This is a genomic window from Halomonas salsilacus (genome assembly GCF_051216275.1).
Lineage (GTDB): Bacteria > Pseudomonadota > Gammaproteobacteria > Pseudomonadales > Halomonadaceae > Halomonas.
On sequence record NZ_JBPKAQ010000005.1, the window covers coordinates 164563 to 220267 of the forward strand.

General features: G+C 66.8%; 53 protein-coding genes, 2 tRNA genes and 1 other RNA gene (2 of these 56 running past the window's edge). 32 read left to right on the forward strand and 24 right to left on the reverse strand.

What is annotated here, in order from left to right:
* Window positions 1-761: the 5' portion of a universal stress protein gene (locus ACR80S_RS09535; RefSeq protein WP_435400973.1), read on the reverse strand. It extends 85 nt beyond the left edge of the window; the window shows 761 of its 846 coding nt (coding positions 1-761); its start codon is at window positions 759-761; its stop codon lies off the left edge, out of view.
* An 87-nt stretch (window positions 762-848) separates the two neighbouring features.
* Window positions 849-1676, reverse strand: a complete 828-nt coding sequence (gene thiD / locus ACR80S_RS09540) for a bifunctional hydroxymethylpyrimidine kinase/phosphomethylpyrimidine kinase (RefSeq protein ID WP_435400972.1) — start codon at window positions 1674-1676, stop codon at window positions 849-851.
* Between the two features lie 24 nt (window positions 1677-1700).
* Here thiD and ACR80S_RS09545 point away from each other — a divergent pair, with 24 nt between their 5' ends.
* The gene (locus tag ACR80S_RS09545; protein ID WP_435400971.1) at window positions 1701-2132 is read left to right on the forward strand and encodes a YqaA family protein; all 432 of its coding nucleotides are present in this window, start codon (window positions 1701-1703) and stop codon (window positions 2130-2132) included.
* Between the two features lie 19 nt (window positions 2133-2151).
* Here ACR80S_RS09545 and ACR80S_RS09550 read toward each other — a convergent pair whose 3' ends face one another.
* The 5 genes from ACR80S_RS09550 to ACR80S_RS09570 form a co-directional block, all read right to left on the reverse strand.
* Window positions 2152-3567 (reverse strand): TRAP transporter large permease, encoded by a 1416-nt coding sequence (locus tag ACR80S_RS09550; protein ID WP_435400970.1) that lies wholly within the window; start codon window positions 3565-3567, stop codon window positions 2152-2154.
* On the reverse strand, window positions 3567-4115 hold the full coding sequence (locus ACR80S_RS09555; protein WP_435400969.1) for a TRAP transporter small permease subunit: 549 nt from the start codon (window positions 4113-4115) through the stop codon (window positions 3567-3569). Before ACR80S_RS09555 ends, ACR80S_RS09550 begins: the two co-directional genes overlap by 1 nt.
* A 97-nt stretch (window positions 4116-4212) precedes the next feature.
* Window positions 4213-5037: an endonuclease/exonuclease/phosphatase family protein gene (locus ACR80S_RS09560; protein WP_435400968.1), complete on the reverse strand. Its 825-nt coding sequence runs from the start codon at window positions 5035-5037 to the stop codon at window positions 4213-4215.
* 1 nt (window position 5038) lies between these two features.
* Window positions 5039-5674 (reverse strand): thiol:disulfide interchange protein DsbA/DsbL, encoded by a 636-nt coding sequence (locus ACR80S_RS09565; protein ID WP_435400967.1) that lies wholly within the window; start codon window positions 5672-5674, stop codon window positions 5039-5041.
* A 167-nt stretch (window positions 5675-5841) separates the two neighbouring features.
* Window positions 5842-6462 carry a c-type cytochrome gene (locus tag ACR80S_RS09570; RefSeq protein ID WP_435403074.1) on the reverse strand — a complete coding sequence of 207 codons (621 nt, stop codon included), beginning with the start codon at window positions 6460-6462 and terminating at the stop codon, window positions 5842-5844.
* Window positions 6463-6711: 249 nt separating this feature from the next.
* On the opposite strand from ACR80S_RS09570, the gene yihA reads away from it, so the two are divergent.
* A complete protein-coding gene (gene yihA / locus ACR80S_RS09575; RefSeq protein WP_435400965.1) occupies window positions 6712-7329 on the forward strand; it encodes a ribosome biogenesis GTP-binding protein YihA/YsxC in 618 nt (205 codons plus the stop codon).
* On the opposite strand, the gene ACR80S_RS09580 is transcribed toward yihA, so the two are convergent.
* From ACR80S_RS09580 to argH, 7 genes are read right to left on the reverse strand one after another with little or no spacing between them, the layout of a single operon-like run.
* Window positions 7326-8099, reverse strand: coding sequence for an HAD family hydrolase (locus tag ACR80S_RS09580; RefSeq protein ID WP_435403075.1), 774 nt, complete (start codon window positions 8097-8099; stop codon window positions 7326-7328). The two genes, yihA and ACR80S_RS09580, sit on opposite strands and share 4 nt — an antisense overlap.
* A complete protein-coding gene (locus ACR80S_RS09585) occupies window positions 8096-9034 on the reverse strand; it encodes a tyrosine recombinase XerC (RefSeq protein ID WP_435403076.1) in 939 nt (312 codons plus the stop codon). The genes ACR80S_RS09580 and ACR80S_RS09585 overlap by 4 nt, the downstream gene beginning before the upstream one ends.
* Window positions 9027-9743, reverse strand: coding sequence for a DUF484 family protein (locus ACR80S_RS09590; protein WP_435403077.1), 717 nt, complete (start codon window positions 9741-9743; stop codon window positions 9027-9029). Before ACR80S_RS09590 ends, ACR80S_RS09585 begins: the two co-directional genes overlap by 8 nt.
* 30 nt (window positions 9744-9773) lie before the next feature.
* Window positions 9774-10622, reverse strand: a complete 849-nt coding sequence (gene dapF, locus ACR80S_RS09595; protein ID WP_435403078.1) for a diaminopimelate epimerase — start codon at window positions 10620-10622, stop codon at window positions 9774-9776.
* Window positions 10622-11923: a diaminopimelate decarboxylase gene (gene lysA, locus ACR80S_RS09600; protein WP_435403079.1), complete on the reverse strand. Its 1302-nt coding sequence runs from the start codon at window positions 11921-11923 to the stop codon at window positions 10622-10624. The genes dapF and lysA overlap by 1 nt, the downstream gene beginning before the upstream one ends.
* Before the next feature lies 1 nt (window position 11924).
* Window positions 11925-12083 (reverse strand): LPS translocon maturation chaperone LptM, encoded by a 159-nt coding sequence (gene lptM, locus ACR80S_RS09605; RefSeq protein ID WP_435403080.1) that lies wholly within the window; start codon window positions 12081-12083, stop codon window positions 11925-11927.
* On the reverse strand, window positions 12083-13501 hold the full coding sequence (gene argH, locus ACR80S_RS09610) for an argininosuccinate lyase (protein ID WP_435400958.1): 1419 nt from the start codon (window positions 13499-13501) through the stop codon (window positions 12083-12085). Before argH ends, lptM begins: the two co-directional genes overlap by 1 nt.
* 257 nt (window positions 13502-13758) lie before the next feature.
* Between argH and hemC the strand changes: the two genes are divergently transcribed.
* The 4 genes from hemC to ACR80S_RS09630 are packed head-to-tail and all read left to right on the forward strand — an operon-like array spanning window position 13759 to window position 18380.
* Window positions 13759-14700: a hydroxymethylbilane synthase gene (hemC, locus tag ACR80S_RS09615; RefSeq protein ID WP_435400957.1), complete on the forward strand. Its 942-nt coding sequence runs from the start codon at window positions 13759-13761 to the stop codon at window positions 14698-14700.
* Window positions 14700-15494: a uroporphyrinogen-III synthase gene (locus ACR80S_RS09620; RefSeq protein ID WP_435400956.1), complete on the forward strand. Its 795-nt coding sequence runs from the start codon at window positions 14700-14702 to the stop codon at window positions 15492-15494. Before hemC ends, ACR80S_RS09620 begins: the two co-directional genes overlap by 1 nt.
* A gap of 7 nt (window positions 15495-15501) precedes the next feature.
* On the forward strand, window positions 15502-17061 hold the full coding sequence (locus ACR80S_RS09625) for a uroporphyrinogen-III C-methyltransferase (protein WP_435403081.1): 1560 nt from the start codon (window positions 15502-15504) through the stop codon (window positions 17059-17061).
* Entirely contained in the window at window positions 17058-18380 is a 1323-nt protein-coding gene (locus ACR80S_RS09630) for a heme biosynthesis HemY N-terminal domain-containing protein (RefSeq protein WP_435400954.1), read from the forward strand. Before ACR80S_RS09625 ends, ACR80S_RS09630 begins: the two co-directional genes overlap by 4 nt.
* 159 nt (window positions 18381-18539) lie before the next feature.
* Here the strand turns inward: ACR80S_RS09630 and ybiO are convergent, their stop codons facing one another.
* The 6 genes from ybiO to smpB all read right to left on the reverse strand — a co-directional run bounded on the left by ybiO (window position 18540) and on the right by smpB (window position 26193).
* The gene (gene ybiO, locus ACR80S_RS09635; RefSeq protein WP_435403082.1) at window positions 18540-20843 is read right to left on the reverse strand and encodes a mechanosensitive channel protein; all 2304 of its coding nucleotides are present in this window, start codon (window positions 20841-20843) and stop codon (window positions 18540-18542) included.
* Between the two features lie 277 nt (window positions 20844-21120).
* A complete protein-coding gene (locus tag ACR80S_RS09640; protein WP_435400952.1) occupies window positions 21121-22413 on the reverse strand; it encodes an aspartate kinase in 1293 nt (430 codons plus the stop codon).
* A 171-nt stretch (window positions 22414-22584) separates the two neighbouring features.
* Window positions 22585-23751 carry a carboxynorspermidine decarboxylase gene (gene nspC / locus ACR80S_RS09645; protein ID WP_435403083.1) on the reverse strand — a complete coding sequence of 389 codons (1167 nt, stop codon included), beginning with the start codon at window positions 23749-23751 and terminating at the stop codon, window positions 22585-22587.
* 3 nt (window positions 23752-23754) lie between these two features.
* Window positions 23755-24954, reverse strand: coding sequence for a saccharopine dehydrogenase family protein (locus tag ACR80S_RS09650; RefSeq protein WP_435403084.1), 1200 nt, complete (start codon window positions 24952-24954; stop codon window positions 23755-23757).
* 325 nt (window positions 24955-25279) lie between these two features.
* Window positions 25280-25660, reverse strand: a transfer-messenger RNA (tmRNA) gene (gene ssrA / locus ACR80S_RS09655).
* Window positions 25661-25701: 41 nt separating this feature from the next.
* The gene (gene smpB / locus ACR80S_RS09660; protein WP_290909269.1) at window positions 25702-26193 is read right to left on the reverse strand and encodes an SsrA-binding protein SmpB; all 492 of its coding nucleotides are present in this window, start codon (window positions 26191-26193) and stop codon (window positions 25702-25704) included.
* Window positions 26194-26321: 128 nt separating this feature from the next.
* Here smpB and ACR80S_RS09665 point away from each other — a divergent pair, with 128 nt between their 5' ends.
* Both ACR80S_RS09665 and ACR80S_RS09670 read left to right on the forward strand, forming a co-directional pair.
* Window positions 26322-26756 (forward strand): type II toxin-antitoxin system RatA family toxin, encoded by a 435-nt coding sequence (locus ACR80S_RS09665; protein WP_435400938.1) that lies wholly within the window; start codon window positions 26322-26324, stop codon window positions 26754-26756.
* Window positions 26757-26759: 3 nt separating this feature from the next.
* Window positions 26760-27059, forward strand: coding sequence for an RnfH family protein (locus ACR80S_RS09670; RefSeq protein WP_435400937.1), 300 nt, complete (start codon window positions 26760-26762; stop codon window positions 27057-27059).
* A 49-nt stretch (window positions 27060-27108) separates the two neighbouring features.
* Here the strand turns inward: ACR80S_RS09670 and ACR80S_RS09675 are convergent, their stop codons facing one another.
* Complete coding sequence (locus ACR80S_RS09675; RefSeq protein WP_435403085.1) at window positions 27109-27570, reverse strand: outer membrane protein assembly factor BamE; 462 nt, start codon at window positions 27568-27570, stop codon at window positions 27109-27111.
* Between the two features lie 72 nt (window positions 27571-27642).
* Between ACR80S_RS09675 and fur the strand changes: the two genes are divergently transcribed.
* The gene (fur, locus tag ACR80S_RS09680) at window positions 27643-28089 is read left to right on the forward strand and encodes a ferric iron uptake transcriptional regulator (RefSeq protein WP_435400935.1); all 447 of its coding nucleotides are present in this window, start codon (window positions 27643-27645) and stop codon (window positions 28087-28089) included.
* A 119-nt stretch (window positions 28090-28208) separates the two neighbouring features.
* On the opposite strand, the gene recN is transcribed toward fur, so the two are convergent.
* Window positions 28209-29882, reverse strand: a complete 1674-nt coding sequence (recN, locus tag ACR80S_RS09685; protein ID WP_435403086.1) for a DNA repair protein RecN — start codon at window positions 29880-29882, stop codon at window positions 28209-28211.
* A gap of 221 nt (window positions 29883-30103) precedes the next feature.
* Between recN and grpE the strand changes: the two genes are divergently transcribed.
* The 3 genes from grpE (at window position 30104) to dnaJ (ending at window position 34054) form a co-directional block, all read left to right on the forward strand.
* The gene (gene grpE, locus ACR80S_RS09690; RefSeq protein ID WP_435400933.1) at window positions 30104-30727 is read left to right on the forward strand and encodes a nucleotide exchange factor GrpE; all 624 of its coding nucleotides are present in this window, start codon (window positions 30104-30106) and stop codon (window positions 30725-30727) included.
* Between the two features lie 146 nt (window positions 30728-30873).
* On the forward strand, window positions 30874-32805 hold the full coding sequence (dnaK, locus tag ACR80S_RS09695) for a molecular chaperone DnaK (RefSeq protein WP_435403087.1): 1932 nt from the start codon (window positions 30874-30876) through the stop codon (window positions 32803-32805).
* Window positions 32806-32896: 91 nt separating this feature from the next.
* The gene (dnaJ, locus tag ACR80S_RS09700; RefSeq protein ID WP_435400931.1) at window positions 32897-34054 is read left to right on the forward strand and encodes a molecular chaperone DnaJ; all 1158 of its coding nucleotides are present in this window, start codon (window positions 32897-32899) and stop codon (window positions 34052-34054) included.
* Window positions 34055-34167: 113 nt separating this feature from the next.
* On the opposite strand, the gene ACR80S_RS09705 is transcribed toward dnaJ, so the two are convergent.
* Window positions 34168-34803 (reverse strand): HNH endonuclease, encoded by a 636-nt coding sequence (locus tag ACR80S_RS09705; protein WP_435400930.1) that lies wholly within the window; start codon window positions 34801-34803, stop codon window positions 34168-34170.
* 499 nt (window positions 34804-35302) lie between these two features.
* Between ACR80S_RS09705 and rhuM the strand changes: the two genes are divergently transcribed.
* The 9 genes from rhuM to greA all read left to right on the forward strand — a co-directional run bounded on the left by rhuM (window position 35303) and on the right by greA (window position 44341).
* Window positions 35303-36316 carry a RhuM family protein gene (rhuM, locus tag ACR80S_RS09710; RefSeq protein WP_435403088.1) on the forward strand — a complete coding sequence of 338 codons (1014 nt, stop codon included), beginning with the start codon at window positions 35303-35305 and terminating at the stop codon, window positions 36314-36316.
* Between the two features lie 30 nt (window positions 36317-36346).
* Window positions 36347-36625 carry a DUF2218 domain-containing protein gene (locus tag ACR80S_RS09715; RefSeq protein WP_435400928.1) on the forward strand — a complete coding sequence of 93 codons (279 nt, stop codon included), beginning with the start codon at window positions 36347-36349 and terminating at the stop codon, window positions 36623-36625.
* On the forward strand, window positions 36622-37521 hold the full coding sequence (locus tag ACR80S_RS09720; protein WP_435400927.1) for an EamA family transporter: 900 nt from the start codon (window positions 36622-36624) through the stop codon (window positions 37519-37521). The genes ACR80S_RS09715 and ACR80S_RS09720 overlap by 4 nt, the downstream gene beginning before the upstream one ends.
* Before the next feature lie 103 nt (window positions 37522-37624).
* Window positions 37625-37906, forward strand: coding sequence for a type II toxin-antitoxin system RelE/ParE family toxin (locus ACR80S_RS09725; protein WP_435403089.1), 282 nt, complete (start codon window positions 37625-37627; stop codon window positions 37904-37906).
* A gap of 25 nt (window positions 37907-37931) precedes the next feature.
* Window positions 37932-38234 carry a HigA family addiction module antitoxin gene (locus tag ACR80S_RS09730; protein ID WP_435400925.1) on the forward strand — a complete coding sequence of 101 codons (303 nt, stop codon included), beginning with the start codon at window positions 37932-37934 and terminating at the stop codon, window positions 38232-38234.
* A 65-nt stretch (window positions 38235-38299) separates the two neighbouring features.
* Window positions 38300-39106 carry a 4-hydroxy-tetrahydrodipicolinate reductase gene (gene dapB / locus ACR80S_RS09735; RefSeq protein WP_435403090.1) on the forward strand — a complete coding sequence of 269 codons (807 nt, stop codon included), beginning with the start codon at window positions 38300-38302 and terminating at the stop codon, window positions 39104-39106.
* Between the two features lie 317 nt (window positions 39107-39423).
* Entirely contained in the window at window positions 39424-40572 is a 1149-nt protein-coding gene (gene carA / locus ACR80S_RS09740) for a glutamine-hydrolyzing carbamoyl-phosphate synthase small subunit (protein WP_435403091.1), read from the forward strand.
* Window positions 40573-40637: 65 nt separating this feature from the next.
* Window positions 40638-43868: a carbamoyl-phosphate synthase large subunit gene (gene carB / locus ACR80S_RS09745; RefSeq protein ID WP_435400922.1), complete on the forward strand. Its 3231-nt coding sequence runs from the start codon at window positions 40638-40640 to the stop codon at window positions 43866-43868.
* Complete coding sequence (gene greA / locus ACR80S_RS09750; RefSeq protein ID WP_435400921.1) at window positions 43865-44341, forward strand: transcription elongation factor GreA; 477 nt, start codon at window positions 43865-43867, stop codon at window positions 44339-44341. The genes carB and greA overlap by 4 nt, the downstream gene beginning before the upstream one ends.
* A gap of 81 nt (window positions 44342-44422) precedes the next feature.
* Here greA and yhbY read toward each other — a convergent pair whose 3' ends face one another.
* Window positions 44423-44749, reverse strand: coding sequence for a ribosome assembly RNA-binding protein YhbY (gene yhbY / locus ACR80S_RS09755; RefSeq protein WP_435400920.1), 327 nt, complete (start codon window positions 44747-44749; stop codon window positions 44423-44425).
* Between the two features lie 210 nt (window positions 44750-44959).
* Here yhbY and rlmE point away from each other — a divergent pair, with 210 nt between their 5' ends.
* From rlmE to infB, 11 genes are all read left to right on the forward strand, one after another.
* On the forward strand, window positions 44960-45634 hold the full coding sequence (gene rlmE, locus ACR80S_RS09760; RefSeq protein ID WP_435403092.1) for a 23S rRNA (uridine(2552)-2'-O)-methyltransferase RlmE: 675 nt from the start codon (window positions 44960-44962) through the stop codon (window positions 45632-45634).
* A gap of 197 nt (window positions 45635-45831) precedes the next feature.
* Complete coding sequence (gene ftsH, locus ACR80S_RS09765; RefSeq protein ID WP_435400918.1) at window positions 45832-47820, forward strand: ATP-dependent zinc metalloprotease FtsH; 1989 nt, start codon at window positions 45832-45834, stop codon at window positions 47818-47820.
* Window positions 47821-47937: 117 nt separating this feature from the next.
* Window positions 47938-48789 (forward strand): dihydropteroate synthase, encoded by an 852-nt coding sequence (folP, locus tag ACR80S_RS09770; RefSeq protein WP_435403093.1) that lies wholly within the window; start codon window positions 47938-47940, stop codon window positions 48787-48789.
* On the forward strand, window positions 48789-50144 hold the full coding sequence (gene glmM / locus ACR80S_RS09775; RefSeq protein WP_435403094.1) for a phosphoglucosamine mutase: 1356 nt from the start codon (window positions 48789-48791) through the stop codon (window positions 50142-50144). The genes folP and glmM overlap by 1 nt, the downstream gene beginning before the upstream one ends.
* Before the next feature lie 80 nt (window positions 50145-50224).
* Window positions 50225-50974: a triose-phosphate isomerase gene (gene tpiA / locus ACR80S_RS09780; protein WP_435403095.1), complete on the forward strand. Its 750-nt coding sequence runs from the start codon at window positions 50225-50227 to the stop codon at window positions 50972-50974.
* Window positions 50975-50978: 4 nt separating this feature from the next.
* Window positions 50979-51338, forward strand: coding sequence for a preprotein translocase subunit SecG (gene secG, locus ACR80S_RS09785; RefSeq protein ID WP_435403096.1), 360 nt, complete (start codon window positions 50979-50981; stop codon window positions 51336-51338).
* Between the two features lie 30 nt (window positions 51339-51368).
* Window positions 51369-51455, forward strand: a tRNA-Leu gene (locus tag ACR80S_RS09790).
* A gap of 118 nt (window positions 51456-51573) precedes the next feature.
* Window positions 51574-51650 (forward strand) — tRNA-Met (locus ACR80S_RS09795).
* 246 nt (window positions 51651-51896) lie between these two features.
* Window positions 51897-52364: a ribosome maturation factor RimP gene (gene rimP / locus ACR80S_RS09800; protein ID WP_435400913.1), complete on the forward strand. Its 468-nt coding sequence runs from the start codon at window positions 51897-51899 to the stop codon at window positions 52362-52364.
* 98 nt (window positions 52365-52462) lie between these two features.
* Window positions 52463-53953 (forward strand): transcription termination factor NusA, encoded by a 1491-nt coding sequence (nusA, locus tag ACR80S_RS09805; RefSeq protein WP_435400912.1) that lies wholly within the window; start codon window positions 52463-52465, stop codon window positions 53951-53953.
* Between the two features lie 101 nt (window positions 53954-54054).
* On the forward strand, window positions 54055-55705 hold the 5' portion of the coding sequence (gene infB, locus ACR80S_RS09810; RefSeq protein WP_435400911.1) for a translation initiation factor IF-2. Its footprint extends 857 nt past the window's final position; 1651 of the gene's 2508 nt are visible here — the first part of the coding sequence; its start codon is at window positions 54055-54057; the stop codon falls past the right edge of the window.

Genomic DNA, 55705 nt, shown 5'->3' on the forward strand with positions numbered 1-55705 from the left:
CGGCTGCCCAAGGCCAGCAGGTCCGGGGGCTGGCGGCGCAGGCGGGTCATCAGCACCTCCAGGGGGTCGCCCTGCTCCAGCACCAGCTCCAGTTCCGGCACGTCGTCGAGCTCGGCCATCAGCTGTTCGGTCTCGCGCTCGAGCTGGGTGCGCAGGCGGGCCACCTCGCGATCCCGCCAGTGGGCATAGTCGCCGTTGGAGCCGAGCTCGCGCTCGCCGGGGATATCCCAGGCGTGGAGCAGGGTCAGGCGCGCCTCGGGGAAGCGCTTGAGGGTCTCGCGCAGGGTGTGGCGGGAGGTCAGCGAGAAGTCCACCGGGACCAGGATGTCCTGCCACTCCTGGCTGGCCAGGTGGCTCACCGTGAGCACCGGGCAGGGGGCGCTGCGCAGCACCCGGGCCAGGGTGGTGCCGGCGACGAGATCCGGCTGGCCACGCTTGCGGTGGGCGCCGAGGATGATCATGTCCACCTCACGCTCGTGGGCCTCGCGGATGATCTCGGCGTAGGGGGAGCCGGCCACCGTCTGCAGCAGCACCTGGGGCTCGGGCAGGGCGTAGTCCTCGCGGATATCGGTCAGCATCGCCTGCATGTCGGCCACCACCGCCGCCTCCAGGTCGTGGAGCACCCGCCGCGGCAGGTAGGGGTCGAGCACGTGGATCACGTCCAGTCGGGCACCCTGCTCGCCGGCCAGGCGCAGGGCTCGGGCGAAGGCGGCGCGGTTCTCGGCCGAGAGGTCGCAGGCGAACAGCAGGGTCTGGGTCATGGTGGCGATCTCCGCTTGCCGGAAGGTGGGACCTTCAGGATGAGAGGCCGGCGCCGCCCCTGCAACAAACAAAACGCCGGAAAGGCCCTACCACCAGGCGTGGAAGTGGTGCACCGGGCCGCGTCCCTGGCCCACGTCAAGGCGCTGGCTTGCGGCCAGCGCCCCGCCCAGCCAGCGCTTGGCGCCTGACACCGCCTCGAGCAGCGAATCGCCCCGGGCCAGGCGGGCGGCGATGGCCGAGGAGAGGGTGCAGCCGGTGCCGTGGAGGTTGGCGGTATCGACCCGGGCGCCCTCGACCCAGGTGATCGCCTCGGCGGTGATCAAGAGGTCTGGGCACTCCTCGCCGGCGAGATGCCCTCCCTTGAGCAGTGCGGCACCGGCGCCCAGCGCGCGCAGCGCCGGGGCCAGGGCGAGCATCTCATGCCGGGTGGCGGGGGCCGGCAGATCGAGCAGCACCGCGGCTTCGGGCAGGTTGGGGGTGACCAGGTCGGCCAGGGGCACCAGCACCTCGCGCACCGCGCGGATGCCGGCGTCGTCCACCAGGATGTCGCCGCTCTTGGCCACCATCACCGGGTCGAGCACCACCCAGCGCGGGCGGCGCCGGGTCAGCGCCTCGCGGATCACCTCTGCCACCTCGCGGCTCGCCACCATGCCGATCTTCACCGCGTCGAGGCGCACGTCATCGAGCAGGGTCTCGAGCTGGGCGGCGATGAAGTCGGCGGGCACCGGGTGCACGCCGGCGACCCCGCGGGTGTTCTGGGCGGTCAGCGCGGTGATCACGCTGGTACCATAGGCGCCCAGCGCTGAGAAGGTCTTGAGGTCGGCTTGGATGCCGGCACCGCCGCTGGGATCGGAGCCGGCGATGGTCAGTACGTTGGGGATCACGGGGTTGGGAATCGAGGATGCGTCGGTCATGGGGTTACCTGACAAGAGAAGAGCATGCTGAGCCTGTTTGCGGTGTCCCTGGTCAGCGCCACCCTGCTGCCGGGCGGCTCGGAGGTATGGCTGGCCAGGCTGTGGTGCCTGGGCGAGCCGGTCCTGGCGCTGTGGGCAGTGGCCACCGCGGGTAACACCCTGGGCAGCCTGATCAACGTCTGGATGGGGCGCTATGCCCGCCGTTTTCAGGACCGCCGCTGGTTTCCCGCCTCGCCGGCGGGGCTGGCCCGGGCCGAGCGTTGGTATCTGCGCTTCGGCGAATGGAGCCTGCTGGCCTCCTGGGCGCCGGTGGTGGGCGACCCGCTCACCGTGCTGGCCGGTATTTTCCGGCTGCCCTGGTGGCGGGCCATCCTGCTGATCACCCTGGCCAAGGGGGCGCGCTACGCCGTGGTGCTGCTGCTGGCGCAGCGGTGGCTGGCGCCGCTTTGCCAGTAAGTCAGCCTGAGGCTGTGCTCTACAGCACCGAGGGCAGCCAGGTGGCCAGCCCCGGCAGCAGCGCCAGCGCCAGCAGCATGCAGAGCTGCAGGGCGATGAAGGGGATCACCCCACGGTAGATCGCCGAGGTGGGCACCGAGGCCGGCGTCACCCCGCGCAGGTAGAAGAGCGCGAAGCCGAAGGGTGGCGTCAGGAAGGAGGTCTGCAGGTTCACAGCTATCATTATGCCCAGCCAGATCGGGTCGACGCCCATGGCCAGCAGCACCGGGCCGACGATGGGCACCACCACGAAGGTAATCTCGATGAAGTCGAGGATGAAACCGAGCAGGAAGATCACCAGCATCACCACCAGGGTGGCCCCCACCACCCCGCCGGGCAGCGCCTCGAACAGCTCGACCACCAGCTCCTCGCCGCCGAAGGCCCGGAACACCAGAGAGAAGAGCGTCGCGCCGATCAGGATCAGGAACACCATGCTGGTGACCTGGCCAGTGGATTGCACCACCTCGCGCAGCACCGTCACGCTCAGTCGGCGGTTGACCAGCGCCAGCAGGAAGGCGCCGAAGGCCCCCACCGCCGAGGCCTCGGTGGGCGTGGCGAAGCCGCCGAGGATCGAACCGAGCACGGCGACGATCAGCAGCACCGGCGGCACCAGTCCCTTGAGCAGCAGCGGCCAGAGGCTACCGGTATGGCCCAGCTCCTCCATCAGCGCTGGACGGTCCGCGGCCGGTGCCGTCTCCGGCTTCAGCCAGGCGGTGATCAGCAGGTAGACGATATAGGCCACTACCAGCAGCAGGCCCGGCACCAGGGCGCCGATGAACAGATCGCCCACCGAGAGGGTGCGGGGACTCCACACCCCCATGGCCAGCTGGGCCTGCTGGTAGGCGTTGTTGAGCACATCACCCAGCAGCACCAGGGCGATGGAGGGCGGAATGATCTGGCCCAGGGTGCCGGTGGCGCAGATGGTGCCGGTGGCCAGGGAGGGCGAATAGCCGCGCTTGAGCATGGTGGGCAGCGAGAGCAGCCCCATGGTCACCACGGTGGCGCCGACGATGCCGGTGGAGGCGGCCAGCAGCATACCCACCAGCACCACGGCGATGCCCAGGCCGCCGCGCAGGGCGCCGAAGGCCAGCGACATCGCATCGAGCAGGGTCTCGGCGATCCGCGACTTCTCCAGCAGCACCCCCATCAGCACGAACAGCGGCACCGCTAGCAGCGTCTGGTTGGTCATGATGCCGTAGAGGCGGTTGGGCATGGCGCCCATGTAGCGCGTCTCGAAGAACACCGGGACGCCCAGCTGCACCAGGGCGTAGCCAATGCCGGCGAAGATCAGCGCGGTGCCGGCCAGCGACAGCGCCACCGGGTAACCCAGCATCAGCACGCCACACACGGTGGCGAACATCACCAGCGGCATGAACTCGAGGAGGGTGGCCAGCATCACACGAGCTCCTCGTGGTCGGGCGACTTGCCGGGCAGTCGGTGGCGGATCACCAGCACCTGGCGGATCAGCTGGGCGATGCCCTGGATCAGCAGCAGCGCCATCATCGCAAGGATCAGGCTCTTGAGCAGATAGACCCCGGGGATGCCGCCGTCCGGCGAGCGCTCCGTGATCGCCCAGCTGCTGCGCACATAGCCGTAGCTGCCGATGCCAATGAATAGCACCACCGGGATCAGCAGGAAGAGGGTGCCGCAGAGATCGATCCAGGCGCGTCCCCGGGCGGAGAGACGCCGATAGAAGATGTCCACGCGTACATGGCCGTCGCGGCGCAGGGTCCAGGCGGCGCCCAGCATGAACACCGCGGCGTGCATGTACATCACCGATTCCTGCATCACGGTACTGTGGATGTTGAATGCGTAGCGCATCACCACGATGGCGAACTGCACCGCCATCATGACGATGACGAGCCAGGCGATGGCCTGGCCGATGCGGTCGGTGAAGGCGTCCAGGCCGCGGAGCAGGGCCGGTTCGCGGGTGGGGGGTCTCATGACAGGTCTCGTGCCTAAGCGGAAATGATGGGCATCATCGCCGATTCGGCGATGACCGTCATCCCCGGGCCTCAACCCTGGGGGTGAACAGCGACTCTCAGCCGTGCTCGGCCTTGTGTCGAGCGGTCAGCGTCTGCAGGCAGGCCGCCGGCAGCTGGACATCCACGGCGATCGGCAGGTGGTCGGAGAAGAGGTGGTCCAGCACCCGCACGTCGGCAGCCTGCAGCGAGTTCGACAGCAGGATATGGTCCAGGGCCCGGCGCGGCTGCCAGGAGGGGTAGCTGAGCAGCGGACGCACCGGATGCAGTGGCAGCGAGGCGCAGAAGCGCTGGTGGCCGTGGAGCTGATCCGGCGTGCAGTTGAGATCGCCCATCACCACCACATGGCGCAGCGGCTGGATGATTTCAGAGAGATAGTCGAGCTGACGCACCCGGCCGCGATGGCTGAGTGCCAGGTGGGCGACGAACAGGTGCAGGGCGTCGGGTCCGTCTCCGAAGCGGGCATGGATGGCGCCCCGTCCGGGCAGGGTGCCGGGCAGGCGGTGCTCCTCGATCAGGTTGGGCGTCAGCCGCGACAGCAGCCCGTTGCTGTGCTGGGCGATGCGGCCCAGGTTGCGGTTGAGCTGCTGGAAATGGTGCGGGAAGCCCCCGTGACTGGCGAGGTACTCCACCTGGTTGACGTTGCTGGAGCGGAAGCTGCCACCGTCGACCTCCTGGAGGCCGACGATATCGAAACGCCCCAGCACCTCGCTGACCATGTCCAGGCGACGCTGGCGCTTGGGGTGCGGCAGGAGGTGCTGCCAGCTGCGGGTCAGGTAGTGGTGATAGGCCGAGGTCTGTATTCCCACCTGCATGTTGAAGGTGAGCAGCTTCAGGTGGCCGCCCTCCAGGGGGGGCGTCCTTGCCTCGGCTAGATGCGACATGTCAGCTGTCACTTCGCTCCTCGCGGACCTTCTCGATCAGCGCGTCGGCGATCTGCGGCATGTTGGAGAGGCTGCCGGCGCTGGAAGGCGTGACCAGGTAGCGGCCATCGACCACGATGGCGGGCACGCCCATCAGGCGCATGGCGCGAAGCCGGGAGTGGGCCTGGTTGACCTTGCTCTTCACCGCGAAGGAGCCAAGCGCCTGTCGGGCCTCGTCTGCGCTGACGCCATAGTCGCTGTAGAAGTCGGCCACGTCGTCGACCTCGGTGAGGCGGCGGTTCTGCTGGTGAACGGCGTCGAAGAAATCGGCGTGGACCGCCTCGGCGATGCCCAGCTCCTCGGCGGCGTAGAAGGCCGCCGCGTGCTTGTTCCAGTCGCCGCCCATGGTGCCCGGCAGGTGCACCACGCTGACGTCATCACCCAGGGTCTCGTACCAGGCGGTAACATGCTGCTGCAGGTTGTAGCAGTGCGGACAGCCATACCAGAACGCCTCGGTGACCTCGATCTGGCCCTCCCCGACGCGGGTCTCGACGGTCTGGGGCAGCACCTCGTAGTGCTGGCCTTCAACCAGCGGGGAGGCGGTGGCCAGGCTCGACAGGCCGAGGCCGGCCAGGGCAAACATCAGGGGCTTAAACATCAGGAACTCTCCATGGGTAATCCGGTACGCGCCGGGCGTCGCTGCCTTTGAGCCCCTTCGCCGCCGAGGGTTCCACGGCAGTCCCGGCGGGCAGACGACGAGGGCGGCCCGAAGGCCGCCCTGGCGTGCGCTGAGCGTGGCGTTTCGCCTGTCTAAGTGCAAGCCAATCAGTGCAAACCAAGCACATAGTTGGCCACGGCTTCCATGTCGTCATCGCTCATCTTGGCGGCGATGTCGCGCATCATGTTGGCCGGATCGTTGGCGCGTTCGCCGGCGGCGAAGGCCTGCAGGGTGGAGACGGTATACTCCGCGAACTGGCCGGAGAGGGCCGGGTAGACAGCGCTGCCGACGCCTGCCCCGGTGGGGGTGTGGCAGGCGGCGCAGGCCGGGATGCCCTTGGCCATGTCGCCGGCACGGTAGAGCTCCTCGCCTCGCTCCAGCAGCGCGGTGTCGGGGTCGGCCTGACCCAGGTTGGCGTCCTGCTCAGCGTAGTACTTGGCTACGTCCCAGGCGTCCTGGTCCGAGAAGTTGTCCACCTGGCCGGCCATCTGGGGTACCACGCGGTGGCCGTCGCGGATGTCCATGATCTGCTTGGCGGTGTAGGACACCTGCTGGCCGGCGAGATGCGGGAAGGCCGAGGCCGGGCTGACGCCCGACTGGCCGTGACAGGCGGCGCAACTCTGCGCCTTCTCACGACCCGCCGCCGCATCGGCGTCGGCCTCCAGGTCGGCGTGGGCGGCGCCGACGGCGCCCATGGTAATTGCCAGGCTTGCCAGTAACTTTCTCATCGCTAATCCACTATGCCGTTACGTTATTGACCGGTACGTACCCTGGGTGCCGCCCGGATCGCGAGAGGAACCAGAATCGAGCCATTCCAAAGCGCTGGACCTGCTGGTTCGCGGACGTCGAGGGCGCGGTGGTACACTAGCGTGCCCCGGGTCGCAGACAAAAGACACTGTATTATACCGAATCACCCCGGCGGCGGGAATGCAAGCCGCGCCCCGTCTCCCTTCGACCATCGTCAGGATGTCATCGCCATGGCGCGACTCAATTATCAGACCGCCCGTTTCCTCACCAGCGCCCCCACCCTGGCCCAGTGCCCGCCCGACAGCGGCGCCGAGGTGGCCTTCGCGGGTCGCTCCAACGCCGGCAAGTCCAGTGCCATCAATACCCTGACCCGCCAGAATTCCCTGGCGCGCACCTCCAAGACTCCCGGGCGTACCCAGCTGATCAACTTCTTCACCCTGAGCGATGATGCCGAGCGGCGCCTGGTGGACTTGCCCGGCTACGGCTTCGCCAAGGTCCCGGAGCAGGTCAAGCTGGAGTGGCAGCGCCACCTCTCCGATTACCTGCAGCGCCGCGCCTCGCTGCGTGGCTTGATGCTGGTGATGGACGTGCGCCATCCGCTCACAGAGTTCGACCAGACCCTGCTGGGCTGGGCGGATGACAAGGCGATGCGGGTGCATATCCTGCTCACCAAGGCCGACAAGCTCAAGCGCGGCGCGGCGGCGAGCGCCCTGCAACAGGTTCGCTCCCGGCTGCGCGAGTGGGAGGACCTGGTCAGCATTCAGCTCTTCTCGTCGCTCAAGGGGCAGGGCGTCGAGGAGGCCCATGCGCGCCTCGACGACTGGCTGCTGGGCAGCGACGAGGGCTAGCGCCGCTTATCCAGCCAGGCGATCAGAGCCGGCAGCTCGCGAACATGGCCCAGCCGGTGGATACCGGCGGGCAGCGCGCGGTCGTCGGGGCCGATCCAGGCCGCCTGCATGCCCAAGCGCCGCGCCGGCAGGGCGTCCTCGGCCCAGGAGTCCCCCACGTGCAGCGCCCGTGACGGCGGTGCGCCGAGCCGGGCCAGGGCGGCCAGGAAGGGGCGCGGGTCGGGCTTGGGGGCGAGCATCTCGCCGGCGGCAACGGTCACCAGGAAGTGGCGCCCCAGCACCAGGCGGGTGACATCCACGTTGCCGTTGGTGATGCTGGCCAGCCGGTAGCGCTTGCCCAGTTCGCTCAGCAGTGCCTCCACCTCGTCATGAGGCCTGACCTCATGCCTCAGGGCCATGAAGCGCTCCATGGCCCGCAGGGCCCAGTGTTCGGCGTGCTCTGCCGCCAGGCCAAACTCTCCCAGCAGTTCTTCCAGCGCCCGTCGGCGCAGCCAGGTGAAGTCGCCCCGGCGCAGCGGATGGGCGCCGGCCAGGCGCTGACGGCGCTCGATGAAGGCCTCAAGCGGGAAGCGCTCGGCGAAGCGGCCACGCGCTCCCGCCGGGTGCGCCGCTTCGCCCTGCTCGCCCAGCCGCTTTTCCCGCCGTTCTTCCACCCAGTCGGCGAGCGCCGCGTCCAGCCAGGCGTAGTGGCCGTCCTCGGTGCGCCGCATCACCCCACCGTTGTCCCACAGGGTGTCGTCCAGGTCGAAGGTGATCGCCTCGAGTCTCACGATGGCTCCTCATCGGGTTCCGCGGCGGGGCGGCGTCGCGCCCGGGGATGGGCAGCGTCGTAGCTGGCCGCCAGGTGCTGCCAGTCCAGCCGGGTGTAGACCTGGGTGGTGGCCAGGTTGGCGTGGCCCAGTAGCTCCTGGACGGCGCGCAGATCCTGGCTCGATTCCAGCAGGTGGCTGGCGAAGGAGTGGCGCAGGCGGTGGGGGTGCAGGTGTTCGTCGAGCCCGCGGCGGCGGGCGATCAGCGCCAGGCGCTGCTGGATGGCCCTGTGGCCGAGCCGCGCACCGCGGTTGCCCACGAACAGCGCCGTCTCGCCGGGAGCCGCCAGGGCCTCGCGCAGGGCGAGCCAGGTGTCCAGCGCGCGGCGCGCGTGGCGGCCCACCGGCACCTGGCGGGGCTTGCCGCCCTTGCCCAGCACCCGCACTCGTTCCGGCTGCAGATCGATCAGATCGAGCCCCGCCAGCTCGGCCAGGCGCAGGCCGCTGGAGTAGAAGAGCTCCAGCATGGCCTGGTCGCGCACCGAAAGCGGCGAGCCTTCGTGGGGCGTCTCCAGGAACTGCTTCAGGCGGTCGACGTCCACCGGACGCGGCAGGTGGCGCGGCTGGCGCGGGGCGCGGGTCAGGGCCACAGGGTTGTGCGTCAGCCGGCCCCGGGTGACCAGGTGGTCAGCCAGCCGCGAGATGGCCGAGCGGCGCCGGGCCAGGCTGCGCGGCGCCAGCCCCCGGGCGCGCTCGCCGCCCAGGAAACGGCGCAGCAGGGCGGCGTCCAGTCGTCGCCAGTCGTCGATATCACGCTCGGCCAGGAAGGCCAGCAGGGCGGTGAGGTCGCGGCGGTAGGCGTCCAGGGTGGCGGGGCTGGCGGTGCGCGAGAGCCCGGCCAGGAAGGACTCGACCTCCTCGGCCAGGGGGCCTGCCGCGGAGAGGCGCTCAGCCATGGCGCGCGGCGTGGCGCACGAGCAGTCGCGCCACCACGTCGCCCACGTATTCGGTGAACAGGGTATCCATGCTGGCGCGGAAGTGGTCGGCGTCGGGGCTGGCCAGCACCAGGTAGCCCAGCGGCTCGCCCAGGGTCAGCCGGGTGATGGCGCAGGAGCCGGAGCCCCGCGGTGCCGCGGTGTGGGGCAGCAGCCGCTTCCAGTCGGTGGGGGTAAGCCGGGTGCAGCGGCTGGTACGGCCGTCGAGGAGTGCCGCCAGGCGTGAGCCAGCGTGTTCATCGAGCACCTGGCGCGGCGCCTGGGGCGGCTGGGGTTCGGCATCGGTGAGGCTGGCCGGGCACCACAGCGCCACCGCCGGCGTGGAGAAGCGTTCGCAGAACTGGGTGGCCAGGGCCTGGCCCAGGGCGTCGCCGTCCTCGGCCTCCAGCAGCGCCAGCACCAGTTCTCGGGTGCGGCGGTACTGGGCCTCGTTGTGGCGAGCCGATTCCAGCAGCTGCTCCAGGCGCCATTCGGCCTGCTCAGCGCGGGTACGCAGGTCATGGACCAGCCGCTCCAGCAGCGAGGTGGCGCCGCGGGCCTCCGGATGCGGTACGCGCAGCTGCTGCAGCAGCCCCTCGCGACCGACGAAGAAGTCCGGGTGGGTGGCCAGCCATTCGGCCACCCGATCCGGATCGAGGGTCTTGCGCGGTTCAGGGGCGGCTCGTGACATACCAACTCCTCGGCGGTGGTGCTACAGGACTCAGATCAGAATGATGCGGCCGTCATAGACGCGTTCGGCGGGGCCGCTCATGGTCAGGGAGGTGCCGGGGCCTCCCCATTCGATGGCCAGGTCGCCGCCGGGCAGGTGCACGGTGACCGGGCTCTCCAGCAGCCCTTGGCGGAGGCCGGTGGCCACCGCGGCGCAGGCGCCGGTGCCGCAGGCCAGGGTCTCGCCGCTACCCCGCTCGTAGACCCGCAGGCGAATCTCGTGCGGCGAGACCACCTGCATGAAGCCTGCGTTCACCCTCTTGGGAAAGCGCGGGTGGGACTCGATGGCAGGCCCCAGGCGTTCCACCGGGGCGGCATCGACGTCATCGACCCGCAGCACCGCGTGGGGATTGCCCATGGAGACCACACCGATCTCGAGGCACTCGCCGTCCACCTCCAGGGCGTGCAGCGGGCGATCCTCGGCGGCGTCGAAGGGCTCAGGCGTGAAGGGCAATGCCTCGGGAGCGAAGCGCGGCTCGCCCATGTCGACCCGCACCCGGCCGTCGTCCTCGACCACCAGCACCAGAGGCCCGCCGGCGGTCTCCACGTAGATCTCGTGCTTGTGGGTCAGCCGTTGGTCACGCACGAAGCGGGCGAAGCAGCGCGCCCCGTTGCCGCAGTTCTCCACTTCGCTGCCATCGGCGTTGAAGATGCGGTAGCGGAAGTCCAGATCCGGGTTCCGGGGCGGCTCGACGATCAGCAGCTGGTCGAAGCCGACGCCGAAGCGGCGATCGGCCAGGCGGCGAATCTGGTCGTCCTGCAGGCGGGCCCGCTGGGTGACCAGATCGATCACCATGAAGTCATTGCCCAGGCCCTGCATCTTGGTGAAGTGCAGCAGCATCAGTCGGCGTCCTCCGGCCGCGATCCTTCCGGTAGCGGCTCTTCCGGTAGCAGGGCCTCGCCGGCCCACAGCTCCTCCAGGCGCTCGCGGCGACGCACCAGGTGGGCGGCCTCCCCGTCCACCATCACCTCGGCGGGGCGTGGGCGACTGTTGTAGTTGGAGGCCATCACGAAGCCGTAGGCCCCGGCGGAGCGCACCGCCAGCAGGTCGCCGGCGACGATGGCAAGTTCCCGCTCCTGGCCCAGGAAGTCGCCGGTCTCGCACACCGGGCCAACCACGTCGTAGGTGGCTCTCTCCCGGGCGCGGCGGGTGTCTACCGGGAGGATCGCCTGCCACGCCTGATAGAGCGCGGGGCGGATCAGGTCGTTCATGCCGGCATCGACGATGGCGAAGTTCTTCGTTTCGCCGGGCTTGAGGAACTCTACCCTTGTCAGCAGCACCCCGGCGTTGGCGGCAATCGAGCGGCCCGGCTCGAAAAGCAGGGTCAGCCGCTCGCTGCCCTCCCATCGGGAGAGGCGCTCCAGCAAAGCCGAGGCATAGTCGAAGGGTGCCGGCGGGCGCTCGTCGCGATAAGGCACGCCGAGGCCGCCGCCCAGATCCAGGTGCTCCACCTCGATGCCCCGCTCGCGCAGGGTCTCGAGCAGCACCAGCAGGCGGTCCAGAGCGTCCAGGAAGGGGGAGAGCTGGGTGAGCTGGGAGCCGATATGGCAGTCCAGGCCGGTGACCTTCACGTGGGGCAGGCCGGCGGCCAGCTCGTAGACCCCCAGTGCCTCGTCCACCGGGATGCCGAACTTGTTGTCCTTGAGCCCGGTGGAGATGTAGGGGTGGGTGCCGGCGTCCACGTCCGGATTGACCCGCAGCGACACCGGCGCCACCTTGCCGAGCCGGCCGGCCACGTCATTCAGTCGCTCGAGCTCCGGTCGCGATTCCACGTTGAAGCACTTGATGCCCACCTCCAGCGCCCGGGCCATCTCGCCCTCCTGCTTGGCAACGCCGGAGAAGACCACCTTGGCGGGGTCGCCGCCGGCGGCCAGCACCCGCTCCAGCTCGCCCAGCGAGACGATATCGAAGCCGGCGCCCAAGCGGGCCAGCAGTCCTAGTACGGCGAGGTTGGAGTTGGCCTTCACCGCGTAGCAGATCAAGTGGGGGTGGCCGCCCAGCGCCTCGGTGTAGGCGCGAAAGTGCCGGGCCAGGGTGGCCTTGGAATAGACGTAGCAGGGCGTACCGAACTGCTCGGCGAGGCGGGTCAGCGGGACCTCTTCACCGTAGAGCACGCCGTCGCGGTATTCGAAGTGATCCATGCTAGGTCTCGCTTTCGTCGGGGGCGTTGGCGGCGCCGCGGGGACCGACCTGGTCGGCCGCCGGCTCGTCGTCGGGCAGGTAGAGCGGCCCCTTCTGGCCGCAGCCGGTCAGCCCGACGAGCAGCGCCAGGACCAGAGTGGCAAGCGCGAGGCGGGCCATCAGGCGCCGGCCTCCAGAACGGTGAGCGCGTCGCGGGCGCGCTGGGCGGCGGCGCGCACCTGATCCGGGGCGGTGCCACCGATATGGTTGCGGGCGGCCACCGAGCCCTCCAGGGTCAGCACCTCGAAGACGTCGCCCTCGATGACGTCGGAGAACTGCTTGAGCTCCTCGAGGCTCATCTCGGAGAGATCCTTGTGCTGCTTGAGGCCGAAGGCCACCGAGAGGCCGACGATCTCGTGGGCGTCGCGGAAGGCCACGCCGCGGCGGACCAGATAGTCGGCGAGATCGGTAGCGGTGGAGAAGCCGCGCCGGGCCGCCTCGGCCATCTGGGCCTTCTTCGGCTCGATGGCCGGTACCATGTCGGCGAACGCCTTGAGGCAGTCCTTGACGGTATCCACGGCGTCGAACAGCGGCTCCTTGTCTTCCTGGTTGTCCTTGTTGTAGGCCAGCGGCTGGGACTTCATCAGGGTCAGCAGCCCCATCAGGTGGCCGTAGACCCGGCCGGTCTTGCCGCGCACCAGCTCCGGCACGTCGGGGTTCTTCTTCTGCGGCATGATCGAGGAGCCGGTGCAGAAGCGGTCGGGGAGGTCGATGAAGTCGAACTGGGCGCTGGTCCACAGCACCAGCTCCTCGCTCATCCGCGACAGGTGCATCAGCAGCAGGCTGGCAAACGCCGTAAACTCGATGGCGAAGTCGCGATCGCTCACCGCGTCCAGGCTGTTCTCGGCGGGACGCGCGAAGCCCAGCAGCTCGGCAGTGACGTGGCGGTCGATGGGGTAGGTGGTGCCTGCCAGGGCCGCGGCGCCCAGCGGCATCACGTTGACGCGGCCCCGGCAGTCGAGCAGGCGCTCGTGGTCGCGGGCCAGCATCTCGTGCCAGGCCAGCAGGTGATGGCCGAAGGTGACCGGCTGGGCCGTCTGCAGGTGGGTGAAGCCGGGCATGAGGGTGTCGGCCTCGCGGTCGGCCAACTCGATCAGGCCGCGGCGCAGGCGGGTGAGCTCGACGGCGACCCGGTCGATCTCGTCGCGCAGGAACAGGCGGATGTCGGTGGCCACCTGGTCGTTGCGGGAGCGGCCGGTGTGCAGCTTCTTGCCGGTAATGCCGATCTTGTCAGTGAGCCGCGCCTCGATGTTCATGTGCACGTCTTCCAGCGCCACGGACCACTGGAACTCGCCGCGCTCGATCTCGCCGCGAATTTCGGTCAGCCCGCCGATGATGGCGTCACGCTCGGCCTCGGTGAGCACGCCGACCCTGGCCAGCATGGTGGCATGGGCGATAGACCCCTGGATGTCGTGGACGGCGAGGCGCTGGTCGAAGTCGACCGAGGCGGTGAAGCGGGCGACGAAGGCGTCGGTGGGCTCGTTGAAGCGGCCGCCCCAGGACTGGTTGGTGCCGGCGGTGGTGGAATCTGCGCTCATCGGGCTGGGCATCCTGCGTAACGGGTTGCGGTGAAGCGGGGCCACGGGGCCCCAACGCCGCCGCGGCGGCGCTGGCTGGACATGCCCGGCAGTGTACCAGAGTCCGTCCACGTGGCGAGGGGCCGCCCGGGGCGTCGATTTCTTCTGCCCTGCCGGGTGCTTTATGATGAGAGCCTATATGCTGTTAAGAAATGCCAATACCACCGGGCGTCGGCGATGCTGGACGCCGGCAGGGGAACCGGGATAGGGAGAACCTCGTGCAAGCCATCACCAAGCTGCGTATTGCCACTCGCAAGAGTCAACTGGCCATGTGGCAGGCCGAACATGTCCGCGACCGCCTCCTGGCCGCCCATCCCGGGCTCGAGGTAGAGCTGGTGGCCATGGCCACCCGGGGCGACAAGATCCTCGATACGCCGCTGGCCAAGGTGGGCGGCAAGGGCCTGTTCGTGAAGGAGCTGGAAGAGGCGATGCTCGACGGCCGTGCCGATATCGCCGTGCACTCCATGAAGGACGTGCCCATGCACTTCCCCGAGGGGCTGGGGCTGTCGGTGATCCTGGAGGGGGCCGAGCCCACCGATGCCTTCGTCTCCAACCACTATGCCCGCCTGGAGGAGCTGCCCGAGGGCGCGCGCGTCGGCACCTCCAGCCTGCGCCGCGGCTTGCAGATGCAGGAAGCGCGGCCCGATCTCGAGATCCTCAGCCTGCGCGGCAACGTCCAGACGCGGCTCGGCAAGCTCGACGCCGGCGAGTTCGACGCCATCCTGCTGGCGACCTCCGGCCTGCGCCGCCTGGGCCTCAACGAGCGTATCGCCATGGAGCTGCCCCCGGAGCTCTGCCTGCCGGCCTGCGGCCAGGGGGCGCTTGGCATCGAGTGTCGCCTTCATGACCCCGAGCTTATCTCGCTGCTGTCGCCGCTGGATGACCCGGCCACGGCGACCCGGGTGCGCGCCGAGCGGGCCATGAACACCCGCCTGGAGGGCGGCTGTCAGGTGCCCATCGGCGGCCATGCGGTGTTCGAGAACGATGGCCAGACCCTGTGGCTGCGCGCCCTGGTGGGGACGCCGGATGGCAGCCGGGTGCTGCGCGCCGACGGGCGTGGCTCCATCCACGAGCCGGAGGCGCTGGGCATCCGGGTGGCCGAGGAACTGCTCGACCAGGGCGCCGGCGAGATTCTCGCCGAGGTCTACGGCGCCGGCTGATGGAAGGCCTACCAGTCATCATCACCCGGCCCGGCGAGAGGGGCGACATGCTGGCCGCGGCCATCGAGGCCGGTGGCCTGCAGGTGGCTCGCCTCGAGTCCCTGCGTCTCGAGGCGCTGCCCGAGACGGCGGAACAGCGCGCCGCCTGGCTCGATGTCGACCAGTTCCGCCGGGTGGTGGTGGTGAGCCCCTTCGCCGCCGAGTGCCTCGCCGAGGCGCTGGACCGCTACTGGCCCCAACTGCCGGTGGGCATCGACTACTACGCCGTGGGAGCGGCCACCGCCGACACCCTGCTCCGGCGGCTCGGGGTGCGGGTCCATGTGCCGACTGGCGATACCGGCGAGGACACCAGCGAAGCGCTGCTGCGACTGGGCTCACTGCAGCGCCTGGCGGGCGAGAAGGTGCTGCTGGTGGCCGGCGAGGGGGGGCGCACCCTGCTGGCCGAGACCCTCGCCGCACGCGGGGCCCGGGTCACCCGGCTGGCGGTCTATCGCCGCACCCCGCTCCTCCCTTCCTCCGACATGCAGCGCCGCCTGGCTCAAGGTGACTTTCGTGCCCTGGTGGTCAGCAGCGGAGAAATCCTCGAACATCTGGCAAGATGGTGTCAGGGCGCCGCCTTGAACCAACCGCTAATCGTTTCCAGCACCCGGTTGGCTACACTGGCCAGCAAGCTGGGGTTTCGTGCACCTGTCGTGGCGTCCGGCGCCACGCCGACCGCACTGACAGTGGCGCTGACCGCCGCCTGTCACCCGCAGGAAGCCGATGTCGATCACGACGATCTCGAAAAGGGCTAGCGACAAGATGAGCAAGCAACCACACGAGCAAGACGAGCAGAAGGCGTCTGACGGCGCGCAACCGGCGGCCTCGGGCGGCGACTCCGGCAAGGGTAATCCCCAGAGCCGACGACGTTCTCGGCGCTATGACAAGGCCAGCCAGAACGCGGCTTCCCAGACTGCGGCCTCCCGAGGCTTGGCCGAGCCCGCCAAGGCGGCGGAAAAGCCGGAGACGCCAACCCCCGGCGAGACCCGGGGCAAGGGCGAAACGCCGGCCCAGGCCGCCGGCAAGGGAGATGCCAGGTCAGACGCCTCTGCTGTTGGCAAACCAGACACCATTGCTGCCGGCAATGCGACCGCGGCCACCGTCCCGGGCAAGCCGGCCGCTCCCCAGGCCGCCAGCACCGAGAAGTCCGCCGGCACCAACAAGGCCTCATCCGACAGGCCCTCCGGCGCTGCCGGCAAGGGCAAGCCCGCCGAGCCCAGGCCGGTTTCCGGCGGCAGCGGCGCAGGCGGTGCGGCGCGCCCGGGCGGCGGTGAAGGCAAGGGCGGCAAGGGCGGCAAGGCGGGTCTCGTCGCCATCGTGCTGGTGATCCTGCTGGCCATCGCCGTGGCGCTGTTCGGCTGGCAGGGGTGGCAGAAGCTCGATGCCCAGCAGGCGCGCATCAGTGAGCTGGAGTCCGCCTCCGGCCGGTTTGCCAGCGCCTCGGACCTGGCGGACCTGGAAAACCGCCTCGACCAGGGCGAGAGCGAACGCGATGCCGCCCTGGACGGCGCCATGGAGGCCCTGCAGGGGGAGTTCGCCGGCTATCGCGGCGAGGTCAACGAGACCCTGGACCAGGTGCTAGCGGAGCTCTCCAGCGAGCAGGAGACCGACGAGCGCGATTGGCTCCACGCCGAGGCCGCCTACCTGCTGCGCCTGGCCAACCAGCGACTGCAGCTGGAGCGCGACGTGACCGGCGCCGCGGCCCTGCTGCGCACCGCCGATGACCGCCTGCGCGAGGCGGACAACCCCGCCTTGGTGCCGATCCGCCGCGAGATCGCCAGTGAACTGGCGGCGCTGGACGCCGTGCCGCGGGTCGATCGCACCGGCCTCTGGCTGTCGCTCAACGCACAACAGCAGCAGATCGCTAGCCAGCCACTCTCTCAGGAGATCGAGGAGATCACCGTGCGCTCCGGCATGGAGGAGGCACCCACCGGCAACTGGCAGCAGCAGCTCTCGCGCTTCGGCCAGGAGCTCAAGGAGCTGGTCACCGTCCGCTACCACGACGCCGAGCTGGAGGCGCTGATCACCCCCGAGCAGGAGTCCTACCTGCGCCAGAGCGTGCGTCTGGTGCTGGAGCAGTCCCAGCTGGCGCTGCTGAAGGAGGAGCAGGAGCTCTTCGAGGCGAGTCTCGACAAGGCCCTGACCCTGATCGAGGGCTACTACGACACCTCCGCCTCCGGCGTGCAGTCGGTCGTCGAGAGCCTGCGCGAACTCAAGGCCCAGGCGATCCGCCCGGAACTGCCCGACATCAGCGGCTCCCAGCAGGCCTTGGCCACCTTCATCGAGCGCCGCTTCGAGTCGCGCCGGGGAGATGACGCATGAGAAAGCTGATCCTGATCGTCGTCCTCGGCCTGGCGCTGGGCGCGCTGTTCGGCCAGCTGATGATGTCCGTGCCCGGCTATTGGCTGGTGCGAGTGGGTGACGTCTCCTTCCAGACCTCCTTCTGGTTCGGCCTGGTGATCCTGCTGACCAGCTTCCTGGTGCTGCACTTCGCCCTGCGCGTGCTGATGCGCCTGACCCACCCGGTCTCGCGCTTCAAGGTGTGGAACAGCCGCACCCGCAATCGCAACGCCATGAAGCGCACCGTGCGCGGCCTGGTGGCGCTGGCCGAGGGTCGCTGGAAGAAGGCCGAGAAGTCACTGGTCAAGGCGGCGGACGATTCCAGCACCCCGCTGGTCAACTATCTCTCCGCCGCCCTGGCGGCCCACTACCAGGGCCGCTTCGACCAGGCCGACACCCTGCTCAAGCGGGCGCATCTGAGCACCGAGGGCGCCGATACCGCGGTGGGCATGATGCAGGCCCAGCTGATGCTGGACCGCCAGCAGTACGAGGAGGCGCTGGCCATCCTCACCCGCCTGGACCGCCAGCTGCCCAACCACCCCCAGGTGCTCAAGCAGCTCAAGCAGGCCTACCTGAGCGTCAGCGACTGGGACGGCCTGCGCCGGCTGATGCCTCGCCTGGGCGCCCAGCAGCTGATCTCTAAGGAGGAGCGCGACCAGCTCGAGCAGCGCGCCTATCGCGAGCTGATCGTGCGCGAGGCCCGCGAGGGCAGCGACATCGAGAAGGTGCGCGGCCTGTGGGCCGACATGCCCGACCACCTGCGCGGCAACATCGATCTGATCGTGCTCTACGCCGAGGCGCTGGTGCGCGGCCGCCAGGAGCCCATCGCCGAGCGACTGCTGCGCCACTCGCTCAAGGAGAGCTGGGACAGTCGGCTGGTGCTGCGCTACGGGCTGCTCGACGTGGACGCCGCCCGCCAGTTGGTCACCGCCGAGAAGTGGCTGCAGGAACGGCCCAACGACCCGGACCTGCTGCTCACCCTGGGTCGCCTGGCCCTGCGCAACGCCTACTGGGGCAAGGCTCAGGAGTACTTCGAGGCGAGCCAGCGCCAGCGCCCCAGCGGCGTGGTGTGTGCCGAGCTGGCGCGCCTGTATGCCAACCTGGGCGAGCACAACAAGAGCCAGCTCTATTACCGCCAGAGCGTGGAGATGCTCGACAAGTCGCTGCCCTCACTGCCACAGCCCCGCGAGGACAAGGACGTGCTGGGCGAGAAGATGCCGTCCCATGCCAAGTCCGAGGGCAAGGGTGTCAAGCCTTCAGAGGCGGCTGCCGCCAAGGGCGACGACAAGAAGACGGCCTGAGCCATGGCGGCCCCGGCCGCCGTGCACGATACCAGGCTATTCACTACTTACCCTGCAGTACCCCAAGCAAAGGGGGCGCCAACCGGCGCCCCCTTTTTCATCGGCCCACGAAAAAAACGGGGCTGCCGATGGCAGCCCCGCCTTGACTGGCGAAGAGGCTCAGTCCTCGTCGAAGTCCCCCTTGAACTCGGGGTTGGGCTTCGAGCGAGGGTCCTCCTCGCCGGCCCTGCTGCTCTCGCCGGAACGGGGCTGGCCGCCGGGGCGCCCGTCGATATCGAAGGGCTGCTGCATGACGCGCAGGTTGGCGGGCGGGGCCTCGCCCTCCTTGCCGACACCGAAGTAGAGGGTGGTGTGCGGGAAGGGAATCTCGATGCCCTTGGCGTCGAAGTGCAGCTTGACCAGGCGGTTGAAGGCGCGGCCGGTAGACCACTGAGTGCCTGGCGTGGTCTTGATGCGCACGCGGATGTTTACCGAACTGTCGGCCAGGGAGACGACGCCGGCCACCTCCAGCGGGGCAAGGATGTTCATCTTGTGGTCCTCGTCGCCGGCCAGCTCATCGAAGGCCTCGCGCAGCGCCACGATGGCATCATCGATGCTCTCGCGGTAGGCAATGCCGTATTCACCCACGTGGTAGCCGAATTCGCGCATGTAGTTGGAGACGGTATCCACGCTGGAGAAGGGCACGATGTGGTAGGTGCCGTTGAGGTCGCGGATGCCCACCGAGCGGATGCTGAGCCGCTCGGCGGTGCCGGTGATGCCGCCCACGGTGACCACGTCGCCGGTGTTCATGGCGTTTTCCACTTGGATGAAGACCCCGGTGATGATGTCCTGGACCAGTTTCTGGGCGCCGAAACCGATGGCCAGGCCCAGCACACCGGCACCGGCGATCAGTGGGCCGATGTTGATGCCGATCTCGGCCAGCACGATCATCGCCGTCATGGTGATCAGGGCGATGGCCAGGGCGTTGCGGAAAAGCGTCAGCAGGGTCTTTGCCCGGGCGTCTGGCTCGCCGGCCCCGGTCTCGGGGTTGAGCTTGTGCTCGATCAGGCTGGCCAGGCCCAGCCAGGCGGCGATAGCGATCACCAGGATCATCGCCACGCTGATCAGCTTGCCGACCAGGTTGCGGCCCGCCTCGGAGGCGTACCAGCCCTTCAGATCGAAGGCGCCCCAGGCGTTGAGGACCAGCATGATCACCAGCACGAGGATGATGGTGCGGATCACCCTCAATGCGTTGGGTACGTAGCTGTTGAGTCGGGCCTCGAGCTTCGGCAGCTTGCGGCGCAGGTCATCGGAGAGAGAGATGCGCCGGCCGATGGTCTGGGTCAGGAAGCTGGAAAGCAGCAGACCCACCACCACCGCGGCGATGGTCTTGAGGGTGGCGAAGAGCACGAAGGGAAGAGCATCCACCGGGCGGGTCAGGGTCACCACCAGCACCATGACGAAGTAGGCCAGGGCGAACAGGTGCCAGGTGCGCGCAAAGAGCTGCAGGCTCACCCGGCTGGCGGCCATGGTGGCGCGGTCGGCCTTCTCGTTGATGACGGCGCGCAGGCGCAGACGATTCTTCATTATTACCGCCACGGCATAAACGAAGGCGCCGAACATGATCAGAGTGCCTACCCCCTGGCCCAGAGCCGGGGCGACGTAGACGTTGATCAGTGGCACCACCACCATCAGGCCGTAGCCGATCAGGCCGATCAGACGTGCTATCCAGCGGTTCCAGTAGGAGGCCTCGATGGAGGTGATGGGCAGCAGGCGAAGCCCCTCGTAGTGGGAGGCGAACAGCATGCGCACCGCGGCCTTGAGCAGCTCGATCACCAGGAAGGCGTTGAGGAACAGCGAGGCCCGGGTGGAGAGCTCGCCGGTCTCGCCGATGGCGAAGGTGGCGACCAGGTTGCCGCCCACATAGGCCAGCGCCACGACCAGCACGTCCACCAGGGCGGCCAGGGCCACGCAGATCACCAGCCGCAGCACAGGGGTAAGCCCCTCGCCGTTCAACGACCACTGGCTGATGCTGGTGAAGAGCGGCTTGACCAGGCGGCGGAAGGCCATGAACAGCACGATGGTGGCGAGTATCACCAGGCCCAGGTTGATGGTCGCGCTGGTGAAAGCCGCCGTGTCGAAGGTGCTGTCCTCCAGGCCGCCGGTGAACAGGTCGCCGACCGCTTCCACGGCGCTGCCGAACTGGCTGCCGATGTCGTTGGCGATGCGGCTGGTCAGCTCGGCCAGCTGGCGGGGAAGCGAGACCGGCGCGGCCTCTTCCGGGGGCGGCTCGGTGGCGGATGCCTCGGCCATGCCGCGCAGCTGCTCGATCAACTGCTGGCGGGTTTCTTCGTTCTCGAGCAGGTTGGCCAGGGTGGCGTTGGCCGTCTGGCCGTCCGCCTCGGCCGGTTGGGCCTGGGCCGGCCCGGCCAGGGCCAGCAGGGCGATCAGCAGCCAGCCGAGCATCAGGGGTAGGGCTCGCATGGAATTCACGCTGTGACCTCCGTCTCTTGCGTGTGATGTGTCATGTTGGGTAGGTCCAGGGGTGACGCTGACGATGCATGATACGGATTTTCGGGTGATACCTCGACCCACCCTGTCGCGGCGGCGCGATGCTGTACAGGTCATGTGTACCGCCAGTGACGAGGCGGTCCAATCGAAAGAGAGGGGAGAGCGGCGATGGCAGTCATCCTGCTGCTGGTGGCTGGCCGCCGCCTGGCACGGCCATGGGGTGGGCGGCAGCGGGCCGCCGCCTAAGGGCTCAGTCCGGGATCTGCCAGGTGTCGGGGCACTCGGCGGCGAGATAGAGGCGCTGGGCGGTGGTGGCGTTGCACCGCTCGACGAGCCGGGTCCTGTCCGCGTCCAGGTGGGCCAGCAGGGCGTCAACGGGATGACGGACGGTGAGCAATACCAGGTCATCCTGGCGAGCCACCGAGAACCTCTCGTCCAGCGCCTCCAGCACGGGGGCGAGCCTCTCCGGTCGGTGGTCGACCACCAAGCGCAGGCGCAGCGCCTCGACGTCGAGCAGATTGGCGTGGAGGCCCGCCTCGGCGAATCGGGTCAGCACCTCGGCCATCAGCGCCTCGTCGACGAAGCTGCCGTCCCGGATGCTGATATCGAGCAAGACCTGATCGTCTCGCAGCATGAAGGCGGGCTGGCGGTCCCCCTCGCCCGGCTCGGGGCCGATGATGCTGGGCGGGGCGTCGGGTTCGAGGAAGGAGCGCACCGTCAGCGGGATGCCCCGGCGCTGCAGCGGTGCCAGGGTGCGGGGGTGGATCACCTTGGCGCCGTGCCAGGTCTGCTCCAGGGCCTCTTCGTAGCTGAGTTGGGCCATCTGGCGCGCATTGGCGAAGCGTCGCGGGTCGGCGTTGTACAGCCCCGGCACGTCCTTCCAGAAGGTCAGCTCGTCGGCATCCAGGGCCTCGGCGAGGATTGCCGCGCTGAAGTCGGAGCCCTCGCGGCCCAGGGTGGTCATGGCGCCGCCGGCGGTGGCGCCGATAAAGCCCTGGGTGAGCAGCACCTCGTCGCCTGCCTGTGTGAGCGAAGCGATGCGTTCCTGGGTCGCCGCCCAGTCGATGTTGGCCGCCTGGTGGCGGTCGTCGGTGATGATCAGCGTGCGTGCGTCGCACCAGCGGGTGGCCACGCCGATCTCGTTGAGCCAGGCAGCCACCAGTGCGGTGGAGAGCAGCTCGCCCATACCCACGGTCTGGTCGTAGTGGAAGGGGTAGGGCGCCTGCCGATGGGCCCGGTGGGCGGCGTCCAGCTCGGCCAGCCGCTGCGCCAACTCGTCGGCCACGCTGGAACCCGGGCCGAACATCGCCTCGGCCACGGCCAGATGGTCGTCACGGATCGCCGCCAGCCGTTGGCGGTAATCCGCGGGGTCATCGCCTCGCGCGGAGCCGAGCAGCGCCTCCAGGGCGTTGGTGGTATTGCCCATGGCGGAGACCACTATGGCCTGGGGCTTCGGTGCCTCTCCGGCGATCAGATCGCCCAGGTGGCGGATGGCGTCGGCGTCCCGGATCGAGGCGCCGCCGAACTTGAAGATCCTGGTCATCGCGGGCTCCCTGCGGCAGTGGCGTTCCTTCACCTTAGAGGCCGAGGCCGCTGCGGGGAAGGGCACGGGGCCACATCCGAAAGCCGTGGGGCAGAAATGAAAGAAGCCCCGCAGGGGGCTTCGGTCTGGTGCAGGGCTTCGGCTTGGTACGGCAGTCGCGAGACAGGCGGTTCAGCTCAGCCGCTGCATGTAATCCACGTAGCCAAAGGTCCTGACCGTGCGCACTGCGCGGCTCCGCTCGTCGACCCGGCAGATCGACGGCAGGCGCATGCCGTTGAAGGTGGTGGTCTTGACCATGGTGTAGTGGGCCATGTCGGTGAACACCAGGCGGTCGCCGATGGCCAGTGGAGTGTCGAAGCTGTAGTCGCCGACCACGTCACCGGCGAGACACGTCAAGCCGCCCAAGCGGTAGGTGTGGGCCTTCTGGCCCGGCTCGCCGGCGCCGATGATCTCGGGCCGGTAGGGCATCTCCAGCACGTCGGGCATGTGCGCGGTGGCGGAGGTGTCGAGGATGGCGATGGGGCCGTCGTTCTCGACGATATCCAGCACCGAACAGACCAGGTAGCCGGTGTTGAGCGCGATGGCCTCGCCGGGCTCCAGGTAGACCGTGAGGTGCGGATGGCGCGCCTTGAAGTCCCCGATCAATCGCACCAGCCGCTCGACGTCGTAGTCCTCCCGGGTGATATGGTGGCCGCCGCCGAAGTTGACCCACTTCATGCGCCCCAGGTGCCGGCCGAACTTCGCCTCGAAGGCCGCCAGGGTCTCCTCGAGGGCGTCGCTGTTCTGCTCGCATAGGGTGTGGAAGTGCAGCCCCTCGAGGCCCTCCAGATCCGCCGGCACCAGGTTCGCGGCGCGGGTGCCGAGCCGTGAGCCCGGCGCGCAGGGGTCATAGAGCGGCACTGCGCCGGTGGAGTGCTCGGGGTTGACCCGCAGGCCGCAGGAGACACGACGCGGCCTAGCCGCGACGGTCTCTCGGAAGCGCCGCCACTGGCCCGGCGAGTTGAAGCTCAGGTGGTCCGCATAGCGCAGTACCACCTGCATCTCCTCCTCGGTAAAGGCCGGCGAGTAGCAGTGCACCTCGCCGCCGAAGGTCTCGGCGCCGAGGCGTGCCTCGTCCTGGCCGCTGGCCGTGGTGCCCACCAGGTACTGGCGCGCCAGCGGGAAGGTGTCCCACATGGCGAACCCCTTCAGTGCTAGCAGGATTCGCGCGCCGCTGCGGGCCTGGACTTGGCCGAGCAGCTCCAGGTTGCGGCGCAGCAGGGCGTCGTCCACCACATAGGCCGGCGAGGGGCAGGCTTGGACATCAAAATCGAGGCCTGTGTCGCGTGCATCTGCCATCGATCAGGCCAGCGGGTCGTGGTCGGGGTCCAGCTCGACCACCTGCCAGGGCAGGCCCATCTCGCCGATGCGGGCCATGAAGGGGTCGGGGTCGAGCTGCTCGACGTTGAACACGCCCTCGCCCTTCCAGATGCCCTTCAGCATCAGCATGGCTCCGGTCACCGCCGGCACGCCGGTGGTATAGGAGATGGCCTGGGACTTGACCTCTTCATAGCACTTCTCGTGGTCGCAGATGTTGTAGATGTGCACCTTGCGACGCTTGCCGTCCTTGATGCCGTCGAGAATCACGCCGATGTTGGTCTTGCCCTTGGTGCGCGGGCCCAGGGAGGCCGGGTCCGGCAGCACCGCCTTGAGGAACTGCAGCGGAGAGATCTCGCAGCCGTTGACCTTGATCGGCTCGATGCTGGTCATGCCGACGTTTTCCAGCACCTTGAGGTGGGTGATGTACTTCTCGGAGAAGGTCATCCAGAAGCGAATGCGCTCCAGCCCCTTGATGTTCTGGGACAGCGACTCGAGCTCCTCGTGGTAGAGCAGGTAGATGTCTTTCTCACCGATGCCGTCGAAGTCGAACGTGCGCTTCTCGGCAAGCGGCGCGGTCTCCTTCCACTCGCCCTTCTCCCAGTAACGACCGTTCGCGGTGATCTCGCGAATGTTGATCTCCGGGTTGAAGTTGGTGGCGAACGGGTAGCCGTGATCGCCGCCGTTGGCATCCAGGATGTCGATGCGCTGTATCTCGTCGAACAGGTTCTTCTGGGCATAGGCGCAGTAGATATTGGTCATACCCGGGTCGAAGCCGCAGCCCAGGGTGGCCATGTTGCCGGCCTTGGCGAAGCGCTCCTGGAAGGCCCACTGCTCCTTGTACTCGAACTTCGCCTCGTCGGGATGCTCGTAGTTGGCGGTGTCAAGGTAGGGCACGCCGGTGCGCAGGCACGCCTCCATGATGGTCAGGTCCTGATAGGGCAGGGCCACGTGAATCAGCAGGTCCGGTTGGTACGACTCGATCAGCGTGACCAGCTCATCGACGTTATCGGCGTCCACCTGGGCGGTCTGGATCGGACGATCCAGCTGGGCGGCGATCGCCTGGCACTTGGCCTCGTTGCGGCTGGCCAGCAGGATCTCGCTGAAAACCTCGGGATGCTGGGCGCACTTGTGGGTAACGACGCCGCCGACGCCGCCGGCGCCGATAATCAGGACTTTGCTCATGGGGGTTCGAATCCAGATCGGGAAATGTCAACAGTGGTAGGGTCTTATCGGTAGTGGGCCGCCTCAGCGCCCCCGACCCGATGCCACCCCGGTCTTGGCCTCGCCCGGCTCCCCGACAGGGGATAGACGAGTGGGCGCTGATAATGGCGCCCCCCGAGGCTGCTATCAAGTGCTTTTCGCGTCAAGTGTGCGACCAAGGTCGCATGCCTGGGCGCCCCGGGGAGGAGATGTCATTCTGGCCTGCCTCCCATGACGGGGCGATGGCAGCAGTGCAGCAGGGTCAGAAACGAAAAAAGCACCCGCAGGTGCTTGATTCATAAAGAGTTGGTGGAGGCGGCGGGAATTGAACCCGCGTCCGCCAGCACTCACCCATTGGCTCTACATGCTTAGATTCCGTCGTTTGATTTAACGTCTCTGGCTCCGACGGTCAGGATCCAGCGACGCGATTCCTCTAAGATTTAGCGAACGGCATGAAGACGCTACCGATCACGATCCCATCATTCTTAGCTCGTATCCCCTCGGCGATGAATGGGCACATCGCTTTGGGGCCGGACAAGAAGCTAACAGCTGTTAGGCTGCCAGCGCGCCCTGAGCGTAGTGGTCGTCGTTTGCGACTATTCATTTGTGATGTGGGATTTACGAGATACATCACAATCTCGGCATGCACCGCAGGGATTGTCACCGGCGTCGAAACCATGTCGCCCCCTTGCCAGATCATTCTATCAGGATCAGCGTTCTTAAGACAGCCTACGCCTTGTTTTGTTCCCGCATGATGCGCCCCTTCTGGCGCTGCCAGTCGCGGTCCTTCTCGGTGGCCCGCTTGTCGTGCAGCTTCTTGCCCGTCACCAGGGCCAGCTCGCACTTCACCCGGTTGCCCTTCCAATAGAGCTTGAGCGGCACGCAGGTGTGCCCCTTTTCCTGGGTCCGCGAGAAGATCCTGGCGATCTCCTTGCGGTGGAGCAGCAGCTTGCGGGTGCGGATGGGGTCGGCGATCTCGTGGGTGCTGGCGGTGTTGAGCGGCATGATATGGCTGCCCAGCAGCCAAGCCTCGGCGCTCTTGACCAGGATGTAGGTATCCGTCAACTGGGCCTTGCCGGCGCGCAGGCTCTTGACCTCCCAGCCGGCCAGCACCAGACCCGCCTCGAAGGTTTCGTCGATGTGGTACTCGAAGCGTGCCTTCTTGTTTTGGGCGATGACGTTGCTGCTGGGCCCCTTGCCCTTGCCTTTCTTGTTGGCCATGAAACCTCGTGTCTGTCCGTGCCAGTGGCGGCTACCCCTTCGATATGAGGGGAAGCGTGATACCATTCAAGGCCTGAAATAACGGCTCATGATACGCCCTGGGCACTGTGAAGTCAGCGGAGAGCTCAATGCCAACGGTCAACCGAACCGCCATGGTGCGACACACCCCCCAGCAGATGTTCGACCTGGTCAATGACTTCGAGAGCTATCCGGAGTTCCTGCCGGGATGTCGGCGTGCCCGTCTGATCGAGCGGGACGACTCGCACCTGATCGGTGAGATGACCCTGGGTCGTGCCGGCATCGAGCAGAGCATTGCTACCCGCAACGACCTGATCGAGCCCGAGCGCATCGAGATGTCGCTGGTCAGTGGGCCCTTCAAGCGCCTGCGCGGGCGCTGGATGTTCATTCCCATGGGAGAGAACGCCTGCAAGGTATGCCTGGAGATGGAGTTCGAGTTCGCCAGCCGCCTGCTGGGCATGGCCTTCGGCAAGCTCTTCCAGCAGGTGGCGGGCCAGCTGGTGGATGCCTTCACCCGCCGCGCCAACGACCTCTACGGGCCCTGAGCCATGGCCGAGATCGCGGTGGAGGTGGCCTTCGCCCTGCCCGAGCGTCAGGCGGTGGTTGCCCTTGAGGTCCCGCTGGGTACCACGGCCAGGGAAGCGGTGGCCCTGGCCGACCTGCCGGGGCGCTTTCCCGATCTATCCCCCGAGGCCTTCGCCGGGGCAGACCTCGGCATCTTCGGCAAGCGGCTGCGTGAGCCGTCGAGCCATCGCCTGCGGGCCGGCGATCGCGTGGAGCTCTGCCGCCCGCTGACCATCGACCCCAAGGCGGCGCGAGTGCTCAGGGCGAGCGCCGAGAAACGCTGACGCCCCGCCGGGCAGGGCCACGGCGAGGCGTCAGGGCCGGCTGGTGGATCTAGAAATCGCGGACCGGCTCGCCGCCCATGGGCACCGTGGCGCCGCCTTCTGCCCGCGGTTCGGGGGTGATGTCCAGTGGCTCGGCGCCTTCTACTTGCGGTCCGGCGCTCTCGCTTGCGCGCAAGTCGATGTCGCGCGCCAGATCGCCCTCCTGCTGGATATCCACCAGGCGGTTGCCCGCGAAGGAGAGGGTCACCCGGCGGCGCTCCACGTCGCCGTAGGCCTCGTCGAGATGGAACACGTAGTCCCACTGGTTGGCGTCGAAGGGCGCCTCCAGCAGCGGGCGTCCCATCACGTAGACCACGTCGTCGCGGGTCATGCCCGGCCGCAGTTGGTCCACCATGTCGGCGGTCACCAGGTTGCCTTGGGGGATGTCCCGCTTGTAGACCCCGAAGTAGCTGCAGCCGCTGATCAGCAGCACGGCTACAGAAAGGGTGACGATTTTTGTCAGCTTTTGCATTTGCGCCTGTTCTTCACTATCGTGGTTTCGGTCGATCATACCCGACCCTACCCGATACTGCGAAGAGCAACCATGGCCGACCAGAACCATGAACTGCGCAAGGCCGGTCTGAAGGTGACCCTGCCCCGCGTGAAGATCCTGCAGATCCTCGAAAGCGCCCAGGGTGAGCACCACATGAGCGCCGAGGATGTCTACAAGACCCTGCTGGAAGCCGGCGAAGATGTGGGCCTGGCCACCGTCTACCGTGTGTTGACCCAATTCGAATCGGCGGGCCTGGTGGTGCGTCACAACTTCGATGGTGGCCACGCCGTCTTCGAAATCTCCCAGGAGGAGCACCACGATCACATGGTGTGCCTGGACAGCGGTGAGATCATCGAGTTCTTCGACGAGACCATCGAGCGGCGCCAGCAGGAGATCGCCGAGGAGCACGGCTTCGACCTTGTCGATCACGCCCTGGTGCTCTATGTGCGCCCCAAGGGCTCCAGCATGACGCGCCAGGACGGCTCCCAGAAGAGATAGTGCCCCGGCCTGACTGCTTGCGACACAACGTGGCCCCGACCAATGATCGGGGCCACGTGCGTTTCGTGGGGTCGATGACAGAGGGCTTGGTGCTTAGGGCCCTGTAATGTAAAGAGAGCTCAGTGGTGGGGGCGCTGGCTCGCGTCGAGCATCTCGCGTGCGTGGGCCAGGGTGCGTTCGGAGAGATTGACCCCCCCGAGCATGCGCGCCAGCTCACCGACCCGGCCGGCCTCGTCCAGCAGCGCCATGCGGGTGAGGGTGGTCTCCTGCTCCGCGTGCTTCTCGATGTGCAGGTGGCGGTGGGCCTGGGCCGCCACCTGGGGCAGGTGGGTCACGGTCATCACCTGGCCCTGCTCGCCCAGCCTGCGCAGCAGCTGGCCGACGATCTCGGCGGTGGCGCCGGAGACCCCCACGTCCACCTCGTCGAACACCAGGCTGGGAATGGTGGAGTGGCGGGCGGCCACCACCTGGATCGCCAGGCTGATCCGCGAGAGTTCGCCCCCGGAGGCCACCTTGGCCAGCGGACGGGCCGGCTGGCCAGGGTTGGCGCTGATCAGGAAGCGCACCCCCTCCATGCCCTCGGCGGCCGGCGTGTCACGCTCCTGCACCTCGGCCTCGAAGCGTGCCTTGTCCATGGCCAGGAAGGCGAGCTGCTCCTGCACCGCCTTGCCGAAGTGCGTGGCGGCCTGGTGGCGCGCCTCGCCCACCTGCCGGGCCTGCCCACGCCACCGCTCGCGCAGGGCGTCGACCTCGACCTCCAGCGCCTCGAGGTCCTCGTCGCCGCCTTCCAGGCGTGCAAGCTCCCCCTGCAGCCGCCGGTGCAGCTCGGTCAGCTCCTCGGGCATCACGTGGTGCTTGCGGGCCAGGCGGTGCACCTCGCCCAAGCGTTGCTCCACCCAGGCCAGGCGCTCCGGGTCGAGCTCGGTGCCTACGGCGAAGTGATGGAGCTCCCGGGCCGCTTCCTCGGCCTGGATGCGCGCCTCGCCCAGCATGGAGAGCGCCTCGGCCAGGCTGCCGCGGTCGCTGCCGGGCAGCGCTGAGAGGTGGTTGATTGCCTGGGTCAGCCGGGTCATGGCGCCGTCCTCGTCACCGTCGCAGCACTCGGCGGCGAACTGCGCCTCGCGCAGGCGCTCCTCGGCGTGGGCCAGCTCCTCCTGCTCCTCTTCCAGTGTCTTCAACTCGCCCTCGGCCAGGGCCAGCTGGTCGAGCTCCTCCACCTGGTAGCGCACCAGCTGGCGCCGGGCGACCAGCTCGTCGCCGTCCTCGGCCAGGCGCTTGAGGCGGCGCCGCGCGGCCTGCCAGGCGCGAAAGGTCTCGGCCATCTCGCCCACCGCCTCGCGGTGGCCGGCGAAGTCGTCGAGCAGGCGAAGGTGGGTTTCTTCGCGCAGCAGCGCCTGGTGGGCGTGCTGGCCGTGGATCTCGATCAACCGCTCGCCCAGCCCCTTGAGGTCGGCCACGGTGGCCGGCTGGCCGTTGATCCACGCCTTGGAGCGCCCATTGGCGCTGACCACCCGGCGCAGCAGGCAGTCGTCCACGGGCAGTTCTCGGGCCTCGAGCCAGGCCCGCGCCTCGGGCAGTGCAGCGATGTCGAAGCGGGCGGAGAGGTCGGCGCGATCACGGCCATGGCGCACGCTGCCGGCATCGCCACGTTCGCCCAGGCAGAGGCCCAGGGCCCCGAGCAGGATCGACTTGCCGGCACCGGTCTCGCCGGTGATGGCGGTCATGCCGCCGGCGAGCTCCAGCTCCAGGTGATCGACGATGGCGAAGTCGCGAATGGCAAGCTCAGTCAGCATGGTGCCTCCCGGGAAGTCTGCAGGTCCTGGGCTCAGGACTACTGGGCATTTATCCAATACGTGTTCGTTTATACAGTAGGCCAGCTTCCCCAACAATGCACGCGGTCTGTCCGCCTTGAGTTCCCGCGCCCCGGCCCCATATACCCCGCAGAATCGTAGTTTTCATCATTCACTAGTGAGCCGGCGGCCTGTGGTCGCCGCCTCCCTGTCAGGAGAGACCCATGGCCAGAGAGCCCCAGACCCCGCTTGACGAGGAACTTGCCCGTCGCGAGCAGGAGGCCGAACCGCAGCCCGTTGAAGGCGAGCTGGAGGATGCCGTCGAGGCGGCCGAGCAGGCAGAGTCGGCTGAGACTGAGGTAGAGAGCGACAACCCCGAGGCCGAGCTGCTGGCCGCCCGCGTCGAGGAACTGGAGCAGACCGTCGCCGAGGCCAAGGATCAGGCGCTGCGCGCTGCCGCCGAAGCCCAGAACGTGCGCCGCCGCGCTGAGCAGGAGGCCGAGAAGGCGCGCAAGTTCGCGCTGGAAAAGTTCGTCAAGGAGTTGCTGCCGGTGGTGGACAGCCTTGAGAAGGCCCTGGAGGCCATGGCGGATGAGGCCACCGAGGCCCATCGCGAGGGCGTCTCCATGACGCTGAAGATGCAGCAGGACGTGCTGGCCAAGTTCGGCGTCGAGGCCGTTGAGCCGTCGGGCGAGCCCTTCGACCCGCAGTTTCATGAGGCCATGGCCATGGTGCCCAACCCGGAGCTGGAGCCCAATACCGTCATGGACGTGATGCAGAAGGGCTACCTGCTCAACGGTCGCCTGGTGCGCCCGGCCATGGTGGTGGTCAGCCAGGCCGCCGGCTGAGGCACGACAAATACTGGCCGTGGGTCTTAAATCCCGGCCGCAGGGCTTGAAATGCCACCTGCGGCCCCCAGATAGATGTCAACTCCGCGGCGCATGCCGCAGAACACGACTCCGGATACACAGCAACGACTTTACGAGGATTTCCTATGGGACGCATCATCGGTATTGACCTGGGGACCACCAACTCCTGCGTGGCCGTGCTCGACGGCGACAGCGCCAAGGTGATCGAGAACGCCGAGGGCGCGCGCACCACGCCGTCCATCATCGCCTACACCGAGGATGGCGAGATCCTGGTGGGCCAGTCGGCCAAGCGCCAGGCGGTCACCAACCCGACCAACACCCTGTATGCCATCAAGCGCCTGATCGGCCGTCGCTTCAAGGACGACGTCGTCCAGAAGGACATCAAGATGGTGCCCTACACCATCTCCGAGGCCGACAATGGCGACGCCTGGGTCGAGGTCAATGGCAAGAAGCTGGCGCCGCCGCAGGTGAGCGCCGAAGTGCTGAAGAAGATGAAGAAGACCGCGGAAGACTACCTGGGTGAGGAAGTCACCGAGGCGGTCATCACCGTGCCGGCCTACTTCAACGACAGCCAGCGCCAGGCCACCAAGGATGCCGGCCGCATCGCCGGCCTCGAGGTCAAGCGCATCATCAACGAGCCCACCGCGGCGGCGCTGGCCTACGGCATGGACAAGTCCCGCGGCGACAAGACCATCGCGGTCTATGACCTGGGTGGCGGCACCTTCGACATCTCCATCATCGAGGTGGCGGACGTCGACGGCGAGACCCAGTTCGAGGTGCTGGCCACCAACGGCGACACCTTCCTGGGTGGCGAAGACTTCGACATGCACCTGATCAACTACCTGGTCGCTCAGTTCAAGTCCGACAGCGGCATCGATCTCTCCGGCGACAACCTGGCCATGCAGCGCCTCAAGGAAGCCGCCGAGAAGGCCAAGATCGAGCTTTCCAGCGCCCAGCAGACCGACGTCAACCTGCCCTACATCACCGCCGACAACACCGGTCCCAAGCACCTCAACGTGAAGGTGACCCGGGCCAAGCTGGAGTCGCTGGTGGAGGACCTGGTGCAGCGCTCCCTGGCGCCCTGCAAGATCGCACTCAAGGATGCTGGCCTGTCCGCCTCCGAGATCGACGATGTCATCCTGGTCGGCGGCCAGACCCGCATGCCCATGGTGCAGCAGAAGGTGGCCGACTTCTTCGGCAAGGAAGCGCGCAAGGACGTCAACCCGGACGAGGCCGTGGCCGTGGGTGCTGCCATCCAGGGCGGCGTGCTCGGCGGCGACGTCAAGGACGTGCTGCTGCTCGACGTCACCCCGCTGACCCTGGGCATCGAGACCCTGGGCGGCGTGATGACCCCGCTGATCGAGAAGAACACCACCATCCCGACCAAGAAGACCCAGACCTTCTCGACCGCGGATGACAACCAGACGGCCGTGACCATCCACGTGCTGCAGGGCGAGCGCAAGCAGGCGGGTGGCAACAAGTCGCTGGGCCGCTTCGACCTGGCCGACATCCCGCCGGCACCGCGCGGCCTGCCGCAGATCGAGGTCGCCTTCGACCTGGACGCCAACGGCATCCTCAACGTGTCCGCCAAGGACAAGGCCACCGGCAAGGAGCAGTCCATCGTCATCAAGGCCTCCAGCGGCCTGTCCGACGACGAGATCGAGCAGATGGTCCGCGACGCCGAGGCCCACGCCGACGAGGACAAGAAGTTCGAAGAGCTGGTGCAGCTGCGCAACCAGGCCGATGGCATGGTCCACGCCGCTCGCAAGACCGTGCAGGAAGCCGGCGAGCACGCCAGCGAGGACGAGAAGGAGGTCATCGAGAGCGCCGCCAAGGAGCTCGAGGAGGCCATCAAGGGGGATGACAAGGACGACATCCAGGCCAAGCTGGACAAGCTGACGGAAGCCTCCGGCAACCTGGCCCAGAAGATGTACGCAGCCCAGGCCGAGACGGCCCAGCAGGGCGGTGGCGAAGGCCAGGACGCCGGCGGCAAGCAGGAAGATGACGTGGTCGACGCCGAGTACGAAGAAGTCAATGACGACCAGAAAAAGCAGTAAACCACGCATCTGAACCACGGTTGACGCCAGCGCGGGGGCCTGACTCCCGCGTTGGTGTTTCCGCGGTACCGCGACGGAGGCGGACCGATCCATGTCCAAACGTGACTATTATGAGGTGCTGGGCGTAGAGCGCGGTGCCGACCAGAAAGAGATCAAGAAGGCCTACCGGCGCCTGGCTCAGAAGTTTCACCCCGACCGCAACCCGGACGACGAGACCTCCGCGGAGAAGTTCCGCGAGGTTTCCGAGGCCTATGAGGTGCTCACCGACGGCGAGAAGCGCGCGGCCTACGACCAGTTCGGCCATGCCGGCGTGGACAGCCAGGCGGGCGGCTTCGGCGGCGGTGGCTTTGGCGGAGCGGGTGCCGGGGGCTTCAGCGACATCTTCGGCGACGTGTTCGGCGACATCTTCGGCGGCGGCGGAGGGGGCGGGCGTCGTCATCCCAACGCCCCGGCCCGTGGCAGCGACCTGCGCTACAACCTCGAGCTCGACCTCGAGAATGCGGTCTCCGGCACCAGCGTGGATATCCGTGTGCCGCGCCACGTGGAGTGCGAGCGCTGCGATGGCCAGGGCGCCGAGCCGGGCTCCAGCAAGGAGACCTGCCCGACCTGTGCTGGCCATGGCCAGGTACGCATGCAGCAGGGCTTCTTCGCCGTGCAGCAGACCTGCCCGACCTGCCACGGCTCCGGCCAGCACATCAAGGTGCCGTGCCACAAGTGCAACGGCGAGGGCCGCGTGCGCGAGACCCGCACCCTTTCCGTGAAGATTCCCTCCGGCGTGGATACCGGCGATCGCATTCGCCTCAACGGCGAGGGCGAGGCAGGCCTCAACGGCGGCCCGCCCGGGGATCTCTACGTCCAGGTGCACATCAAGCCGCACCATATCTTCGAGCGCGACGGCAAGCACCTGCACTGCGAGGTGCCGATCAACTTCGTTGACGCCGCACTGGGCGGTGAGTTGGAGGTGCCGACCCTGGATGGCCGGGTGAAGCTGAAGATCCCGCCCGAGACCCAGACCGGCAAGCTGTTCCGCCTGCGCGGCAAGGGCGTGAAGCCGGTGCGCGGTGGCGCCCCCGGCGACCTGCTGTGCAAGGTGGTGGTGGAGACCCCGGTGAAGCTCAACGAGGAGCAGAAGGAGCTGCTGCGCAGCTTCCAGGACAGCCTCGGCGGCACCAACAGCGCCCACCACTCGCCCAAGAAGAGCGGCTTCTTCGACGGCGTGAAGAAGTTCTTCGAGGATATGAAGCCGTAAGCGGTATCATCCTCGCAGGAACAGACAGGGCCCCGGCATCTCACGATGCCGGGGCCCTGTCGCGTTCAAGTTCTGGGTTTATCGCCGGACGTTCATGGTTGGACAAGGAGTTCTCAGCGCTGCAGATTGTCCAGCCGCCAGGCCAGGGCGTCCCTGGCCGGCTGCCAGCGAGGATCTCGGGGCAGCACCAGCGACTGGCCGTCCAGTTCACACAGCCAACGGTTGTCGGGCACCAAGGCATCTACCGCAGGGCTGAGGTGCCAGCGATGATCCGGACCCGGGGCGATCAGGTGGCTATCCATGGCCCAGTGCAGGTTGGGTGTCAGGGCAAGACCGTTGCAGGGGCGGTCATCCTGGCTCTCGGCGAAGGGCACCAGGTGGGCCGCCTCCACCAGGTAGCGATAGTCGGGGGTGATATAGCGCAATCGGCTGGCCGCGCAGCGATAGTCGTAGGCCTGCAGCACCAGCGAGCGAAAGGCGGCGGAGCGGGCATATCTCTGGCTCTCTTCCTTCACGCTACCCGCCAGACGCTCGGGGTGTTTCTCGTACTCGCCACTTGCCAGCGCCGTCTGGAGATACTGCCGCACTCGGGAATAGGCCCGGCTATCAGTGGAGAGGTAGTGGGAAGCCAGCAGCGAGCAAGCTTCTTTGGCAGCCGTACTGTCTTCAAGGGTTGAAAACAGAGCGGGATCAAGTGAAGCGGCGCCGAAACGCTGCTCGATCTGCTTCAATGATTTCGGCTGTCCCATCTGATCGGCCAGTTCCCGGACGGGGGCAAGATAATCTGGGCGCCAGAGTTTGCCGGTGGGCCCTTTCCTATTCCTCAGCGCCCATATCGGCATCCAGGGGCGGGCTCTATGTCGTTCACCTGTCGCTATCTCGAAAATCTCGTAGTAGCGGGCGATTAGGCGTGTATCGATCTGAACAAGCGGGGAAATGATATGGCCGGCCTGAATCTCGCAGATGATCGCCAGAAGCAAGCAGGGTTGGTGAGGCGCAGGATGGTCTTCTTTCTTATCTACCCTCAGGCGAATCAGGCACTCCAAAATCTTATCCATACCTTTCCTTACCTCTCCCTCCATGGGATACCGCTAATATGTTACCACGCGAGCTTTGCTATTTTCGTCATGACATTGGGGTTAGCTGTATTCATGTACATGTGCTGTGGCGTGGGTTGACCAGCGGTAGTGGTTGATATGCGATATTGCTGGTTTGCAAGTGATGGAAGCAGGGGCAAGGAGGTGCAAGATGCAGCAGGTCCAGATTTTTCAGTCCAGCGATGGCGTCATCTCGCTGGAGGTGGCGCTGGACCAGGAGACCGTCTGGCTCAGCCAGGCACAGATGTGTGAGCTATTCGGCCGTGAGCGGTCGGTGGTGACCAAGCACATTCGCAATGTGTTTCGCGAAGGCGAACTCGACAAAAATTCAGTATGTGCAAAATATGCACATACTGCTCCTGACGGCAAAACCTATCAGATCGAGTACTACAATCTCGATGTGATCATCTCGGTCGGCTATCGGGTCAAGTCCCTGCGCGGGGTGCAGTTCCGGCGTTGGGCGACCTCGGTGCTGAAACAGCATCTGGTGCAGGGCTATACGCTCGACCGCAAGCGGCTGGCCGAGCGTGGCATCGAGTTCGAGCAGGCGGTGGTGCTGCTCTCCCGCACTCTGGCCAATCAACAACTGGTCGAGCCGGTGGGCGAAGAGGTGCTCAAGGTCATCGGCGAGTACGCGCGTTCATGGAGCCTGTTGCAGGGCTATGATGAGCAGAGCCTGGGAGAAGTCAGCACTCGCCAGAACGACATGCGACCATTGCATCTGGACGATGCCCTCGCGGGCATCGCGTCTCTGAAACGCGAGTTGATGGCCAAGGGCGAGGCGACCGAGTTGTTCGGGCAGCTGCGCGGTGATGGCCTGGCCTCGGCACTGGCGACCATCGAGCAAGGCTTCGGCGACGAGTTTTTCTATCCGAACGTGGCCAGCCGGGCGGCGCACCTGCTCTATTTCGTGATCAAAAATCATCCGCTTGCAGATGGCAACAAGCGTACCGGCTCCTTCCTCTTCCTCTGGTACCTGCGCCTCAACCAGCGCCTGCTGGCCCGTCCCGTGGAGCGAATGGTCAACGACAATACGCTGGTGGCCCTGGCGCTGCTGGTGGCCGAGAGCCTGCCGGCCCAGAAGACACTGATGATCCGGCTCATTGAGCACTTCGTGCTGCTGAAATCACCGCTTGGCGAAGGCGGCGATACCGTCATAGGCTGATAGTCCGATACCCCGCAGGAGGAAAGCGCCATGCCGATTTCACGCGCCGAGATTCACGCCGAGGACGCCGAGGTGCTGATCGACCAGCTCTGTCAGCGCTGGTCCGCAGACAATACGGTGGAGCACCATGATCACGGCGTAGAGGTGAATTTCGGAGACGGCAGCTGCTACCTGGTGGCAGAGCCGGACAAGCTGGTGGTGGTGGTGGAGGCCGTCGAGGACACTATCCACGATCGCCTGGAAGGGGAGGTAGATGCCGCCCTGGATGCCTTGAAGGGCGTCGAGCTGGATATCATCTGGGAGGCATGACCGGCGCGACCACCCCGGCGGCTGCCCATCTGGGCATGCTGCTGTGGGCGGTGCTGGTGGGCCTGTCGTTTCCCGCCGTGGGGCTGATGAGCGAGCTGCCGCCGCTGTCGCTCACCGCCCTGCGCTTCGCCATCGCCTGCAGCGCGCTGTGGTGGCTGGCGCGCCGCTCCCCGGAATTCTTGCCGCCCTGGCGCCTGCTACCGCTGTATTCTCTGATGGGCCTCTGCCTGGCCGGCTTCTTTGGCGCCATGTTCTGGGCGGCCCACCACGCCACGGCGCTTTCCATGGCGACCCTCTTCGTGAGCGTGCCGCTGCTGGCCTTCCTGCTGGGCCTGGGCCTGCGGCTGGAGCTCCCGGGCTGGCGGTTGCCGGCGATCCTGGCGCTGGGGGCCGCCGGCGCCCTGGGGCTGGCCGTCGCCGAGGCGTGGCAGCAGGGCGGGCACCTGCACTTCGGCATCGGTGAGGCGGTGTTCTTCCTGGGCTGTCTCTCCACGGCGCTCTATCCGGTGCTCAGCAAGTGGGGCCTGACCACGGGGCGGCTGCCCGAGTCGGCGGCGGTACGTACCTTCTGGAGCCTGGGGGCGGGCGGCGTGCTCATCGGTCTGGTGGCGCTGATGGTCGAGCCGCTGGCCAGGCTTGCTACCATGAGCGGCCGGGACCTGGCGCTGCTGGTCTACCTGGGGCTCTTCTCCAGCGCCCTGACCTTCTGGCTGATGCAGCGGGCCACGGCGGCGCTAACGCCGGGCGTGGTCACCGCCTACGGCTACCTGGTGCCCTTCGTCTCCATGCTTCTGCTCTTCGTGCAGTCCCCGGCCAGCCTCGACTGGGTGTGGCTGCCCGGTGCTCTCGCGGTGCTGGGGGCCATGTTGCTGCTGATGCGCAATGGCCGAGCCTAGCCTGTCTCGCCATCACCCCTGTCTCGTGTGGAGTGCCAGGTCGCTGGTGGAAAGGGTGGGTGTTCCGCTTGACGTATTACGCATCGCGATATATTTTTCCCGCATGATCGAGTCCTTTGCCTGCAAGCACACACAGCAGCTATTCGAGGGAGGCAAGTGCCCCCGGGCATTTCGTGGCTTCCAGCGTCAGGCCGAGCGGAAACTGCAGTTTCTTGATTCGGCGACCACGCTGGAGTTCCTGCGCTCACCACCCGGCAACCGTCTCGAAGCGCTGCGCGGTGACAGGGAGGGGCAGTACAGCATTCGTATCAACGAGCAGTGGAGGCTTTGCTTTCGCTTCGAGAGCGGTGCCGCCTTCGACGTCGAGATCGTGGACTATCACTGAGCTTTGTCGAGCAGGAGTTGCCATCATGGTCAAGAACGGTATGCGGCCCATCCATCCGGGCGAGGTGCTCCGTGAGGACTATCTTCAGCCGCTGGGAATGAGCGTCAATGCGCTGGCGCGAGAGTTGCGTGTGCCGGCGACACGTCTGCATGAAATCGTCAATGAGCGTCGCTCCATTTCGGCGGATACGGCACTGAGGCTGGCGCGCTACTTTGGTGGAGATGCCCAGTCGTGGCTGAACCTGCAGGCTGCCTACGAGCTCAGGAGTGTCGAGCTGGACCGTGGAAAAGAAATTGAGCGGGACGTCTTGCCGAGGGATGTCGCTTGAGGCGCTGACGCCTCTGATATACTGCCGACCCTTCTTGAACCGCTACCGCTTCAACAGGAGTCCACATGACCCGTATCGCCATCGTCGGTGTCGCCGGCCGCATGGGCCGCACCCTGGTCAACGCCGTGCAGCAGGATGACGGCGCCACCCTGGCCGGCGGCATCGTCGAGCCGGGCAGTACGCTTACCGGTGCCGATATCGGCGAGTTGGCCGGGGTCGGTAGGCTGGGCGTGAGTGCCGTGGATTCACTTGAGGCGATCGTCGAGGACTTCGACGTGCTGATCGACTTCACCGCCCCCGACGTGACGCTGGCCAACCTGGCCTTCTGCGCCGAGCACGGCAAGCGCATGGTGATCGGCACCACCGGCCTCTCCGACGAGGAGTTGGCCGAGCTGGACGGCTATGACGAGAAGCTCCCCTTCGTGTTCGCGCCGAACATGAGCGTGGGCGTCAACCTGACGCTTAAGCTGCTGGAGACGGCGGCCAGGGCGCTGGGCGACGAGGGCTACGACATCGAGGTGATCGAGGCGCACCATCGCCACAAGGTGGATGCCCCCTCCGGCACCGCGCTGAAGATGGGCGAGGTGGTGGCCGAGAGCCTGGGCCGCACCCTCAAGGAGCACGGCGTCTTCGAGCGGGTGGGCCAGTGCGGGCCGCGCACCGACAAGGAGATCGGCTTCGCCACCGTGCGCGCCGGGGACATCGTCGGTGAGCACACCGTAATGTTCGCCACCGAGGGCGAGCGCATCGAGATCACCCACAAGGCCTCGAGCCGCATGACCTTCGCCAAGGGGGCGGTGCGCGCGGCACGCTGGGTGGCCGACCAAAGCGCAGGGCGCTACTCGATGCAGGATGTGCTCGGTCTGGACTGACCGGGTCTGGGCTGTCTGGGAGCTGGGGGTAGTCACCAGGGGGCATTTCCTGTAGTATTCCGAAAATTTTGGCCGGGCGCATGGGCGAAAGCCCCCTTCATACATAGCGCTTGTTGCTTCGGCCCCCAGTGTTCTGGGCGAATCAGTTCCGAGCGAATGACAACAAGCGGGATGAAACCGGTCTAGATCGGGTTTCGTCCCGCTTTTTTGCGGGGCGGCCATCCGCGGGGCGGCCACTGGGAAGCAGCATTCCTGGGCGAGCTGTCTCTTGTAGCTGTCGGTAAAAGCTGTTTGTAAAAACATGGGAGGACGTTGCATTGAACAAACCCGCGATACTGGCCCTGGAAGACGGCAGTGTGTTTCATGGCACGGCGATCGGTGCCGATGGACAGACCAGCGGTGAGGTGGTGTTCAATACGGCAATGACCGGCTATCAGGAGATCCTCACGGATCCCTCCTATACCCGCCAGATCGTCACCCTCACCTACCCCCATATCGGCAACACCGGCGTCAACGCCGAGGATGTCGAGTCTGGCGCCATCGCCGCCGCCGGCCTGGTGATCCGCGATCTGCCGCTTGCGGCCAGCAGCTTTCGCAGCGAACAGACACTCTCCGACTACCTGAAGAGCCAGAACGTGCTGGGCATTGCCGAGATCGATACCCGCCGGCTGACCCGCATCCTGCGCGACAAGGGCGCCCAGAACGGCGCCATCCTGGCCGGCGCCGAGGCAGAAGGCGACGACTCCGTCGAGCGTGCCCTGGCCGCCGCCCGAGCCTTCCCCGGCCTCAAGGGCATGGACCTGGCCAAGGTGGTCTCCTGCCAGACGCCCTACGCGTGGAGCGAAGGCGAGTGGGCCCTGGGCGAAGGCTACGCCGATGCCTCCGCGGCAGAGCGCCCCTTCCACGTGGTCGCCTACGATTTCGGCGTGAAGCGCAACATCCTGCGCATGCTCGCCTCCCGCGGCTGCCGCCTCACCGTGGTGCCGGCCCAGACCCCGGCGGAAGAGGTGCTGGCGATGCGCCCGGACGGCGTCTTCCTGGCCAACGGCCCGGGCGACCCCGAGCCCTGTGACTATGCCATCAAGGCGATCGGCGAGATCCTCGAGACCGAGACCCCGATCTTCGGCATCTGCCTGGGCCACCAGCTGCTGGCGCTGGCCAGCGGCGCGAAGACCGTGAAGATGAATCATGGCCACCACGGCGCCAACCACCCGGTGCAGGACCTCGACACCGGCTGCGTGATGATCACCAGCCAGAACCACGGCTTCGCCGCCGACGAGGCGAGCCTGCCGGCCAACCTGCGCGCCACCCATCGCTCACTTTTTGACGGCACCCTGCAGGGGATCGAGCGCACCGACCGCCCGGCCTTCGGCTTCCAGGGCCACCCGGAAGCGAGCCCCGGCCCGAAGGACGTCGCGCCGCTGTTCGACCGCTTCGTCGCGATGATGAAGGCCCGCCAGGCCTGAACCAGACCGCGAAGCGCCAGCCCGAGACACGTCGCCCCTCGTCACCTATTTCTGCGGGAAGCACCATGCCCAAGCGTACCGACATCCAGAGCATCCTGATCATTGGCGCCGGCCCCATCGTCATCGGCCAGGCGTGCGAATTCGACTACTCCGGCGCCCAGGCCTGCAAGGCGCTGCGCGAGGAGGGCTACCGGGTCATCCTGGTGAACTCCAACCCGGCCACCATCATGACCGACCCGGCCATGGCCGATGCCACCTACATCGAGCCGATCACCTGGCAGACGGTGGAGAAGATCATCGAGGCCGAGCGCCCCGATGCCATCCTGCCCACCATGGGCGGTCAGACCGCGCTCAACTGCGCCCTGGACCTGGACAAGCACGGCGTGCTGGCCAAGTACGGCGTGGAGATGATCGGTGCCAACGCCGACGCCATCAACATGGCCGAGGACCGCGACCTCTTCGACCAGGCCATGCGGCGCATCGGCCTGGAGTGCCCCAGGGCCGAGGTGGCCCACAGCATGGAGGAGGCCTGGCGCATCCAGGCGACGCTGGGTTTCCCGGCAATCATCCGTCCCTCCTACACCATGGGCGGTTCCGGCGGCGGCGTGGCCTACAACAAGGAGGAGTTCGAGGAGATCTGTACCCGCGGCTTCGAACTCTCCAACAACCATGAGTTGCTGATCGACGAGTCGCTGCTGGGGTGGAAGGAGTACGAGATGGAGGTCGTCCGTGATCGGAACGATAACTGCATCATTGTCTGCGCCATCGAGAACTTTGACCCCATGGGCGTGCACACCGGTGATTCCATCACCGTGGCCCCGGCCCAGACGCTGACCGACAAGGAGTACCAGATCATGCGCGACGCCTCGCTGGCGGTGCTGCGCGAGATCGGCGTCGAGACCGGTGGCTCCAACGTGCAGTTCGGCATGGATCCCGACACCGGGCGCATGGTGGTCATCGAGATGAACCCGCGGGTGTCGCGCTCCTCGGCGCTGGCCTCCAAGGCCACGGGCTTCCCGATCGCCAAGATCGCCGCCAAGCTGGCGGTAGGCTACACCCTGGACGAGCTGTCGAACGACATCACCGGCGGGCGCACTCCGGCCTCGTTCGAGCCGGCCATCGATTACGTGGTCACCAAGATCCCGCGTTTCACCTTCGAGAAGTTCCCCCAGGCCAACGACCGCCTGACCACCCAGATGAAGTCGGTGGGCGAGGTGATGGCCATCGGTCGCACCTTCCAGGAGTCGCTGCAGAAGGCGGTGCGCGGCCTGGAGACCGGCAACGACGGCCTCGACCCCGTCTTCACCGAGTTCACCCCCGAGGCCATGGCGCACATCAAGGGCGAGCTGCAGGCCGCCGGCGCCGAGCGCATCTTCTACGTGGCCGACGCCATGCGTGCCGGGATGAGCGTCGACGAGGTCTTCGCGCTGACCAAGATCGACCCCTGGTACCTGGTCCAGCTCGAGGACCTGGTCAAGACCGAGCAGGCGGTGGAGCAGCGCTCGCTTTCTGAGCTCGACGCCCGCGACCTGTTCCGGCTCAAGCGCAAGGGCTTCAGTGATGCTCGCCTGGCCAGCCTGCTGGGCGTCTCCGAGAAGGAATTCCGCAAGACCCGCCAGCAGGCCGGCATCCGCCCGGTCTACAAGCGCGTCGATACCTGTGCGGCCGAGTTCGCATCAAACACCGCCTACATGTACTCCACCTACGAGGAGGAGTGCGAGGCGGAGGTCTCCGACCGCCAGAAGATCATGGTGCTGGGCGGCGGGCCCAACCGCATCGGCCAGGGCATCGAGTTCGACTACTGCTGTGTCCATGCCGCCTTCGCCATGCACGATGACGGTTATGAAACCATCATGGTCAACTGCAACCCGGAGACCGTCTCCACCGACTACGACACCAGCGATCGCCTCTACTTCGAGCCGGTGACCCTGGAGGACGTGCTGGAGATCGCCGACAAGGAGCAGCCGGTCGGGGTCATCGTGCAGTTCGGCGGCCAGACCCCGCTTAAGCTGGCCCGCGAGCTGGAGGCTGCCGGCGTGCCGATCATCGGCACCACCCCGGACGCCATCGACCGCGCCGAGGACCGCGAGCGCTTCCAGCAGATGATCGACAAGCTGGGCCTCAAGCAGCCGCCCAACGCCACCGCGCGCAGCTTCGAGGAGGCCTTCGCCAAGGCGGAGGGCATCGGCTATCCGCTGGTGGTGCGCCCGAGCTACGTGCTGGGCGGCCGCGCCATGGAGATCGTCTACGACGCCTCGGAGCTGGAAAACTACATGACCCATGCGGTCAAGGTCTCCAACGACTCCCCGGTGCTGCTCGACCACTTCCTCAACGCTGCCATCGAGATCGACATCGATGCGGTCAGCGACGGCAAGCAGGTGGTGATCGGCGGCATCATGCAGCATATCGAACAGGCCGGCGTGCACTCCGGCGACTCCGCCTGCTCGCTGCCGCCCTACTCGCTGCCCGCCGAGGTGCAGGACGAGATGCGCGACCAGGTCAGGCAGATGGCCGTGGAGCTGGGTGTGGTGGGCCTGATGAACGTGCAGCTGGCCTGGCAGGACGGCGAGATCTATATCATCGAGGTCAACCCGCGTGCCTCGCGCACCGTGCCCTTCGTCTCCAAGTGCATCGGCACGTCGCTTGCCCAGATCGCCGCGCGCTGCATGGCCGGCACCAGCCTCGAGGCGCAGGGCTTCACTCGCGAAATCGTGCCGCACTTCTTCAGCGTCAAGGAGGCGGTCTTCCCGTTCAACAAGTTCCCGGGCGTCGACCCGATCCTGTCGCCGGAGATGAAGTCCACCGGCGAGGTCATGGGCAGTGGGGGCACCTTTGCCGAGGCCTTCTACAAGGCTCAGCTGGGCGCCGGCGAGGCGATTCCGCCCGTCGATGGCGAGCGCAAGGCGTTCCTCTCGGTGCGCGAGCCGGACAAGGCGGGTGTTATCGAGGTGGCCCGTTCTCTGGTAACATTGGGCTTCACATTATGCGCGACCCGCGGTACCGCCGCCGCCCTCGAGGCCGCCGGTATCGACGTCGAGGTCGTGAACAAGGTCTTCGAAGGTCGTCCGCACATCGTCGATCTGCTCAAGAACGACGACATCGCCTATATCGTCAATACCACCGAGGGTCGCCAGGCGATCCAGGACTCCTCGGTGATCCGTCGCACCGCGCTTGCCCGCAAGGTCCCCTACGCCACCACCCTGGCGGGGGCCAGTGCCGTTTGCATGGCACTCGAGTATGGCAACGCGATCACGGTGCGGCGGCTTCAGGATTTGCATGCAGGAGCTGCACAATGAACAAGGTCCCAATGACCGTTGCCGGTGAGGCACGCCTGCGCAAGGAGCTCGAGCAGCTCAAGGGTGAGGCGCGCCCGAGGGTGATCGCTGCCATCGCTGAGGCTCGCGAGCACGGCGATCTCAAGGAGAACGCTGAGTACCACGCCGCTCGAGAGCAGCAGGGCTTCATCGAGGGGCGCATCCAGGAGATCGAGGGCAAGCTCGGGAGCGCCCAGGTGATCGACGTCACCAAGTTGCCCCAGACCGGCAAGGTTATCTTCGGCGTCACCGTCGAGCTGATCAACCTCGATACCGACGAGCAGGTGCGCTATCGCATCGTCGGCGAGGACGAGGCCGACATCAAGGCGGGGCTGATTTCGGTCACCTCGCCCATCGCCCGCGCCCTGATCGGCAAGGAAGAGGGCGACGTGGTGGTGGTCAAGACCCCGGGCGGCAACGTCGAGTACGAGATCGGCGGCATCGAGCACCTCTGAGCGTTCGGCCTTGCCCGGTATCAAATGAAAGGCCCGCGGTTGTCCGCGGGCCTTTTGCCTTCTCTGGGTCAGGGTCGGCGATCAGTGCCTCCCGTGATGCCCCTCGAAGCGTTGGACGTTGGAGAGCTTCGGATTGACCTGAGGGTTGCGGCGATAGAGCAGTGCCATCTTGCCGATGGTCTGCACCAGCTCGGCGCCGCTGGCGGCGACCAGTTTCTGCAGCATGGCGGCGCGGTCGTCGCGCTCCGGCAGGGCCAGCTTTATCTTGATCAGCTCATGGTCGGACAGCGCCCGGTCGAGCTCCGCCAGCACTCCCTCGGAGATGCCGTTCTCGGAGACCGTCACCACCGGGTTCAGGTGGTGGCCAATGCTGCGAAATGCCTTCTTTTGTGCCTGTGACAAGCTCATGGTATCTTGCATCTTCTTAGTTGCGCGCAGCCAGACATGGTACGCGTAAATTGCCATGCCGAAAATGGCCTAGGCGAAATGCCGCGCAGCGCAACGCCGGGCCGGGCCGAGCCCTGTGTCGAAGGGTAGGCCGGCCCGAGCCGCTGCGCTCGTCGCCCTTCGCATGTCGCTCCCGCGCCTCTCCGTTACCCTCCACCTCCTGGTGATGCCGTGGCTCGCTCCCGCTCAACATCCCCCGCTTCCGGCAAGGCGCCGGCCAGCAAGAGCCCGGTCAGCAAGACCAGCAAGGGCTGGCTGAAGGAGCACTTCGACGATCAGTACGTGCAGCGCTCCTGGCAGGATGGCTACCGCTCCCGGGCCAGCTACAAGCTGCTGGAGCTGGAGGACAAGGACCGCCTCTTCAAGCCCGGCATGACGGTGATTGATCTGGGCGCCGCCCCCGGCGGTTGGAGCCAGGTGGCGGCCGAAAAGGTGGGCTCCGAGGGGGTGGTGATCGCTTCCGACATCCTCGAGATGGATGCCCTGGCAGGCGTCGACTTCCTCCAGGGGGACTTCACCGAGGAGGTGGTCCTCGAGGCGATCCTCGCCGCGCTGGGCGAGCGTCCGGTGGACTTGGTGATGTCCGACATGGCGCCCAACATGAGCGGCATGGTCGCCATCGACCAGCCCCAGGCGATGGTCCTGGTGGAACTGGCGCTGGACCTGGCCGGTCAGACCTTGCGACCTGGCGGCACCTTCCTGGCCAAGGTGTTCCAGGGCGAGGGCTTCGACGAATACCTGAAGTGCCTGCGCGAGCGCTTTACCCGGGTGGTGACCCGCAAGCCGGGCGCCTCCCGGACGCGCTCCCGCGAGGTCTATCTGCTGGCGCAGGGCTTCCGCGGCTGACCCTGTCCGGGTGGCTCGATAGGCGTGGGCTACCGGCGCGATTGCCGGACAGGGGTGCGTAACTGTGTCAAAGTGGAGCCTGAGGTGGACCGTCCGCGCCGAGGTGCCGGCGGTGGCCGAACGCGGCCTGCTCATGTAGTGTCAAATGTGCCAGGCGCATATGTGGCCGACAGATTTCTGATATTGAGGGTAGTCCCTTGAACGATATGGCGAAGAACTTGATTCTGTGGTTGGTCATCGCGGCGGTGCTGCTGACGGTGTTCAACAACTTCAGCGTCGACAGCTCACCTCAATCGATGAACTATTCTCAGTTCGTCCAGCAGGTGCAGAACCAGCAGGTGCGCAGCGTCACCATCGATGGCTACACGATCAGCGGCGAGCGCACCGACGGCTCCTCGTTTCAGACCATCCGCCCCGCGGCGGAGGATCCCAAGCTGATCGACGACCTGCTCACCAACAATGTCACCGTGGTGGGCAAGGAGCCGGAGCAGCAGAGCATCTGGACGCGGCTGTTGATTGCCAGCTTCCCGATCCTGCTGATCCTGGCGATCTTCATGTTCTTCATGCGTCAGATGCAGGGCGGTGGCGCCGGCAAGGGCGGCCCCATGAGCTTCGGCAAGTCCAAGGCCAAGCTGCTCTCCCAGGATCAGATCAAGACCACCTTCGCCGACGTAGCCGGCTGCGACGAGGCCAAGGCGGAGGTCGAGGAGCTGGTCGACTTCCTGCGCGACCCCACCAAGTTCCAGCGTCTCGGCGGTACCATTCCTCGCGGCGTGTTGATGGTGGGCCCGCCAGGTACCGGCAAGACGCTGCTCGCCAAGTCCATCGCCGGCGAGGCCAAGGTGCCGTTTTTCTCGATCTCCGGCTCAGACTTCGTCGAGATGTTCGTCGGCGTGGGTGCCTCCCGCGTGCGCGACATGTTCGAGCAGGCCAAGAAGCAGGCGCCCTGCATCATCTTCATCGACGAGATCGACGCCGTGGGCCGCTCCCGCGGGGTCGGCATGGGCGGCGGCAACGACGAGCGCGAGCAGACCCTCAATCAGCTGTTGGTTGAGATGGACGGCTTCGAGCCCAACGAGGGCATCATCGTCATCGCCGCCACCAACCGTCCCGACGTGCTGGACCCGGCGCTGATGCGCCCGGGCCGTTTCGATCGCCAGGTGGTGGTGCCGTTACCCGATATCCGCGGCCGCGAGCATATTCTCAACGTGCACCTGCGCAAGGTGCCGCTGGCCGATGACGTCAAGCCGTCGCTGATCGCCCGCGGTACCCCGGGCTTCTCTGGCGCTGATCTGGCCAACCTGGTCAACGAGGGCGCGCTGTTCGCCGCGCGGCGCAACAAGCGCCTGGTGGGCATGGAGGAGCTGGAGCTAGCCAAGGACAAGATCATGATGGGTGCCGAGCGCCGCTCCATGGTCATGACCGAGAAGGAGAAGCTCAACACCGCCTACCACGAGTCGGGCCACGCCATCATCGGCCTGGTGATGCCGGAGCACGACCCGGTTTACAAGGTGACCATCATCCCGCGTGGCCGCGCCCTGGGTGTGACCATGTTCCTGCCCGAGCAGGATCGCTACAGCCTGTCGCGTCGCCAGATCATCGGCCAGATCTGTTCGCTTTTCGGTGGGCGGATTGCCGAGGAAATGACGCTGGGTCCGGATGGTGTGACGACCGGCGCCTCCAATGACATCAAGCGTGCCACCGAACTGGCCCACAGCATGGTGGCCAAGTGGGGCCTTTCCGAAGAGATGGGGCCGATCATGTACGACGAGGACGAGTCTCACCAGTTCCTCGGCGGCGCGGGCCAGGGCGGCGGCAAGATGAAGTCCGGCGAGACCATCTCGAAGCTTGACAAGGAAGTCCGCAAGGTCATCGACGACTGCTACGAGCAGGCGCGCCAGATCCTCGCGGAGAACCGCGACAAGCTCGACGCCATGGCCGAGGCGCTGATGAAGTACGAGACCATCGATGCCGACCAGCTCAAGGACATCATGGAGGGCCGCGATCCGCGTCCGCCCAAGGACTGGGAGGACGGTGACTCCTCCGGCCCCGGTGCCCCGGTGACCGAGGGGCCAGAGGCGGAGGCGACGCCGGAGGCGCCGGATGAGGTCGACGGCGGTGAGGAGGATGACGACGAGCCCCGCCGCCGTCCCTCAGACCCGCTGGGTGGCCCGGCCGGCTCCTGACCCCGCTCGTCAACCACTGCCAGGCGCCCCTTTCGGGGCGCCTGCGCTTTGTAAGCCCCCCCGTCAATGCAAGCCCCGTCAATCCCCGTCTCGCCCACCCCCAGGCTCCGATAGATGATGACCTCGACCCCTGCCTCCCTGATCTGCGGCCGCCATCGGCTCGACCTCTCCTTCCCCCGGGTGATGGGGATCCTCAACGTCACCCCCGACTCGTTCTCCGACGGCGGCCGCCATGTGGCCCTGGAGGATGCCCTGCGGCACGCTGAGCGCATGCTGGCCGAGGGGGCGGCGATCATCGACGTGGGTGGTGAATCGACCCGGCCGGGGGCCGATATAGTATCGCCCCAGCAGGAGCTCGACCGGGTCGCGCCGGTGGTGGAGGCGCTGGTGCGCGAGCTGGATTCCCTGGTCTCGGTGGACACCAGCTGCCCCGAGGTGATGCGCGAGAGCGCGGCCCTCGGCGCCGGCATGATCAATGACGTGCGCTCACTGGAGCGTGAGGGAGCGCTGGCCGCAGCGATCGGCACCGGCCTGCCAGTGTGCCTGATGCACCGCCAGGGGGAGCCCCGCGACATGCAGCAAGCGCCCCGCTATGATGTGCCCATCGAGGAGGCGGTTGCCGACTACCTCGCCGAGCGGGTCGCCGCCTGCGAGGCCGGCGGCCTGCGCCGCGGGCGCCTGCTGGTGGATCCGGGCTTTGGCTTCGGCAAGACCGTGGAACACAACCTGCGCCTGCTCAATCGCCTGGAACGGCTGGCGACACTCGAGCTGCCGCTGCTGGTGGGCATGTCGCGCAAGAGCATGATCGGCAAAGTGCTGGAGCGGCCGGTGGAGGAGCGCCTGTCCGGCGGGCTGGCGCTGACGGCCCTGGCGGTGGAGCGCGGCGCCCGCATCCTGCGCGTCCACGATGTGGCCCACAGCGTGGATGCGGTGAACATGACCTGGGCCGTACTCAAGGAAGGATGCTGATGACACGACGCTATTTTGGCACCGACGGGATCCGTGGCACCGTCGGCGAACCCCCTATCACGGCCGATTTCATGCTCAAGCTGGGCTGGGCCACCGGTCGCGTGCTGGCCGCACGCAACGGCACGCGCCGCCATCTGGTGCTGATCGGCAAGGACACCCGGATCTCCGGCTACATGTTCGAGTCGGCCCTGGAGGCAGGCCTCTCCGCCGCCGGCGTGGACGTGGCCCTGCTGGGCCCCATGCCGACCCCCGGCATCGCCTACCTGACCCGTACCTTCCGCGCCGATGCTGGCATCGTCATCTCGGCGTCGCACAATCCCTTCGCCGACAACGGCATCAAGTTCTTCTCCACCGCCGGGATCAAGTTGGACGATGATCTCGAGTCGGAGATCGAGGCGATGCTCGAGGAGCCGCTGACCACGGTGGCGGCCGACAGGCTGGGCAAGGTGGCGCGGATCGATGACGCCGCGGGCCGCTACATCGAGTTCTGCAAGTCCACGGTGCCGGACCGAATCAGCCTCACGGGCCTGAAGGTGGTGCTGGACTGTGCCCATGGCGCGACCTACCACATCGCTCCCAGCGTGTTCCGCGAGCTGGGCGCCGAGGTGAGCCTGATCGGGGCGAGCCCGGACGGCCTCAACATCAACAAGGAGGTCGGCTCCACCCATCCGGCGGCGCTACGCGCCGCGGTGATCCAGCAAGGCGCCGACCTCGGCGTGGCCTTCGACGGCGACGGCGACCGGGTGCTGCTGGTGGATGCCGACGGCCGCGAGATCGACGGCGACGACATCCTCTACCTGATCGCCCGCGACCGCCACGCCCGTGGCGACCTGGGCGGCGGCGTGGTCGGCACCCTGATGTCCAACTTCGGCCTGGCCGCGGCCTTCGAGGCGATGGGCGTGCCCTTCGAGCGGGCCAGGGTGGGCGATCGCTACGTGATGGAGCGCCTGGCCAGCAAGGGCTGGCAGCTGGGCGGCGAATCCTCTGGGCACATCCTCTGTGGTCATGTGCAGACCACCGGGGACGGCATCGTCTCGGCGCTGCAGGTGCTGGCGATCATGGTCCGCGAGGGCAAGCCGCTGCAGCGGCTGCTGGACGGCATGGAAAAGGCCCCCCAGGCGCTGGTCAATGTCCGCCTCACGCCGGGCAGCCAGGCCGCGACGCTCATGGAGCGACCGGAACTCCAGGCGGCGGTGGCCGAAGTGGAGGCCGAGCTGGGCGATGAGGGCCGCGTGCTGCTGCGTCCCTCCGGCACCGAGCCGCTGATCCGGGTGATGGTCGAGGGCCGCCCCCATCTGGATGTAGACGGCCTGGCGCGACGCATCGCCGCCGAGGTCGAGGCGCTGCTGGCCTGAGCCCTGAGCCTGAGCGGGGCCGGTTGTCTTGACAGGGCTGCTCCTATACCATTTCGCACCACCTTGAAAGAGGACAGTCGATGCGTACCCCGCTGCTTGCCGGCAACTGGAAGATGAATGGCTCGGCCGCTCTGGTCGAGGCCTTCGGTCGTGCCTTTGCCAAGGCCGAGCTGCCCCGGGGAGTCGAGGTCGCGATCTTTCCTCCGTTTCCCTACCTGGAGGCGGCGCAGCGCGCCTTCGCCGGCACCCCGCTGCGGATTGGCGCCCAGTCGCTCAATCCGCTGCGTTCCGGGGCCCATACCGGCGAGGTCAGCGGCAACATGCTGTGCGAGTTCGGCGTACGCTATGCCCTGGTGGGGCACTCCGAGCGCCGCCAGCTTTACCGCGAGGGCGACGAGCAGGTCTTCGATCGCCTGCTGGCCGCCCTCAGCGTCGGCCTGACGCCGTTGCTCTGCGTGGGTGAGTCCCTCGAGGAGCGCGACGCCGGCCGTACCATGGAGGTGGTGTTGCGCCAGGTGGGCTTCGCCATGTCTCGCCTGGAGCCCGAACAGCGCTCGCGCCTCGTGATCGCCTATGAGCCGGTGTGGGCCATCGGCACCGGTCACACCGCCACGCCGGAGCAGGCCCAGGAGGTGATGGCCGGCATTCGCGACTACCAGGCCAGTTACAACCGGGAGCTGGCCGAGGGGCTGCGACTTCTCTACGGGGGGAGCATGAACGCCGGCAATGCCGCCGAGCTGCTCGCCCAACCCGATATCGACGGCGGCCTGGTGGGCGGTGCCTCGCTCAAGGTCGACGATTTCCTAGCCATTTGTCAGTCAGCAGGTTGATTCCATGCAAGTTGCCATTCTCATGACCCACGTGGCGATCGCCATCGCCTTGGTCGTCCTCGTCCTGCTGCAACAGGGCAAGGGCGCCGAAGCCGGTGCCGCCTTTGGTGGCGGTGCCTCCCAGACCGTATTCGGTTCTCGCGGTAGCGGCGGCTTCCTGGCGAAGTTCACCGCCTTCCTGGCTGCGGTCTTCTTCGCCACTTCACTGGCTTTGGCCTGGTATGCCTCCCAGGCGAGCCAGGCGCCCGAGGCCGGTATTCCCGACTCGCGGCTGATCGAGCAGCAGCGCAGCGTGCCAACCCTTGACGACAGTGCCCATGGTATGGATAATGCAGCGCCAGTGCTGGAGGGAAGCGACGACTAGGTCGCTTTGCGGTTTCCAGCCTCCCCGGATGCCGAAGTGGTGGAATTGGTAGACACGCTATCTTGAGGGGGTAGTGGCCTTATGGCCGTGCGGGTTCAAGTCCCGCCTTCGGCACCATCTGATTTACCGCGGCGCCCATGGCGCATGAGCGGTCCTTCAGACAGTAGGATTGGCAGATCGGTGGTATCCCTTGACGAAATTCATGGCGATGTGTAAGATCACCGACCTAGATTGATGCGGGGTGGAGCAGTCTGGTAGCTCGTCGGGCTCATAACCCGAAGGTCATCGGTTCAAATCCGGTCCCCGCTACCATCTTCCGGTATGGCGCCTTTCGAATCGCAGCGGTTGCGCTAAGGTTCGAAGAGAAGGGGCAGTCTGATTCCCGGAGTGGTCTAAAGGTTTCATGTAAAAGCCCCTTCCTGCGAAGGGGCTTTTTGTTAGCAGCATGCCGGGCGCCAAGCGCCCGCCGCTGTTCCGGGTAATGCCAATCAGCCACCTGACTTTCCCGATGACTCCCGGCCAGGTGCCTGATGCAACGGCTGTAGGAGCGATATTTTCGTGGCAATCAAGGATGCTGCACTGCACGCAATGATCGAACCCGTGGTAACCGCCATGGGCTTCGAACTGTGGGGCATCGACTTTCTCTCACACGGCAAGCACTCCCGCCTGGTGGTCTACATCGATCACGAGAATGGCGTCAGCGTCGACGACTGCGCTGACATCAGTCGCCAGGTGAGTGCCATCTTCGACGTCGAGGACCCGATCCGCGGCGAGTATCGCCTCGAAGTCTCCTCGCCCGGGATGGATCGTCCGCTCTACACCCTCGATCAGTTCGCCCGCTACCGAGGCCACGAGGTGGCGCTGAAGCTACGGGTGCCTTTCGAGGGGCGGCGCAAGTTCCAGGGCCTGCTGGCCGGTGTCGAGGGCGATGAGGTGCTGCTCCAGGTCGAGGGTGAAGAGTACTGCTTTCCGATCGAAAGCATCGACCAGGCACAGGTGGTGCCGCGGTTCGACGACGAGGTTTGATGGTCAAGTTTCATGATCAAGGTTGATGACCAGGCCAGCGGTCGGCACGGCTGGATGAGCATGAGGCTCGAGGACAGGTTTTCTGGCGAGGCAATGGCATGAGCAAAGAGATTCTGGCGGTCGTTGAGACGATCTCCAATGAAAAGGGAGTTCCCCGCGAGGTGATCTTCGAGGCCGTCGAGGCGGCCTTGGCCAGCGCGTCCCGCAAGCGGTTCGAGGACGAGGAGGCCAGCGTGCGGGTGCACATCGATCGCCGCACCGGTGATTACGAGACCTTCCGCCGCTGGACGGTGGTGGAGGACGACGACTTCGACGGCCCCGACCACGAGATCAAGCTCACCTTCGCCGAGCGGCGCGACCCGCCCCTCACGCTGGGGGATGTGGTTGAGGAGAAGATCGAGAACGCCGACTTCGGCCGGATCGCCGCCCAGACCGCCAAGCAGGTCATCGTGCAGAAGGTGCGTGAGGCCGAGCGGGCCGAGGTAGTGCGCCTCTACGCCGATCGCGAGGGCGAGCTGGTCGCGGGCATCGTCAAGAAGACCACCCGCGACGGCCTGATTATCGACCTGGGCGAGAACGCCGAGGCGTTCCTGCCCCGCGGCGAGATGATCCCCGGAGAGCGCTATCGCATGAACGAGCGAGTCCGCGCCCTGCTAGTCAAGGTGGATCCCGAGGCGCGTGGCGCGCAGCTGATCCTCTCGCGCACCTGCCCGGAGCTGATCATCGAACTGTTCAGCATCGAGGTGCCGGAGATCGCCGAGCAGCTCATCGAGATCAAGGGCGCCGCTCGTGATCCCGGCTCCCGGGCCAAGATCGCCGTCAAGACCAACGATCGGCGCATCGATCCGGTAGGCGCCTGCGTGGGCATGCGCGGTTCGCGTGTCCAGGCGGTCTCCTCGGAACTGCAGAACGAGCGCGTGGATATCGTGCTGTGGGACGACAACCCCGCCCAGCTGGTGATCAACGCCATGGCGCCGGCGGATGTCGCCTCCATTCTCGTCGACGAGGACGCCCACGCCATGGATGTGGCGGTCGCCGAGGACAATCTAGCCCAGGCTATTGGCCGTAGCGGCCAGAACGTGCGCTTGGCCTCCGAGCTCACCGGCTGGCGGATCAACGTCATGACCGAGGCCGACGCCGAGGCCAAGCGCGACCAGGAGATCGACAGCCTGGTCGAGCATTTCATCCAGCACCTGGATATCGACGACGATGTCGCGCGTCTGCTGGTGGAGGAGGGCTTCACCTCTCTCGAGGAGATCGCCTACGTACCGGTGGAGGAGATGCTCGAGATCGAGGAGTTCGACGAGGAGACCATCGAGGAGCTGCGCGCCCGCGCCAAGGACGAGCTGCTCAACCTGGCCATCGCCTCCGAGGAGGAGCTCGATGGCGCCCAGCCGGCCGACGATCTGCTGGGGATGGACGGCATGGAGCGCCACTTGGCCTTCATCCTGGCCAGCCGGGAAATCGTCACCATGGAGGATCTTGCCGAGCAGTCCGTCGATGATCTGCTGGACATCGAGGGGATGGACGAGGAGCGCGCCGCGGCACTGATCATGACCGCCCGAGCGCCCTGGTTTGAAAACGAGTAGCTCGAAGGTGAATGGCGCAATAGCCGCCAGGCCCGGCACGGACTGGCCGGGCGACAGTATTCGAAGCTAAGAATTGGGGTCACGGGCTCAGGAGGGTCGTAATGTCAGAGATGACCGTTAAGGATTTTGCAGCGAAGGTGGGGCGCGACGTGCCTCGTCTGCTGGAACAGATGAAAGAAGCCGGTCTTGGCCAGAAGGCCGAAGGCGATGCGGTGTCGGAAGAGGACAAGCGCCAGCTGCTGGATTACCTCACCAAGAGTCACGGTGGGGACACCAGCGCAGCGGCGCCGAAGAACCGCATCACCCTGACGCGCAAGACGCGTAGCCGCATCAATACCGGCGAGCGGGGCAAGACCATCGAGGTGCAGGTGCGCAAGAAGCGTACCTACGTCAAGCGTGCCGAGGACGATGTGGCGCCGGAGCCGGTGGAAGATGCCGGGCCGCGCCAGCTGGTCGGTGACATGGCCGACTCCCAGCAGGCCCAGGCCGAGCAGGACGCCCGCGATGCCGAGGTGGCCAAGACTCACGCCGCCGAGGCGTCCGCCCGCGAGGCCGCGGCCAAGCTCGACGCCGAGAAGGCCGCCACCCAACCGCAGATTCCGGTGCCGGAACTGGTGGAGCAGCCGGCCGGCGACGAGCCGCCCGCGCCGCCCAAGGAGGGTCGCTCCGACCGTCGCACCGCACCGCCCAAGAAGACTGCCGCAAAGAAGGGGCGTCATGAGCGTGACGATGACGATCGCGATGAGCGTCGTCGTGGCGGTGCCAAGAAGGCCAAGCGTGCCGAGCGTCGCGGCGGCCGTCGCGGTGGCTCCCCGGGCGGCGGCAAGCACGGCTTCCAGAAGCCGACTCAGCCGATCGTCCGCGAGGTCTCGATCCCCGAGTCCATCAGCGTCGCCGACCTGGCCGACAAGATGTCGATCAAGGCGAACGAGGTCATCAAGGCCATGTTCAACATGGGCGCGGCGGTGACCATCAATCAGACCATCGATCAGGACACCGCGGCCATCGTGGTCGAGGAGATGGGTCACAAGGCCAAGCTGATAAAGGACGACGCCCTCGAGACCGCCATGCTCGAAGGCATCTCCTACGAGGGCGAGGAGATCAACCGTTCACCGGTGGTCACCGTCATGGGTCACGTCGACCACGGCAAGACCTCGCTGCTCGACTACATCCGCAAGGCCAAGGTCGCCACCGGCGAGGCCGGCGGCATCACCCAGCACATCGGCGCCTACCACGTCGAGGACAATCACGGCGGCGTGACCTTCCTGGATACCCCGGGCCACGCGGCGTTCACCGCCATGCGTGCCCGCGGTGCCAAGGCCACCGACGTGGTCATCCTGGTGGTGGCCGCCGACGACGGCGTGATGCCCCAGACCATCGAGGCGATCGAGCATTCCCGCGCGGCCGAAGTGCCGATGGTGGTGGCGGTCAACAAGATCGACAAGCAGGGCATCGATCTGGACCGCATCAAGAACGAGCTCTCCCAGCACGGTGTGATCTCCGAGGAGTGGGGCGGCGACACTCAGTTCGTGTACGTCTCCGCGCATACCGGCGAAGGCATCGAGGACCTGCTCGAGGCCATCCAACTGGTCTCCGAGGTGCTCGAGCTCAAGGCCGTGCCCGAGGCCCCCGGCAAGGGCGTGGTGGTCGAGTCGCGCCTGGACAAAGGCCGCGGCCCGGTGGCCACCGTGCTGGTCCAGAACGGCACCCTGAATAAGGGCGACATCGTGCTCGCCGGTCTTCACTACGGCC

Excerpts from the sequence above, each read along its gene's own strand:
- ACR80S_RS09585 (WP_435403076.1), bottom strand. The coding sequence starts at position 9,034 with ATGGCTGAGCGCCTCTCCGCGGCAGGCCCCCTGGCCGAGGAGGTCGAG.
- ACR80S_RS09730 (WP_435400925.1), top strand. The coding sequence starts at position 37,932 with ATGGTCAAGAACGGTATGCGGCCCATCCATCCGGGCGAGGTGCTCCGT.
- thiD (WP_435400972.1), bottom strand. The coding sequence starts at position 1,676 with ATGACCGACGCATCCTCGATTCCCAACCCCGTGATCCCCAACGTACTG.
- ACR80S_RS09630 (WP_435400954.1), top strand. The coding sequence starts at position 17,058 with ATGAGAAAGCTGATCCTGATCGTCGTCCTCGGCCTGGCGCTGGGCGCG.
- lysA (WP_435403079.1), bottom strand. The coding sequence starts at position 11,923 with ATGGATCACTTCGAATACCGCGACGGCGTGCTCTACGGTGAAGAGGTC.
- ACR80S_RS09570 (WP_435403074.1), bottom strand. The coding sequence starts at position 6,462 with ATGAGAAAGTTACTGGCAAGCCTGGCAATTACCATGGGCGCCGTCGGC.
- ACR80S_RS09560 (WP_435400968.1), bottom strand. The coding sequence starts at position 5,037 with ATGTCGCATCTAGCCGAGGCAAGGACGCCCCCCCTGGAGGGCGGCCAC.
- ACR80S_RS09565 (WP_435400967.1), bottom strand. The coding sequence starts at position 5,674 with ATGTTTAAGCCCCTGATGTTTGCCCTGGCCGGCCTCGGCCTGTCGAGC.
- recN (WP_435403086.1), bottom strand. The coding sequence starts at position 29,882 with ATGCTGACTGAGCTTGCCATTCGCGACTTCGCCATCGTCGATCACCTG.
- ACR80S_RS09650 (WP_435403084.1), bottom strand. The coding sequence starts at position 24,954 with ATGAGCAAAGTCCTGATTATCGGCGCCGGCGGCGTCGGCGGCGTCGTT.
- secG (WP_435403096.1), top strand. The coding sequence starts at position 50,979 with ATGCAAGTTGCCATTCTCATGACCCACGTGGCGATCGCCATCGCCTTG.
- tpiA (WP_435403095.1), top strand. The coding sequence starts at position 50,225 with ATGCGTACCCCGCTGCTTGCCGGCAACTGGAAGATGAATGGCTCGGCC.
- ACR80S_RS09625 (WP_435403081.1), top strand. The coding sequence starts at position 15,502 with ATGAGCAAGCAACCACACGAGCAAGACGAGCAGAAGGCGTCTGACGGC.
- dnaJ (WP_435400931.1), top strand. The coding sequence starts at position 32,897 with ATGTCCAAACGTGACTATTATGAGGTGCTGGGCGTAGAGCGCGGTGCC.
- glmM (WP_435403094.1), top strand. The coding sequence starts at position 48,789 with ATGACACGACGCTATTTTGGCACCGACGGGATCCGTGGCACCGTCGGC.
- grpE (WP_435400933.1), top strand. The coding sequence starts at position 30,104 with ATGGCCAGAGAGCCCCAGACCCCGCTTGACGAGGAACTTGCCCGTCGC.
- yihA (WP_435400965.1), top strand. The coding sequence starts at position 6,712 with ATGGCGCGACTCAATTATCAGACCGCCCGTTTCCTCACCAGCGCCCCC.
- dapB (WP_435403090.1), top strand. The coding sequence starts at position 38,300 with ATGACCCGTATCGCCATCGTCGGTGTCGCCGGCCGCATGGGCCGCACC.
- nspC (WP_435403083.1), bottom strand. The coding sequence starts at position 23,751 with ATGGCAGATGCACGCGACACAGGCCTCGATTTTGATGTCCAAGCCTGC.
- yhbY (WP_435400920.1), bottom strand. The coding sequence starts at position 44,749 with ATGAGCTTGTCACAGGCACAAAAGAAGGCATTTCGCAGCATTGGCCAC.
- argH (WP_435400958.1), bottom strand. The coding sequence starts at position 13,501 with ATGAGCGCAGATTCCACCACCGCCGGCACCAACCAGTCCTGGGGCGGC.
- ACR80S_RS09675 (WP_435403085.1), bottom strand. The coding sequence starts at position 27,570 with ATGCAAAAGCTGACAAAAATCGTCACCCTTTCTGTAGCCGTGCTGCTG.
- ACR80S_RS09550 (WP_435400970.1), bottom strand. The coding sequence starts at position 3,567 with ATGCTGGCCACCCTCCTCGAGTTCATGCCGCTGGTGATGTTCGCCACC.
- ACR80S_RS09670 (WP_435400937.1), top strand. The coding sequence starts at position 26,760 with ATGGCCGAGATCGCGGTGGAGGTGGCCTTCGCCCTGCCCGAGCGTCAG.
- ACR80S_RS09545 (WP_435400971.1), top strand. The coding sequence starts at position 1,701 with ATGCTGAGCCTGTTTGCGGTGTCCCTGGTCAGCGCCACCCTGCTGCCG.
- greA (WP_435400921.1), top strand. The coding sequence starts at position 43,865 with ATGAACAAGGTCCCAATGACCGTTGCCGGTGAGGCACGCCTGCGCAAG.
- ACR80S_RS09665 (WP_435400938.1), top strand. The coding sequence starts at position 26,322 with ATGCCAACGGTCAACCGAACCGCCATGGTGCGACACACCCCCCAGCAG.
- ybiO (WP_435403082.1), bottom strand. The coding sequence starts at position 20,843 with ATGCGAGCCCTACCCCTGATGCTCGGCTGGCTGCTGATCGCCCTGCTG.
- ACR80S_RS09705 (WP_435400930.1), bottom strand. The coding sequence starts at position 34,803 with ATGGGACAGCCGAAATCATTGAAGCAGATCGAGCAGCGTTTCGGCGCC.
- ACR80S_RS09555 (WP_435400969.1), bottom strand. The coding sequence starts at position 4,115 with ATGAGACCCCCCACCCGCGAACCGGCCCTGCTCCGCGGCCTGGACGCC.
- ACR80S_RS09720 (WP_435400927.1), top strand. The coding sequence starts at position 36,622 with ATGACCGGCGCGACCACCCCGGCGGCTGCCCATCTGGGCATGCTGCTG.
- fur (WP_435400935.1), top strand. The coding sequence starts at position 27,643 with ATGGCCGACCAGAACCATGAACTGCGCAAGGCCGGTCTGAAGGTGACC.
- dapF (WP_435403078.1), bottom strand. The coding sequence starts at position 10,622 with ATGCTGCTGCACTTCACCAAGATGCAGGGCCTGGGCAATGACTTCATG.
- ACR80S_RS09640 (WP_435400952.1), bottom strand. The coding sequence starts at position 22,413 with ATGACCAGGATCTTCAAGTTCGGCGGCGCCTCGATCCGGGACGCCGAC.
- lptM (WP_435403080.1), bottom strand. The coding sequence starts at position 12,083 with ATGGCCCGCCTCGCGCTTGCCACTCTGGTCCTGGCGCTGCTCGTCGGG.
- ACR80S_RS09590 (WP_435403077.1), bottom strand. The coding sequence starts at position 9,743 with ATGTCACGAGCCGCCCCTGAACCGCGCAAGACCCTCGATCCGGATCGG.
- folP (WP_435403093.1), top strand. The coding sequence starts at position 47,938 with ATGACCTCGACCCCTGCCTCCCTGATCTGCGGCCGCCATCGGCTCGAC.
- carB (WP_435400922.1), top strand. The coding sequence starts at position 40,638 with ATGCCCAAGCGTACCGACATCCAGAGCATCCTGATCATTGGCGCCGGC.
- ACR80S_RS09725 (WP_435403089.1), top strand. The coding sequence starts at position 37,625 with ATGATCGAGTCCTTTGCCTGCAAGCACACACAGCAGCTATTCGAGGGA.
- ACR80S_RS09715 (WP_435400928.1), top strand. The coding sequence starts at position 36,347 with ATGCCGATTTCACGCGCCGAGATTCACGCCGAGGACGCCGAGGTGCTG.
- ACR80S_RS09620 (WP_435400956.1), top strand. The coding sequence starts at position 14,700 with ATGGAAGGCCTACCAGTCATCATCACCCGGCCCGGCGAGAGGGGCGAC.
- smpB (WP_290909269.1), bottom strand. The coding sequence starts at position 26,193 with ATGGCCAACAAGAAAGGCAAGGGCAAGGGGCCCAGCAGCAACGTCATC.
- nusA (WP_435400912.1), top strand. The coding sequence starts at position 52,463 with ATGAGCAAAGAGATTCTGGCGGTCGTTGAGACGATCTCCAATGAAAAG.
- dnaK (WP_435403087.1), top strand. The coding sequence starts at position 30,874 with ATGGGACGCATCATCGGTATTGACCTGGGGACCACCAACTCCTGCGTG.
- rhuM (WP_435403088.1), top strand. The coding sequence starts at position 35,303 with ATGCAGCAGGTCCAGATTTTTCAGTCCAGCGATGGCGTCATCTCGCTG.